The sequence below is a fragment of the Phaeovulum molybdatiresistens genome (assembly GCF_023544865.1).
Classification (GTDB): domain Bacteria; phylum Pseudomonadota; class Alphaproteobacteria; order Rhodobacterales; family Rhodobacteraceae; genus Pontitalea.
On the sequence record NZ_JAMJFX010000001.1, the window covers coordinates 1 to 57,003 of the forward strand.

General features: G+C 66.5%; 51 protein-coding genes (1 of these 51 only partly in view). 12 read left to right on the forward strand and 39 right to left on the reverse strand.

The genetic code is table 11. The features are described 5' to 3' along the window. Positions 1–93: 93 nt before the first annotated feature. Positions 94–774, reverse strand: coding sequence for an SOS response-associated peptidase (locus MXB90_RS00005; protein WP_250039419.1), 681 nt, complete (start codon positions 772–774; stop codon positions 94–96). 147 nt (positions 775–921) lie between these two features. Here MXB90_RS00005 and MXB90_RS00010 point away from each other — a divergent pair, with 147 nt between their 5' ends. Both MXB90_RS00010 and MXB90_RS00015 read left to right on the forward strand, forming a co-directional pair. Further along, positions 922–2,316: a hypothetical protein gene (locus MXB90_RS00010; RefSeq protein ID WP_250039421.1), complete on the forward strand. Its 1,395-nt coding sequence runs from the start codon at positions 922–924 to the stop codon at positions 2,314–2,316. Positions 2,317–2,355: 39 nt separating this feature from the next. Next, positions 2,356–4,662, forward strand: coding sequence for a sulfatase-like hydrolase/transferase (locus MXB90_RS00015; protein ID WP_250039423.1), 2,307 nt, complete (start codon positions 2,356–2,358; stop codon positions 4,660–4,662). 6 nt (positions 4,663–4,668) lie between these two features. On the opposite strand, the gene MXB90_RS00020 is transcribed toward MXB90_RS00015, so the two are convergent. The 13 genes from MXB90_RS00020 to paaN form a co-directional block, all read right to left on the reverse strand. Continuing rightward, positions 4,669–5,886 carry a glycosyltransferase family 61 protein gene (locus MXB90_RS00020; RefSeq protein ID WP_250039424.1) on the reverse strand — a complete coding sequence of 406 codons (1,218 nt, stop codon included), beginning with the start codon at positions 5,884–5,886 and terminating at the stop codon, positions 4,669–4,671. A gap of 10 nt (positions 5,887–5,896) precedes the next feature. Beyond that, complete coding sequence (locus tag MXB90_RS00025; RefSeq protein WP_250039425.1) at positions 5,897–6,907, reverse strand: glycosyltransferase family 2 protein; 1,011 nt, start codon at positions 6,905–6,907, stop codon at positions 5,897–5,899. 40 nt (positions 6,908–6,947) lie between these two features. Continuing rightward, positions 6,948–8,768, reverse strand: coding sequence for a glycosyltransferase family 2 protein (locus MXB90_RS00030; RefSeq protein WP_250039426.1), 1,821 nt, complete (start codon positions 8,766–8,768; stop codon positions 6,948–6,950). 5 nt (positions 8,769–8,773) lie between these two features. Next, positions 8,774–9,592, reverse strand: a complete 819-nt coding sequence (locus MXB90_RS00035) for a hypothetical protein (RefSeq protein WP_250039427.1) — start codon at positions 9,590–9,592, stop codon at positions 8,774–8,776. A 103-nt stretch (positions 9,593–9,695) separates the two neighbouring features. Continuing rightward, positions 9,696–10,814: a glycosyltransferase family 61 protein gene (locus tag MXB90_RS00040; RefSeq protein ID WP_250039428.1), complete on the reverse strand. Its 1,119-nt coding sequence runs from the start codon at positions 10,812–10,814 to the stop codon at positions 9,696–9,698. Between the two features lie 82 nt (positions 10,815–10,896). Next, positions 10,897–11,292 carry a VOC family protein gene (locus MXB90_RS00045; RefSeq protein WP_250039429.1) on the reverse strand — a complete coding sequence of 132 codons (396 nt, stop codon included), beginning with the start codon at positions 11,290–11,292 and terminating at the stop codon, positions 10,897–10,899. 84 nt (positions 11,293–11,376) lie between these two features. Next, positions 11,377–13,383, reverse strand: a complete 2,007-nt coding sequence (locus MXB90_RS00050; protein ID WP_250039431.1) for a 3-hydroxyacyl-CoA dehydrogenase NAD-binding domain-containing protein — start codon at positions 13,381–13,383, stop codon at positions 11,377–11,379. Between the two features lies 1 nt (position 13,384). After that, complete coding sequence (locus MXB90_RS00055; protein WP_250039434.1) at positions 13,385–14,086, reverse strand: ABC transporter ATP-binding protein; 702 nt, start codon at positions 14,084–14,086, stop codon at positions 13,385–13,387. Next, positions 14,073–14,852 carry an ABC transporter ATP-binding protein gene (locus tag MXB90_RS00060; RefSeq protein WP_250039436.1) on the reverse strand — a complete coding sequence of 260 codons (780 nt, stop codon included), beginning with the start codon at positions 14,850–14,852 and terminating at the stop codon, positions 14,073–14,075. The genes MXB90_RS00055 and MXB90_RS00060 overlap by 14 nt, the downstream gene beginning before the upstream one ends. Next, positions 14,849–15,805 (reverse strand): branched-chain amino acid ABC transporter permease, encoded by a 957-nt coding sequence (locus MXB90_RS00065; RefSeq protein ID WP_250039438.1) that lies wholly within the window; start codon positions 15,803–15,805, stop codon positions 14,849–14,851. The genes MXB90_RS00060 and MXB90_RS00065 overlap by 4 nt, the downstream gene beginning before the upstream one ends. 2 nt (positions 15,806–15,807) lie before the next feature. Beyond that, entirely contained in the window at positions 15,808–16,680 is an 873-nt protein-coding gene (locus MXB90_RS00070; RefSeq protein ID WP_250039440.1) for a branched-chain amino acid ABC transporter permease, read from the reverse strand. Positions 16,681–16,769: 89 nt separating this feature from the next. After that, positions 16,770–17,924, reverse strand: a complete 1,155-nt coding sequence (locus tag MXB90_RS00075) for an ABC transporter substrate-binding protein (RefSeq protein WP_250039442.1) — start codon at positions 17,922–17,924, stop codon at positions 16,770–16,772. Positions 17,925–17,966: 42 nt separating this feature from the next. Next, on the reverse strand, positions 17,967–19,631 hold the full coding sequence (gene paaN, locus MXB90_RS00080) for a phenylacetic acid degradation protein PaaN (RefSeq protein WP_250039444.1): 1,665 nt from the start codon (positions 19,629–19,631) through the stop codon (positions 17,967–17,969). 120 nt (positions 19,632–19,751) lie between these two features. Here paaN and paaG point away from each other — a divergent pair, with 120 nt between their 5' ends. The 4 genes from paaG to MXB90_RS00100 all read left to right on the forward strand — a co-directional run bounded on the left by paaG (position 19,752) and on the right by MXB90_RS00100 (position 23,015). Continuing rightward, complete coding sequence (gene paaG / locus MXB90_RS00085; RefSeq protein WP_250039446.1) at positions 19,752–20,546, forward strand: 2-(1,2-epoxy-1,2-dihydrophenyl)acetyl-CoA isomerase PaaG; 795 nt, start codon at positions 19,752–19,754, stop codon at positions 20,544–20,546. A gap of 14 nt (positions 20,547–20,560) precedes the next feature. Beyond that, the gene (paaI, locus tag MXB90_RS00090) at positions 20,561–20,986 is read left to right on the forward strand and encodes a hydroxyphenylacetyl-CoA thioesterase PaaI (RefSeq protein WP_250040508.1); all 426 of its coding nucleotides are present in this window, start codon (positions 20,561–20,563) and stop codon (positions 20,984–20,986) included. Positions 20,987–21,014: 28 nt separating this feature from the next. Continuing rightward, positions 21,015–22,325 carry a phenylacetate--CoA ligase PaaK gene (gene paaK, locus MXB90_RS00095; protein ID WP_250039448.1) on the forward strand — a complete coding sequence of 437 codons (1,311 nt, stop codon included), beginning with the start codon at positions 21,015–21,017 and terminating at the stop codon, positions 22,323–22,325. A gap of 90 nt (positions 22,326–22,415) precedes the next feature. After that, positions 22,416–23,015, forward strand: coding sequence for a TetR/AcrR family transcriptional regulator (locus tag MXB90_RS00100; protein ID WP_250039450.1), 600 nt, complete (start codon positions 22,416–22,418; stop codon positions 23,013–23,015). Positions 23,016–23,134: 119 nt separating this feature from the next. On the opposite strand, the gene paaZ is transcribed toward MXB90_RS00100, so the two are convergent. The 10 genes from paaZ to MXB90_RS00150 all read right to left on the reverse strand — a co-directional run bounded on the left by paaZ (position 23,135) and on the right by MXB90_RS00150 (position 33,892). Then, positions 23,135–25,189, reverse strand: a complete 2,055-nt coding sequence (gene paaZ, locus MXB90_RS00105) for a phenylacetic acid degradation bifunctional protein PaaZ (RefSeq protein ID WP_250039460.1) — start codon at positions 25,187–25,189, stop codon at positions 23,135–23,137. A 14-nt stretch (positions 25,190–25,203) separates the two neighbouring features. Continuing rightward, on the reverse strand, positions 25,204–25,974 hold the full coding sequence (locus tag MXB90_RS00110; protein ID WP_250039463.1) for a Phenylacetic acid catabolic protein: 771 nt from the start codon (positions 25,972–25,974) through the stop codon (positions 25,204–25,206). Between the two features lie 20 nt (positions 25,975–25,994). Next, positions 25,995–27,071 (reverse strand): 1,2-phenylacetyl-CoA epoxidase subunit PaaE, encoded by a 1,077-nt coding sequence (paaE, locus tag MXB90_RS00115; RefSeq protein WP_250039467.1) that lies wholly within the window; start codon positions 27,069–27,071, stop codon positions 25,995–25,997. A gap of 20 nt (positions 27,072–27,091) precedes the next feature. Then, a complete protein-coding gene (gene paaD, locus MXB90_RS00120) occupies positions 27,092–27,616 on the reverse strand; it encodes a 1,2-phenylacetyl-CoA epoxidase subunit PaaD (protein WP_250039473.1) in 525 nt (174 codons plus the stop codon). Positions 27,617–27,628: 12 nt separating this feature from the next. After that, entirely contained in the window at positions 27,629–28,480 is an 852-nt protein-coding gene (gene paaC / locus MXB90_RS00125) for a 1,2-phenylacetyl-CoA epoxidase subunit PaaC (protein ID WP_250039485.1), read from the reverse strand. Further along, on the reverse strand, positions 28,480–28,764 hold the full coding sequence (paaB, locus tag MXB90_RS00130; RefSeq protein WP_250039487.1) for a 1,2-phenylacetyl-CoA epoxidase subunit PaaB: 285 nt from the start codon (positions 28,762–28,764) through the stop codon (positions 28,480–28,482). The genes paaC and paaB overlap by 1 nt, the downstream gene beginning before the upstream one ends. Positions 28,765–28,839: 75 nt before the next feature. Then, entirely contained in the window at positions 28,840–29,844 is a 1,005-nt protein-coding gene (gene paaA / locus MXB90_RS00135; protein ID WP_250039489.1) for a 1,2-phenylacetyl-CoA epoxidase subunit PaaA, read from the reverse strand. Positions 29,845–29,860: 16 nt separating this feature from the next. After that, entirely contained in the window at positions 29,861–31,066 is a 1,206-nt protein-coding gene (pcaF, locus tag MXB90_RS00140) for a 3-oxoadipyl-CoA thiolase (RefSeq protein ID WP_250039491.1), read from the reverse strand. A 176-nt stretch (positions 31,067–31,242) separates the two neighbouring features. Beyond that, positions 31,243–32,139, reverse strand: coding sequence for a PaaX family transcriptional regulator C-terminal domain-containing protein (locus MXB90_RS00145; protein ID WP_250039493.1), 897 nt, complete (start codon positions 32,137–32,139; stop codon positions 31,243–31,245). Between the two features lie 151 nt (positions 32,140–32,290). Next, entirely contained in the window at positions 32,291–33,892 is a 1,602-nt protein-coding gene (locus tag MXB90_RS00150; protein ID WP_250039495.1) for a bifunctional metallophosphatase/5'-nucleotidase, read from the reverse strand. A gap of 141 nt (positions 33,893–34,033) precedes the next feature. On the opposite strand from MXB90_RS00150, the gene MXB90_RS00155 reads away from it, so the two are divergent. From MXB90_RS00155 to arsC, 3 genes are read left to right on the forward strand one after another with little or no spacing between them, the layout of a single operon-like run. Continuing rightward, complete coding sequence (locus MXB90_RS00155) at positions 34,034–34,372, forward strand: DUF952 domain-containing protein (protein ID WP_250039497.1); 339 nt, start codon at positions 34,034–34,036, stop codon at positions 34,370–34,372. 29 nt (positions 34,373–34,401) lie between these two features. Then, complete coding sequence (locus MXB90_RS00160) at positions 34,402–35,427, forward strand: quinone-dependent dihydroorotate dehydrogenase (RefSeq protein WP_284040692.1); 1,026 nt, start codon at positions 34,402–34,404, stop codon at positions 35,425–35,427. Beyond that, positions 35,418–35,747 carry an arsenate reductase (glutaredoxin) gene (gene arsC, locus MXB90_RS00165; protein WP_250039501.1) on the forward strand — a complete coding sequence of 110 codons (330 nt, stop codon included), beginning with the start codon at positions 35,418–35,420 and terminating at the stop codon, positions 35,745–35,747. The genes MXB90_RS00160 and arsC overlap by 10 nt, the downstream gene beginning before the upstream one ends. Before the next feature lie 107 nt (positions 35,748–35,854). Here arsC and MXB90_RS00170 read toward each other — a convergent pair whose 3' ends face one another. The 10 genes from MXB90_RS00170 to MXB90_RS00215 form a co-directional block, all read right to left on the reverse strand. After that, positions 35,855–37,945: a 3'-5' exonuclease gene (locus MXB90_RS00170; RefSeq protein ID WP_250039503.1), complete on the reverse strand. Its 2,091-nt coding sequence runs from the start codon at positions 37,943–37,945 to the stop codon at positions 35,855–35,857. Then, positions 37,945–38,340: a response regulator transcription factor gene (locus MXB90_RS00175; protein WP_250039505.1), complete on the reverse strand. Its 396-nt coding sequence runs from the start codon at positions 38,338–38,340 to the stop codon at positions 37,945–37,947. Before MXB90_RS00175 ends, MXB90_RS00170 begins: the two co-directional genes overlap by 1 nt. Positions 38,341–38,343: 3 nt before the next feature. After that, the gene (locus MXB90_RS00180) at positions 38,344–38,877 is read right to left on the reverse strand and encodes a hypothetical protein (protein ID WP_250039507.1); all 534 of its coding nucleotides are present in this window, start codon (positions 38,875–38,877) and stop codon (positions 38,344–38,346) included. Positions 38,878–38,889: 12 nt separating this feature from the next. Continuing rightward, positions 38,890–40,716 (reverse strand): DUF294 nucleotidyltransferase-like domain-containing protein, encoded by a 1,827-nt coding sequence (locus tag MXB90_RS00185; protein WP_250039509.1) that lies wholly within the window; start codon positions 40,714–40,716, stop codon positions 38,890–38,892. Between the two features lie 87 nt (positions 40,717–40,803). After that, positions 40,804–42,621 (reverse strand): sodium:solute symporter family protein, encoded by a 1,818-nt coding sequence (locus MXB90_RS00190; protein ID WP_250039511.1) that lies wholly within the window; start codon positions 42,619–42,621, stop codon positions 40,804–40,806. A gap of 12 nt (positions 42,622–42,633) precedes the next feature. Continuing rightward, entirely contained in the window at positions 42,634–42,891 is a 258-nt protein-coding gene (locus MXB90_RS00195; RefSeq protein WP_250039513.1) for a DUF4212 domain-containing protein, read from the reverse strand. A gap of 61 nt (positions 42,892–42,952) precedes the next feature. Beyond that, a complete protein-coding gene (locus MXB90_RS00200) occupies positions 42,953–43,639 on the reverse strand; it encodes an adenylate kinase (protein ID WP_250040511.1) in 687 nt (228 codons plus the stop codon). An 11-nt stretch (positions 43,640–43,650) separates the two neighbouring features. Further along, the gene (acs, locus tag MXB90_RS00205) at positions 43,651–45,597 is read right to left on the reverse strand and encodes an acetate--CoA ligase (RefSeq protein WP_250040512.1); all 1,947 of its coding nucleotides are present in this window, start codon (positions 45,595–45,597) and stop codon (positions 43,651–43,653) included. Between the two features lie 35 nt (positions 45,598–45,632). After that, positions 45,633–45,800 (reverse strand): hypothetical protein, encoded by a 168-nt coding sequence (locus MXB90_RS00210; protein ID WP_250039515.1) that lies wholly within the window; start codon positions 45,798–45,800, stop codon positions 45,633–45,635. Between the two features lie 171 nt (positions 45,801–45,971). After that, entirely contained in the window at positions 45,972–47,654 is a 1,683-nt protein-coding gene (locus MXB90_RS00215; protein ID WP_250039516.1) for a SulP family inorganic anion transporter, read from the reverse strand. A 71-nt stretch (positions 47,655–47,725) separates the two neighbouring features. Here MXB90_RS00215 and MXB90_RS00220 point away from each other — a divergent pair, with 71 nt between their 5' ends. Beyond that, positions 47,726–48,214, forward strand: a complete 489-nt coding sequence (locus MXB90_RS00220) for a HugZ family pyridoxamine 5'-phosphate oxidase (protein WP_250039518.1) — start codon at positions 47,726–47,728, stop codon at positions 48,212–48,214. A 42-nt stretch (positions 48,215–48,256) separates the two neighbouring features. Here the strand turns inward: MXB90_RS00220 and MXB90_RS00225 are convergent, their stop codons facing one another. Continuing rightward, positions 48,257–50,548, reverse strand: coding sequence for a glycoside hydrolase family 55 protein (locus MXB90_RS00225; RefSeq protein ID WP_250039521.1), 2,292 nt, complete (start codon positions 50,546–50,548; stop codon positions 48,257–48,259). Positions 50,549–50,779: 231 nt separating this feature from the next. Between MXB90_RS00225 and MXB90_RS00230 the strand changes: the two genes are divergently transcribed. Next, positions 50,780–51,616 carry a CHAD domain-containing protein gene (locus tag MXB90_RS00230; RefSeq protein ID WP_250039523.1) on the forward strand — a complete coding sequence of 279 codons (837 nt, stop codon included), beginning with the start codon at positions 50,780–50,782 and terminating at the stop codon, positions 51,614–51,616. Here MXB90_RS00230 and MXB90_RS00235 read toward each other — a convergent pair. Then, the gene (locus MXB90_RS00235) at positions 51,607–53,211 is read right to left on the reverse strand and encodes a lysine--tRNA ligase (RefSeq protein WP_250039526.1); all 1,605 of its coding nucleotides are present in this window, start codon (positions 53,209–53,211) and stop codon (positions 51,607–51,609) included. The genes MXB90_RS00230 and MXB90_RS00235 overlap by 10 nt on opposite strands. A 120-nt stretch (positions 53,212–53,331) precedes the next feature. Between MXB90_RS00235 and MXB90_RS00240 the strand changes: the two genes are divergently transcribed. Beyond that, positions 53,332–53,754: a tellurite resistance TerB family protein gene (locus tag MXB90_RS00240; RefSeq protein ID WP_462982194.1), complete on the forward strand. Its 423-nt coding sequence runs from the start codon at positions 53,332–53,334 to the stop codon at positions 53,752–53,754. An 18-nt stretch (positions 53,755–53,772) separates the two neighbouring features. Here the strand turns inward: MXB90_RS00240 and dacB are convergent, their stop codons facing one another. The 3 genes from dacB to MXB90_RS17715 form a co-directional block, all read right to left on the reverse strand. Then, positions 53,773–55,212 (reverse strand): D-alanyl-D-alanine carboxypeptidase/D-alanyl-D-alanine endopeptidase, encoded by a 1,440-nt coding sequence (gene dacB / locus MXB90_RS00245; RefSeq protein WP_250039533.1) that lies wholly within the window; start codon positions 55,210–55,212, stop codon positions 53,773–53,775. Positions 55,213–55,268: 56 nt separating this feature from the next. Next, complete coding sequence (locus tag MXB90_RS00250; protein WP_250039535.1) at positions 55,269–55,877, reverse strand: nicotinate-nucleotide adenylyltransferase; 609 nt, start codon at positions 55,875–55,877, stop codon at positions 55,269–55,271. A 90-nt stretch (positions 55,878–55,967) separates the two neighbouring features. Then, on the reverse strand, positions 55,968–57,003 hold the 3' portion of the coding sequence (locus MXB90_RS17715) for a diguanylate cyclase domain-containing protein (RefSeq protein WP_349665889.1). The gene runs 53 nt beyond the window's last position; only the last 1,036 of its 1,089 coding nucleotides appear in the window; the start codon falls outside the window, past its right edge — the gene reads right to left on this strand; the stop codon is at positions 55,968–55,970.

The window sequence follows — 57,003 nt, forward strand, 5'->3', positions numbered from 1 at the left end:
GCAACGACACCTCACATCAAACGGTCGATCAACTCACAACGACGCCATTCGGGTCGAGCCCTGTTACGGCATCTCCGCGCAAGGGCCGCGCGCCTAGATCGCGGCGTCGGGCAAGGGCGCGCGCAGATCCGGCCCCTGGGCGCGGCTGGAATTCACCGCGACCCCGACGCGATGGGCCACCAGCCTGCCCACGGGCGGCGGCTGCATCAGACGCGCGGCGCCGGGCCCCGCCTCGCCCAGCCATTTCGCCCAGGCACCGGGGTCCAGGATCAGGGGCGCGCGGTCGTGGATATGCGCGATATCGGGGCCCGAAGGCGTGGTCAGGATGGCGCAGGCGGTCAGGTGCTGATCGCCCCGGTCCCAATCCTGCCAGATGCCGGCAAAGACCATCGGCGCGCCATCGGCGCGGGTCACATACCAGGGCAGGCGCGCGCCACCCGCGGCCTTGTGCCATTCGTAAAACCCGTCCGCCGGGATCAGGCAGCGCCGTTCGCGCACTGCCGCGCGGAAAGCGGGCTTTTGCGCCACGCTTTCGGACCGCGCATTGATCAACAGCGGCCCGCCGCCGGGCGTGTCATACCAGTGCGGGACAAAGCCCCAGCGCATCGCGCGCAACCGCCGGCCGCCGTCCGGCCCATCGGCGGTGCAGACCGCCACCTGCTGGGTCGGGCAGACATTGTAGCGCGCGCCATCCGGCACGTCGTTTGAGGGCACCGCCGCAAAGATCCCCGCCATGGTCTGCACCGGCAGCGTGATCGCGAATCGTCCGCACATCCCTGGCCCCTTCCCCTTGCCGCGCCCCCCGCCGTTCCATCCTGCCGCAGCCGCACCGCCCGCGCCAGCCCACCACCCGGCGCGGGCTTTGACCTGTCACGGCGAATGGCCTAAAGATCGCCCGGTAACGATTGGCAAGGAGCGGCAATGCCCCCGCACGAGTGTTCCCCCGATGCCGCGGGCGATGCCCCCCCTGTGACAGGGGATGGCGGGGCGACGGGCTGGCTTGATCCGGCCCTGCTGGGCGATATCGACGCCTGGGACCTGCAGCGCGCGGGCGACTGGCTGCGCTTTCAGGCCCGCCTGGCCGGGGCGCCCGGGGGCGCGCGGCGCTATCTGCGCCCGGTGACCGGCGGCGGGATCGTGGCGGAAACCGGGGGCGCGGTGCTGGGCCTGTTCGGGCTTGGCGGCGGGCGTCATGCCACCACCTTCCCCGGCGCGCCGGCCTTTGCCCATCATGTCGTGACCGCCCCCCCGCCCGACCCGGATGAGCCGGACCGGATCCTGCGCAACCTGCGCGAAACATCGGGGGAAAGCGCGCTGGCCGACGCGCTGCTGGGCGCGCGCCATGCGGGTTTTCGCGCGCTGCCGCTGATCGTGAGCGGGCATGATATGATCGCGCCCGCCCCGGTTGGCGCGGCGGGGCCGGACCTTCTGGCGCAACCGCTGGCCGCGCTGGCCGACCGGCTGGACCGGCTGGCGGCGCTGGCGCGCGCGCTGAACCGTCCCGCGCGGCTGCTGGCGCTGCGCGTGGCCCCCGGCCCCGATCAGGCGCCCGGCGATGCCGATGCCTTTCACCGTGCCGCGCTGGCACAGCTGGATGCGATCGCGGCGCAGCTGGCGGGACGCAATCTGGGGCGGACGCGCTTTCTGGCGGTGGCCGATTGCGGCACCTGGTGGCAGCATGACGCAGCCGCGAACCGCGCCGCGATCGAAGGGATGCACCGGCTGATCCTGCGCCCGGGTGTGCATCAGCTGATCGTGGCGGCACCGGGCTATATGTTCGCGCAGGACGATCTGGGCCAGCCCACACCGCAGGCCCAGGCCGCCCGCGCCGCGATCGAGGCCCATGCCCTGGACGCCGATCTGGCCCGAAAGGACTGGGCCTGCCCGCTGCTGTGCCTGGCGGAACGCCACGACGGGGTGATCCGCGCCACCTTCAAGACGCTGGGGCCGCTGCGGATCGACCCGGCCGACCCGTTCGACGCAGGCCCCGCGGCGGGCTTTGCGCTTGCGGGCACCGGGGCCGGGATCGCCTCGGTCACGCTGGCGCCCGATGATCCGGGCGCGGTGCTGATCCGCCCCGATGGGCCGCTGCTGCCCAGCCCCGGCGCGACAGAATTGCGGCTGGATTACGCGACCGGCGGGCCGCCCCGTGCGCGCCACACCTTTGCCGGCCCCGGCGGGGGCTTTGGCCCCGCCTGCGGCGCGCTGCGCGACGACTGGTCCGCGCCTGCGCCGGATTCCGGAACCAGCCCCGGTGCCGCGGGCGGAACGCTGCACCGCTGGGCGCTGCCCGCAAGCCTTGTGATCCGCGGATGATCATGCGCCGCCCCACCCCCCTTCGCAGGAGCCACGATCATGGCCTTTGACCGCGAAACGATCCGCACCGACAACATCTGCCTGATCTGGGTCGATGACATGATCGACATCTTCACGTGGCGCGATGCCTTCGGGGTGACGATCCAGACCCCCAATATCGACCGGCTGATGGCGCAGGGGGTGCGCTTTGCCAATACCTATGCCACTGTGCCGCTGTGCGCCCCCTGCCGGGCGGAAATCGCCACCGGCCTGTCGCCCTATCGCACGGGGCTGGTCGATCTGAACCGCTTCTGGCGCGATGTGATGCCGCCTGAACGCGCCTGGGCCTATGACCTGCGCCGCGCGGGGTTTTACAATTTCACCACCGGCAAGGTGGACAGCAATTACAAACCCATGCCCGAGGCCTATCGCCGCATCCTGTTCCACGAAGAGCCCGAGGCATCCGACCGGGGCCGGCGCCGGGGCGTCAAGGACTATCTGGGCGGCAAGGGGCCGGGCATCGCCGGGATCAACCATCCCGATGACGACGGGTCGCAGGATGACCGCTTCTATGACTATTGGGTGGCGCAAAATGCCATCGACCACCTGAAACGCGCCGATCCGGCCCGGCGCCACCTGATCCAGCTGGGCTTCAAGCACCCGCATATGAACCTGGAATGTCCCGACCGGTTCTACCAAATGTATGATCCGGCCGCGATCCGCTGGCCCTCGATCGCCGCGCCCGAGGATTTTCACGGCCCCCAACCCGGCTTTGCCGTCTATGAGGCCGCCTATATCGCCAATGGCAACTGGACCCCGGAAAAAGCCGGGGATGAGGGCTGGCGCCAGGTCGTGCGGGCCTATTTCGCGGCCTGTTCGCATGTCGATCACGAAATCGGCCGGTTTCTTGATGCGCTCGCGGCATCGCCCCTGGGCGGCAATACCACCGTGATCTTCCTGTCCGACAACGGCTTCAACCTGGGCAATCACGACAGTTTCCACAAGATGAGCCAGTGGGACAGCGCCGCCCACGTGCCGCTGTGCATCTGGAACCCGCGGATGACGGCCGGGCAGGTCGTCGATCTGCCGGTTTCGCTGCACAACCTGCCCTGCACGATCCTGGACCTGGCCGGCCTGCCGCGCCGGGCGGACTGGGTGTCGGGGCAAAGCCTGCTGCCGCTGATCGACGACAGTTTCGGCAGCTATGACCGGACAAAATCGCCCGTCACCTCGGTCTTTGGCACGCTGTCGGTGCGCCCCACGGCGCCCGATCTGTGCCACCTGCGCTATTTCCGTTATCCGAACGGGGAGGAACATGTCTATGACATCGTGGCCGACCCCGGCGAGACGCAGAACCTGGCCGAGACTGCGCCGCTGGACCGGCTGCGCGACGAACTGGTCCGTGGCGCGCTGGATCTGGGGCTGGATCTGCGCGGGCATGAAAACCCCGCTGCGGGCGTCAATGCGATGCTGGCGGTCGATGGCTCGGTCGTGCTGGCGGGCGGCGCGGGGGACAACCACTACTGGGCCTATGGGGCGGCTGCGGAAAACATCAGCGAAACCGCCGATGGCGGGCATGATGTGCTGTGGTATCTGGGCGGGCCCGACGATTTCACCCTGCACATGCCCCCCCATGTCGAGGAACTGCGCATCGCCACCGTCGTCGCCCGCACCGAAGGCACCACCCCCCGCGCAGGCAAGACGCTGCGCATCGTGGCCCATCCCGACAGCCCGTTCCGGTTCGAAACCTCGGAACGCGTGGCGGTGCATGTGGTGGGGTCGAACGGCGATGATGTGATGACCGGCCCGAAATACGGCGGCGCCACATTCTTCGGCGGCGAGGGCGATGACCTGTTGATCGCCACCGGCAAGCGGCCCAAGGATCGCCACGCCTTTTACGGCGGATCGGGCAATGACACGCTGATCGGCGGGCGCGGCAATGACACGCTGCAGGGCGGCGCGGGCGATGACCTGATCCGCGGCGGCACCGGGCGCAACCTGATCCACGCCGGCCCCGGCAATGACGTGATCGAGGATGGCGAGGGCGCGTCCGAAATTCACACAGGCCCGGGGCGCAACCGGATCACCCTGGCCGAGGGCGACCACCGGCTGCACATCGGCCCCGGCCCCAACCGCATCACCGCCGGCCCCGGGGCGAAACGGCTGGAACTGGATTACGGCGCCACGGTAGCGCTGACCGGCTGGGACCCCGCGCAGCGCTATGACCTGACCCGCTGGCCCGCCCGCCCCGACCTGCGCCCCCTGCCCGAGGGCGGCGTGATGCTGTCGCACGGCACATCCTGCCTGATCATTACCGACGCCCCCGAGGGCACGGATATCCTGCGCCAGGTCGAGATGCGGGGCTAGCGGGGGTCAGTCATTCCCGCGCCAGCGGCGGCGGGGGTAAAGCCGGATCCGCCGCGGATGGCTGCGCAGGGGCAAATCGGCCAGCGACTCGCCCGGGCGCTGGACCTCATACATATCCGCGCCCAGTCGCGCACCGATCGCGCGCAGACGGCTGCGCAGCTCTTCCCGGGGTGTCTCGGTCCAGGGAGCAGGGTCCGCGATCAGGCCAAGATCGGCCAGTTGCCGCCCAGCCTGCGGAAAATCGGCGACCCCGAACACCGACAAGGCCGATCGGCGCACACCCGCAGGCGACCAGCCCATCGGTCGGGCATTGATCACCGCGACCTGGCCTGCGCCAAATCTGGTCAGCTGGCCCGCCTGCAAGAACACCTCGGGCGCGGGGCGGCGCTGGAACAGCACCACGCGCTGATGTGCGCGCACCACCAGTGCCACCAGATGGAAGGCCGATCCATCGACGCCCGCGATGACCTCGGCGGCCTTGTATTGCGCGATCTGGTCTTCCATGCTGTGGTGCTGCGGATGATAGGGCACGAAGCCCTCGGCCTGCAAAAGCTGTTCCAGCCGGTCTTCCTCGATCAGACTGCCGTGGGGATGATCCAGCCCGGTGCGCGAGATATATATCTTCCTGTGCCCCTTGGGCGCGATATCCGCGGCAAAACGATCATGGATCATCGCGCGGTATTCCGGTGTCGCCTCCATTAGCGTCAGCGCGCCACAGCCCTGCATCGGCACCACGACCTGACCCAGACGCAGCGGCCCATCCGCTTTCAGCAAGGGGGGCATCTTCCAACCGCACAAGGCCATGAACCGGCCAAGCATGTCCTCGATCCGTGCCAGATCGGCACCGGGCTGATGCAGAACGATCGCCCCATCGTAGCTGTCGGGGGCATGGTGCAGGTGCCACAGCCGGGCCGTCGTCTCCAGCAGAAAATGGCCGAATTGTGGGTGGTAATGGCCAAGGAACAGATAGCGCCCATTGCGGCGTTCGGACACCTGGGCAGGAAACGGGGGGAAGCGGGTGGCGCGATTGGTCGCGGAATGCCAGCCCTGTGCCAAAGGCACCGGCTGCCCCGCCTGATCGAAAAGCCCCGCGTCCACCACCCAAGGGGTTCGTTGCCGAAGCGCGGGCACCAGAACCGCGTCCGCAAGCCGCAACACCTGATCGGCAATGCTGCGGTCCGGGTGCAATACCAGCTTTTCCGGCATCTGCGCCTGCCCCGTCATGACAGGCACCTCAGCCAAGGCCCAGCCGCGCCACAATGCCCGCCCAATCCGGGCTTTGGCGCATGCGCGCGGCCTTGGCCTTGTGGATGGCAAAGGATTGCGCGTGCATTTCGGCCAGTTGCGGATCGGCCTTCAGCTCCTCATAAATCCGCCGTGTGGCGGGGCGCATCGTGGCAAAGCGCGGTTCGGGGTCACCGGCGCCGTTATAGCCCTGCCAATACCGATGGCTGCGTTGCAGGCGGTCCAGCCCCATGGCATCGCCCCGGTCCAGCTTGACCAGAAACGCCTCGGCCGATTTGATCGCATAGTGATTGAACTGGGCCAGATCGGTGCTGGTCATCGCCTCGATGGCCTTGTCCTTGCCATCGGTAAAGTCCGGCCCCAGCACATTGGCGCTGCCGTCGATCCAGACATGACCCGCGCGCAAAAACCCCTTCATCAAGGGGCGATGATTGCGGCGCAGGTCAAAAGGCACGTCGTTGCGATACATCGTCTTGATCGCGTTCATCAAGACCCGGCCCTCGGCCCGCGCCTTTGCATAGCCCTTGCTGAGCTGGGTGAATTGTTCGGCAACAGGGCGATCCTGCAAGGTCAGGATGCCCGCGCTGGAAAACGGTGTGCTGGTGAAGGATACCGCATCAAAGCGACCCGCGCGGTCCTGTGCGGCGGCCATGAAATCATCCAGATGACCTTCGCCCGGGAAGATCTGCAGCAACTCATCGGCATCGGTGTGATAGATCCAGTCGGCATCGCGATAGATGTTGAACATCCGCGCATAGCGCAGCGCCATCACATGCCAGTTGCCCCGGTCGGGCATCAGGGCTTTGGGGTTGGGGCGGTGATAGACCGGCACGATCCGTTCCAGCCGGTCCAGCATCCGGTCGGTCAGGTCGTCGCAGTCATTGGTGAAGACCAGGATCCCGTCCACGCCCAGCGCCAGATAATGCGCCACCCATTCCAGTACATAGGGCCCTTCGTTCTTCATCGTCGCAACGATCAGAACCTTTTCACCAAGCATCATCGCACCAAACCCCTTGCACCGGCGCCGTGGCGCCGCGTTCCTATGCCTGTTCCGCCCCGCGCCCCACCGGGTCGCGTCGATAGACCCAGCCTGCCGGCGCGTCCTCTGCGCCCCCCCGCCGCAGGCCGGCGTCGGACAGTAGCCTGTCCCAGTTGGCCAGCCCCTGTTCACTTGCGCCCTCGGGCAGCAGGATCACGCGGCGCAGGAGCGCAAGCCAGTCGGGCCGCACCATCGCCGCCTCCAGCGCGCAGGCAGACAGGCGCAGAACGTCGGGGCGGAAATCGGCCAGGCAGTGCGCCAGCCCCCGCGCGCCGCTGGCCGGATCATCCCCTGCCAGCACCAGCGGGCCCGTGGCATGGCGCAGCCGGTCCGACAGGCCGTTCTGCGCGCCCACCTGGCGGGAAAAGGCAATCAGATCGGCGCGCGCGCCTTGCACCATCGCCTGCAGCCCCGGATGGGCGCGCAAGCCCATCATCGCGACCAGACCAAAACCGCCCGTCGCCTCCAGCAGCCGCGCGCAGCCTTCGGTCTGGGCGGCGATGTAACGCGCGGCGCGGCGTTCGAACTTGCCCGCGCGCAGCGCCTCCAGCGCGTCGGGGGCGAACAGACGCGGATCGGCGGGCACGGTGATGCCGCGGTTGTCCACCTGTTCCAGCGCCACCGGCAGACCGAAATCAACCGGGCCGGGCAGAAAGGGGCTGCCAGCAAGATCGCCGAATTCCTCGGACGGTTTGGTGCGCCGCTCCGCGATGGGGCGGGCGCGCGCGCGCTTTTCGACATCGGACATCAGCGCCGCGATCTTCAGCGGATCGCGCGGCTGCGGCGGCTTGGCGGTGACCTGGGTGATCGGCACCTGGCCCGCGGCCAGCAGCCCCGCCTTCAACTCGGCATAGGCCTCGGTCTGCTTGTATTCGGCCAGCCGCGCCTCAACCCGGTCCAGCGCCGCATAATGCAGCCGCGCCAGCACCGGATCGGCCAACAGCTGCGCCATGATATCGCGCCGCCGCGCGGCATGGCGCAGAATCTTGTCGTCGCGCACCTCATTGCGGTCCTGCAGCGCCCAGTAATCGGCGTTGTATTTGTCTTTCTTGTTGTTGACGTTGCCGCGGAACTTGCGGATCGCATAGCTGTCCACCGATTTCACCGCATAATGGTTCAGCTGCGCCCAGTCATAGCCCAGCGTGCGCCGGATCGACCGCCAGCCGCGAAAGCGGAAGTAATCCTCCATCGGCTGACCCGATCCGTTCAGCCAATGCACCTGATCGGGAAAGCCGGTGTCGATGTGCTTGTTGCGGATCTTGGGGCGGTGGATGCCCAGCTTCCAGTATTCGGGGTCGTATTTGAACAGCGTCTTGACGCCCCAGCCCATGCGCCACAGCGGCGGGGCTGCATACAGATATTGCTCGGTCACCGGGTCGCGCGACCAGTCCACCACAAATCCCGACCCAAAGATGCGCCAGGTGATGACGATACCATTGGCCCCGCGCGCCACCGCATCATCCAGCATCCCGTCGATCGTGCCCGAGGGGTGGTTGATGCACAGGAATTCATCGGCATCGAACACCATCACCCAATCGGCCGCCGCCACCAGCGGCTCGGCCTCGGCATGGGCCAGCGCCGAGGGCTGGGGCTTGATCCCCGCAGGGATCACATTGTGACGGTGATAGCCCAGGCCCAGTTCCTCAAGGCGCTGCAGCATCTCGACCGTGCCGTCGGTGCAGTCGTTGGTGTAGACAAGGATATCGGTAAACCCCACGGCCAGATGATGGGCGAACCATTCCAGCAGGAACGGCGCCTCATCCTTCATCATCGACACCGCCATCACGGTGCCGTGCGGGCTTGAATGCCGGGCCAGCGCCATCGGGCCTAGTCTTCCAGCGCCGCGTCCGGGTTTATCCCGACCTCGGCGCACATGCGCGCGACGTAGGAATTGGGCAGCGGCGGGTTCTTGCGCCACCAGGGCTTGGTGCCGTTGGTATACAGATGCACGCTGACGGTCTGGTCGGTGAAATGCCCTTCAACCCGGCCATAGGGATCAAAGAACACATCGTTCAGCTGAAACGGCACCGGATACAGAACATCGGGCGTCATCGCCTTTTCGATATCGCCGGTCTGCTGGGCGAACCATGTGAAGGCCTGCGGGCCAAAGGCGGTGCGCTCGGTCTTGTAGATCATCTCGCCATGGCTCATGCCGCCCTTTTCGCGCAGCTTGTCCATCTGCTTGCGCTGGCGTTTGTTCCACCAGGCGGGATAATCGGGCAGGTTGTCATAGTAATCCAGCAGCTGATCCATCAGCGCGCAATGCTGCGGCAGCCCCACCACCCCGCAGTTCAGCGCCCCGCGCATGCCGTGCCCGGCAAAGACATAGTCCCATTCCTCGGGAAAGGGCTTGTAGCAGAAGGCGTCGCAATCGATCCACAGCGCGCCGGTCTTGCGGATCATCTTGTAGCGAAACACATTCGACAGGAACGAGGCCGAGGTCGCCGCGACCAGGGTCATGTCGATATCCATGATCTCGGTGGCGGGGCGGATCTGCACCCCCTCGGGCGCATTGTCGACCGCATCGGTGCAATAAAGCGTCACCGGATGGCCGTGCCGCAGATGCGACTTCAGGCAAAGCTGGTTAAGATAGTGAAGCTTCGGCCCGATCCAGAGCGAGGCGACAGGACGGCGGGACAGATTCATGCGCGGGTACCCGGATAACAGCGCGCCGAACGCGGCGCAAACACGACAGACGCCGCAGGCATAGACCAATCGGGGCGCCCGGAAAAGCCTTGTGATGGGGCCATCAGCCCGCCATCGGCACGATCTGCGTGCCAAGCCGCGCGGCCAGATCGGCCCGTTCGGCATCGATCGCGCCGGGCGGCAGCGGCCCCCAGCGATCGGGCGCGTCAATGAACCCCCGCGCGGCCAGATCGCGGCCCAGCGCGGGAAAATCCAGTTCGGCATAGATCTCGCTCATCTGTGACAACTTGGCGCCCGCGAACTGGTAATAGCGTCCCGACAAGGCGTTGATCACATCGGGCTCCAGCCCGGCGAAATGGCGATACTGGGTCAGGTAATCCGCGATCGTGTCGCCGGGCCGGCGCAGGATGATGCCCACGCGATCCTGCGGCCCGGCAAAGAAGGCGGCCAGATGCAGGGCGGATGAATCGCTGGACACGATCACCTTGGCGGCCTTGTATTGCGCGATCTGCGCCTCGACCGGGTGTTCCTGGGGGTGATAGATGCTGTAGCCCTCGGCCTGGAACAGGCGTTCCAGATGCGCCTCGCCGAAATACCGCCCGCGTTTCGAAAACAGCCGCGTGCGCGAGATATAGATGCGTTCTGGCCCGTCGGGCGCGATGGTGCGGCCCAGATGGCGTTTGACATGGGCGCGGAATTCCGGGCAGGCGGCGATCATGTCGCCGGTGCCAAACCCCTGCGGCGCCAGCACCAGCCGTTCCACCCGCAGCGGCGCGATCACGCCCTGCGCGCGTTTGGGGCGCGCGCCGAACAGCGACAGCATCGGGCGCAACGGGCGAATAAAACGGTTGGGGCGCGTGACCTGCTTTTTCAGCAAGAACAACTCGCCCCGGACCTTTTCCTCAACCATCCCCGCGGCCCACAACCGGCCGGTGGATTCCAGCAGGAAATGGCCGAAATGGTTATAAAGCATCCCGCCATAAAGCCACAGCCCCGGCAGCGGGTCGCCTTCGGGCACGGGCGGCGGGCCTTCCGGCGCAACTGTCGTGGGCTGGCGCGAATTGCGAAAGCACTGCCCATCGGCCAGATAGGTGCCATCGGCGTCATAAACGCCCGCGGGGCGGCGGATGCCACCCGCCTTGCCCGCGCCAAAGGGCACGATCAGGGCATTTTCGACGATGCGGACACGCGCGGCCAGCGGCAGATCGGGGTCAAAGCGCATGCGGGCTCCGGGGTAACAGGGCAACGTTTACGCGCCCCTTGTGCCCGATCCGGCCCGCGCGCTCAATCCACCTTGGCGCGGGTCACAGATAGCGGCCGCCGCGCTGCAACACCTCGATCTGATAGCCATCGGGATCGGCGATGAAGAAGAACCGCGCGATCACCTGCCCGCCGGGCGCGAAATCGACGATCTGGCGCGGCGCCAGGCCCGCGGCGGTCAGGCGCGCATGTTCCGCCGCCAGATCGTCGACCGAAACGGCCAGATGGCCATAGCCATCGCCCAGATCATAAGGCACGGTCCGGCCCTTGTTGATCGTCAGTTCCAGTTCGAACGCGGTTTCGGGATTGGACAGATAGACCAGCGTGAAGGCGTCGAAATCCATCCGCTCGGCGACGGTCAGCCCGAAGGCGCGGTGGTAGAACTGGACCGAGCGTTCTTCATCCAGAACGCGGATCATGCTGTGAATGGCCTTGGCCATCGGAACCCTCCGGTTGCGAAAACAGCGTGGCGATAGACCGGCGCGGCGCGGGGGACAAGCCCCGGCACCGCGCCTCAGGCCCGCCTAGCGCTGGATCAGCGCCGCAAGCGCCGGCGCGGGCGCGCGGCCCAGATCCTGCGTCAGCCCGTCGATCCCGCGCCGGATCGCGTGGAACATCGGCCCGCCGCGCCAGCGCGGGAAGCCATAGCCGTGGATCTTCACAAGATCGATATCCGAGGATTTCTGCGCGATGCCCTCGGCCAGGATCGCGGCGCCTTCCTCGGCCATCTCGGCGACCAGCCGCGCCGCGATGGCCGCGCGGTCCATGCCCGCGCCGGGGGTGATCTGCGCGGCCAAAAGCCCCGCCACCGTGTCCGAGGGCACAGGCTTGCGGTCCCCCGGGGCATAGTCATACCAACCGCCGCCGGTCTTTTGCCCCTTGCGGCCCGCGCGCACCAGAATGTCGCCCAGCATCTCTGGCACGTCTTCGCCGCGGGCGCGCGCGCCCTCGCGTTGCAGGAAGGCGATGTCGAGCCCGCCAAGATCCTGTGCCTCAAACGGGCCCATCGCCAGGCCAAAGCCGCGCATCGCCGCATCCACCTCGGCAATGGCGATGCCCTCGCGGACCAGCGCCTCGGCCGCGGCGCGATAGCGTTTCAGGATGCGGTTGCCGATGAAACCATCGCAGATCCCCGCCTGCACCGGCATCTTGCCCAGGCTGCGCGCCAGCGCGAAGCCGCTGGCCAGCACCTGCGGCGCGGTATCAGCCGTGGGCACGATTTCCAGCAGCTTCATCACATTGGCCGGGCTGAAGAAATGCAGCCCGATGAAGCGGTCGGGATGGGGCAGCCCTTCGGCAATGGCGCGCGGGTCCAGATAGGATGTGTTGGTTGCCAGGATCGCATCGGGGCGACACAGCCGGCCCAGCTCGGCAAAGACCGCGCGCTTGACGCCGATTTCCTCGAACACCGCCTCGATCACCAGATCGACATCGGCCAGCGCGGCATAATCGGTGGTGCCGGTCACCCCGGCCATGCGATCGGCGGCCTGCGCCTCGGACAGGCGGCCGCGCTTGACCGCGCCGTCATAGATCGCGCCCAGATTGGCCAGACCACGGGCGACCGCCGTATCATCGCGTTCGATCAGCACCACCGGCAGACCCGCATCGCGCAGCGCCGCGGCGATGCCCGCGCCCATCGTGCCGCCGCCGATCACGGCGGTGGTCGCAATCGGGCGCGCGGTCACATCCTTGAGCGTGGACGGGCGCGGTGCGGCCCGTTCGGCAAAGAACACATGGCGCAGCGCCGCGGCCTGATCCGATCCGCGCAGATCCAGGAAGGTTTCCCGCTCAAAGGCCATGGCGGCGGTGAAATCGCCGGTGACGGCGCGTTTTACACAGTCAAGCGCCCGCAGCGGCGCCACTGCGCCCTTGGCAGCCTTGGCCACGGCGGCCTCTTGCGCGGCCCAGAAGCCTTCGGGCGCAGGCGCAGGATCGCGCGCGCAAACCGGCGCGGGCAGCGGCGCGTTCAGCGCGGCTTCGGCAAAGGCCACCGCGCCCGCGCGCAAATCGCCGTCAATGATCTGGTCGATCAGGCCGATCGCCAACGCCCGGGCCGCCTTGACCGGCTTGCCCGAAGTTGCCATCGCCGCCGCCTCAACGGCGCCGACAAGGCGCGGGGTGCGCACCGTTCCGCCCGCGCCCGGCACGATGCCCAGCGTCACCTCGGGCAGGCCCAGCGCCGCCGACGGCACCGCCACGCGGAAGCGACAGCCCAAGGCCACCTCAAGCCCGCCGCCCAGCGCCGATCCGTGGATCGCGGCGATCCAGGGCTTGGCGGCGGTTTCAATCCGGGCAACCAGATCGGGCAGATGCGGTTCCATCGGCGGCTTGCCGAATTCGCTGACATCGGCGCCCGCGATGAAGGTCCGCCCCGCGCAGATCAGCACAACCGCGCGAATATCGGGGTCCGCATCCAGCGCGCCCACCGCATCCCAAAGCCCCTGCCGTAGCGCCTGCGACAGCGCATTGACGGGCGGGTTGTCGATGGTGACGACGGCAATTGTGCCTTCGCGCGCGATGGATACGGTCATGTCAAATCCCCAGATAGGCTTCGCGGATACGTGGATCGGCGATCAATTCGGCCGCCGGCCCTTCCATACTGATGCGGCCCGTCTCCATGACATAGCCGCGATCGGCGATCTTCAGCGCGCCGAACGCGTTCTGTTCAACCAGAAGCACGGTGACGTCAAGTTTCTTCAGCCCGCTGACCACATCGAAGATCTGCTGCACCAGGATCGGCGCCAGCCCCATCGAGGGTTCATCCAGCAACAGGCACGACGGCCGCCCCATCAGCGCGCGCGCGATCGCCAGCATCTGCTGTTGCCCGCCCGACAGGCCGCCCGCCGCCTGATTGCGTTTCTGTTTCAGGATCGGGAACATCTGGAAGGCGTCTTCCATGTCGCGGTCCACCCGGTCATCGGAAAACAGGAACGCGCCCAGCCGCAGGTTTTCCTCAACCGTCAGGTTGGTGAATATCTGTCGCCCCTCGGGCGATTGTGCCAGCCCCCGGCGCAGGCGCTTGAAGCCCGGCACGGTGGTAATGACGTCGCCCCGGAAGGTGATCGCCCCGCCCGTGACCGGCTGCACCCCCGAGATACAGCGCAACAGCGTGGTCTTGCCCGCGCCATTGGCGCCCACGACGGTGACGATTTCGCCCGAATTCACGGCCAGATCGATGCCGTGCAACACCTCGATGCGGCCATAGCGCGACCGCAGCCCTTCAACCGTCAGCATCGGCAGCCTCCTGCGTTCCAAGATAGGCCGCGATCACATCGGGGTTGCGGCTGACCGTGGCCGGGTCGCCCTCGGCGATCTTCTCGCCATGGTCCAGCACCACGATATGGTTGGAAATGCGCATGACCATCTTCATGTCATGCTCGACCAGCAGGATCGCCACGCCCTCGGCGGCGACCTCGGCGATCAGGTGGTCGATCTCTTCGGTCTCGACCGCGTTGCAGCCCGCCGCCGGTTCATCCAGCAACAGCACCCGCGGCTTCAGCGCCAGCGCGCGCGCGATTTCCAACCGCTTGAGCGCGCCATAGGACAGGTTGCCCGCCTCTTGTTCGCCGGCGCGACCAAGGCCCACGCGTTCAAGCAGCTTTTGCGCCCCTTCGCGCGCGACCTGCGCCCGGCGGCGCGAGGACGGCAGGTTCAGCAGATCGGCCAGCAGATGCCCGCTTTCCTGCAGGTGATAGCCCGCGATCGCATTTTCCAGCACCGTCATCTGCTGAAAGATCTGCAGGTTCTGGAAGGTGCGCGACAGGCCCCGGCGCGCCAGAAGATGCGGGCTCATGCCGGTGACATCCTCGCCGTCCAGCTTCACCCGGCCCGAGCCGGGCAGATAGACGCCCGAGATCATGTTGAACAGCGTAGTCTTGCCTGCGCCGTTGGGCCCGATGACCGAAACGATCTCGCCCGGTTTCATGGCGAAGCTGACATCGTGGACGGCGCGCACGCCGCCGAATTCGATGCCCAGCCCTTCTACTTGCAGAAGACTCATTCACCCCTCCCCCGGATCAGGCGCAGGACCGAGGGCAGCAGCCCTTCGCGCATGAAGATCATCACCAGCATCATCACCAGACCCAACATCAGCTGTTCATATTCGGCAAAGACCGTAAGAACCTGCGGCAGCATCGTCAGGATGCCGGCGCCGAAGATCGCGCCCAGCACCGATCCCGCGCCGCCCAGAACCGCCATCGTCACCATTTCGATCGAGTGCATGTAGCCCGCGACATCGGGGGTGATGAACTTGTTCTGCAGCGCCAGAAGCGACCCCGAGACCGAGGCATAGACCGCCGAGATCACGAAGGCCTGCAGCTTCAGCCGGGCCACATCAACACCCACGGTGCGCGCGGCAATTTCCGACCCGTGCAGCGCGCGCAGCGCCCGGCCGGTGGGGCTGTTGAACAGGTTCAGCGCAAGCCAGGCCCCCAGCAACAGCGCAAGGCCGGTGAAGCCATACCAGAATTCGGAATTGTTCAGGTTCAGGCCCATGTCCTTCAGCAGACCGCGCAGGCCCAGATCAGGCACCTCGATCCCGTCGGGACCACGGGTGATGTCGCGTTCATTGGCCAGAACCATCGACACCAGAATACCAAAGCCCAGCGTGGCCACGCCCAGATAATAGCCCTTCAGCCGCAGGATCGGCCGCCCGATCAGCCAGGCCATCGCCGCCGAAATCACCGCCCCCAGCACCAGCGCCAACCCCGGATGCAGGCCCAGATGCACCGGCGCCAGCGCGCAGGTATAGGCGCCGATCCCGGCAAAGCCCGCATGGCCCAGGCTGATCTGGCCGGCATAGCCGATCAGGATGACCATCCCTGTCACCGCGATGCCGTTCACGAAGATCAACGATCCGACGCGGTAATAGTAGGATGAGGGGAAGAAGAACGGGGTGATGGCGATCAGCAGCGCCAGCACCAGAAGGGTCGCTTGCTTGTTGCTCAGCTTCATGGTCACACCCGATCCGTGGATTTCTTGCCAAACAGGCCCTGCGGCATGGCAAACAGCACCGCAAGGATCACGATGAAGGCCGCCGCGTCCTTGTACTGGCTGGAAATGTAGCCTGCGGTCAGCGCCTCAAGCAGGCCCAGCAGGATGCCGCCCACCAGCGCGCCCTTGGGGTTGCCCATGCCGCCCAGCATCGCCGCGGCAAAGCCCTTCAGCGCCAGCGCGATGCCCACGTCATAGCTGACCAGCGTGATCGGCGTCACCAGAACGCCCGCCAGCGCGCCGATGCCCGCCGACATGGCAAAGGACAGCGTCATCACCCAGGCGGTGTTGATCCCCACCAGCTGCGCCGCAAGACGGTTGTTGGACGTGGCCAGAATGGCCTTGCCCATCAACGTGCGGGTGAAGAACAGCCACAGCCCCACGAACACCGCCAGCGCCCCCGCGATCACCCAAAGGCTTTGCGGCAGGATCGTCGCGCCCAGCACCCGGATCGGATCATCGCCCGAAAAGGCCGGAAAGCGGTGCAGCTGCTTGTCGAACACCAGTTGCGTGACACCGCGGATAAAGATCGAGGCGCCGATCGTGATGATGATCAGCGACACCACCGGCGCGCCGCGCGCCGGCTCGATCGCCAGCTTGTTCAGCGCCACCCCGATCGCCGCCGTCACCGCGACCGCGATCAGCGCCGCCAGCGGCAGCGGCAACCCCGCCTTGAAGGCGAAGACGGTGATCATGCCGCCCAGCATCACGAATTCGCCCTGGGCGAAGTTCACGACGTCAGAGGCGTTGTAGATGATGGTGAAACCCAGCGCGACCAGCGCGTAGACCGCGCCGACCGTCACGCCGGACAGTAGGAATTGCATCAGTTCGGGCATCGGGAGGCTCTCCGGCGATGGCGGGACAGGGGCCGCGCGGGTGGCGCGGAAAGGTCCAGCCCGCACGCGGCGGGCCGGGCCGTCACGAATTACTCAACCAGGGTCCATTCGCCGTTGCGGATTTCCAGCATCCGGAAGGCGGACAGGTCCAGGCCCAGGTGATCCTCGGGCGACATCGTGTAGATGCCGGTGGTCCCCACCAGACCCGAGGTCGCCTCGATCGCGTCACGGATCGCCACCGGCTCGGTCGAACCGGCGCGGGTGATGGCATCGACCAGGATGCGCAGCCCGTCATGGGCATAGCCGCCAAAGGTGCCGACCGGGGTGCCGGTCTTGTCCTCGAACATGGTCTTGTAGGCGGTCACGACCGGCTTTTGCGGGTCATCTTCGGCCAGCAGGTCGGGCACCAGAAGCGCGTTGCCCGGCAGGCGCACGCCCTCGGCGGCCTCGGCCCCGGCCAGTTCGATGAACCCTTTTGAGGCCACACCATGCGACTGATACAGCGGCAGGTCGATCGCCAGCTGCGCATAGTTGCGCGTCACGATCGAGGGGCCCTGGCCAAAGCCCGGGTTCAGGATCGCCTGGATACCGTCGCTGCCCTTGACGTTGGTCAGCTGCGGGGTCATGTCGGCATCCTGCGGCCCATAGCTTTCATCGGCCAGCACCTCGATGCCGTAATCGCCCACGATCGACAGGCACTGGTTGCGCATCGAGGCGCCGAAGCCGTCGGTCCCCGAGATCATGCCGATCTTGGTGATTTCGCGCTTCTGCATGTCTTCAAAGATCTTGGCGCAGGCCATGCGGTCGGTGTGCGGGGTCTTGAAGACGAAGGGCTTGACCGGATCGATGATCTCGATCGCGCCGGCCAGCGAGATGAAGGGCACTTCGGCATCCTCGGCCACCGGGATGATCGCCATGGACGTGCCGGTGGTGGTGCCGCCGACGATGGCGACGACCTCGTCATCCTCGACCAGGCGGGTGGCGAAGGTGCGCGCCTTGTTCGGATCGCCGCCGTCGTCATAGATCACAAGCTCGATCTTCTCGCCATTGACGCCGCCATTGGCGTTGATGTCCTCGACAAGCATCTTCAGCGTCTTGGCCTCGGGGTCGCCCAGGAAGGCGGCGGGGCCGGTTTCGGACACCGAGGCGCCGATCTTGATTTCGGCCATTGCGGTGCCCGCCAGGCCCAGGGCCATAAGCGTGGCAAGCGCGGTGGCGCTGGCAGTGGTGGTCAGGGTCTTCATGCTGGTCTCCTCCCTCAGGGACTTTGCAGTAAGGCGGCCCGGTCAGGCCGCTTTCGGTCGCCGCCACATCGCCACGCGGAAGCGTCCGGTGACAAAGGCGGTATCGGTCAGGCTTGCGTTGCCCGCCGGGTTGGCCCCGGTGACATGATAGTCGCTGAACGCAGCGCTTTGATTGACGAAGATGTTGCCGGTCAGGTTGACCGACAGGTTCACGCCTGCCCCCGCAAAGGCATCGGCGGCGCGCAGGATGCGGGCGTCGTCGGTGTCATAAAGTGCTGCGGTGATCGCCCCCTTGCGCCGGGCCAGATCGGCGGCGGCATGGATGCCGGCTTCGGCATCGGCCACGGGCACGACAAAGGCGACGGGGCCAAAGCACTCGGCCTCATGCGCGGCCGAACCGGCGGCGCCTTCGTCCAGCGTGACGATCAAGGGCGTGGCGCTGCGCCCCTGCCCCGCGATCGGCGCGCTGTCACGCACCACGCGGCCCATGGCGCGCGCGCCATCCACCCGCGCCAGCGTGGCCGGGTTGGCGATCGCCCCGCAAACCCCGGACGCGCGCGCCGGATCGGCAAGCAGCGCATCGACCGCATCGGCAATGCCCTGGGCGACCTGATCCAGGCTCTTGTGGCCCTGATCGGTGTCGATCCCGTCGCGGGGCACAAAGATATCCTGCGGCGAGGTGCACATCTGCCCGGAATACAGCGACAGTGAAAAAGCGATATTGGCGCACATGCCGTCGAAATCATCGCTGGCGGCGATCACGATGGAATTGACGCCCGCTTCCTCGGTATAGACCTGCGCGCCCGGCGCGGCATTGTCGCGCACCCATTGGCCAAAGGCATTTGATCCGGTGTAGTCGATGATCCGCACCGCCGGGTCGCGCACCAGATCGGCGGTGATCGGCGCGGACGGCACATCGGCGGCCAGCAGCACCACATCGGCGGGCAAGCCCGCCTCGGCCAGCACCTCACGCGCGATGCGCACGGTGATCGCCAGCGGTAGCACCGCGCCCGGATGGGGCTTGACGATCACCGGGTTGCCGGTGGCCAGGCTGGCAAACAGCCCGGGATAGGAATTCCACGTCGGGAAGGTGTTGCAGCCGATCACCAGCGCCACCCCGCGCGGCACCACGCGCCAGTGCTTTTCGATCACCAGCGGCGCGGCCTTGCCCTGCGGCTTTTCCCAGATCGCGGTTTTCGGCGTGCGGGTCATTTCCGCCCATGCGGTCGCCACCGCCTCCAGCCCGCGGTCCTGGGCATGCGGCCCGCCCGCCTGGAAGGCCATCGCAAAGGCCTGCCCGGTGGTGTGCATCACCGCATTGCCCATCAGGAAGCTGATCCGGTTCAGCCGCACCAGGATTTCCAGGCAGATGCCCACGCGGGTTTCGGGGCTGGCGGCAGCCCAGGGCGCGGCGGCGGCCTGGGATGCGGCGATCAGCGTTTCGGGTCGCGCCGCGGGATAGGTGATTCCCAGAGCCGGGCCCCAGGGCGACAGTTCGGCCCCAAGACGATCTGATTCGGGGTGGCCGGGCAGGTCAAAGGGCGCGCCAAGGGCTGCGTCAAAGGCGGCCTCGCCTTCGGCCTTGGCCGTTTCGCCATAGATCTTGCCGCTTGGAACCTCTGGAAAAGGCGACCAGAATCCGCGGCTTTCAAGCGCGCGCAGCGCATCTTCCAACAGCCCACGATGACGGTCGAACAGCTCGCTCATGCCGGTGCCTCCTCCACAAAGCAGCTTTATCATTGACCGGCCGGTCGGACTATGCAACAAATTTTTTACACGCCGCCGGGCAGCCCGCGGCCTGAGGGGAGCCTGAGGGGGAGATTGCCGATGACCCAATCCGACACAGTCCTGGTGGCGCTGAACGATGGCGTTCTGCGCCTGACGCTGAACCGTCCGGAAAAGCTTAATTCCTTCAATGAGGAAATGCACCTTGCGTTGCGCGCCGGGCTGCAGCGCGCGCATGATGATGCCGATGTGCGCGCGGTCCTGCTGACCGGCGCGGGGCGCGGGTTCTGCGCGGGTCAGGATCTTGGCGACCGCGATCCGCGCAAGGGCGGCCCGGCCCCGGATCTGGGCCATACGCTGGAAACCTTCTACAACCCGACGCTGCGCCTGCTGCGGGCACTGGAAAAGCCGGTGGTCTGCGCGGTCAACGGCGTGGCGGCGGGCGCGGGCGCAAATATCGCGCTGGCCTGCGACATCGTTCTGGCGGCGAAATCGGCGAAATTCATCCAGGCCTTCGCCAAGATCGGCCTGGTGCCCGATGCCGGCGGCACCTGGAGCCTGTCGCGCATCCTGGGTGAGCCGCGCGCCAAGGCGCTGGCGCTGACCGCCGAGCCGCTGATGGCCGAGAAGGCCGCCGACTGGGGCTTGATCTGGAAGGCCGTCGAGGATGAGGCCCTGCTGCCCGAGGCCAGCGCGCTGGCGCAATCGCTGGCCGCCGGCCCGACGCTGGGCCTGGGCCTGACCAAGCGGCTGATCCAGGCCGCGGCCACCAACAGCCTGGATGCCCAGCTAGACATGGAACGCGACTGCCAGCGTCAGGCCGGGCGCAGCGCCGATTACGCCGAAGGCGTCACCGCCTTCCTGGAAAAGCGCAAGCCGGAGTTCCGGGGCCAATGAAACCCGTAGCCCAGATGACGCCGCAGGAACTGGCCGAGGCTTCGGCCCGCGCGATGTGGAACGACGATTCCGCCAGCCAGCGGCTGGGCATGGCGCTGGATCATGTCGCCCCGGGGCAGGCCACGTTGTCGATGACGATCACCGCCGACATGTCCAACGGGCACGGCAATTGCCACGGCGGCTATATCTTCACGCTGGCCGATTCGGCCTTTGCCTTCGCCTGCAACAGCTACAACGACGTGGTCGTCGGGCAGCATTGCTCGATCTCCTATCTCAACCCGGTGCGCATCGGCGACCGGCTGACCGCCACCGCGCGCGAGGTTTCCCGCCGCGGCCGGTCCGGGATCTATGACATCCGCATCACCAATCAGGACGGTGTGCACGTGGCCGAATTCCGTGGCCATTCGCGCATGGTCAAAGGCACCCACCTGCCGGTCTGACCGGCATCGCTTTCCAAAGGGAGGACCCATGGAAGACCTTACCCCCCGCAAGCAGGATCTGGACCCGATCGAGATCGCCTCGCGCGATGAAATCGCGGCACTGCAGTTCCACCGCATGAAACGCTCGCTGAAACATGCGTTCGAGAACTCGCCCTTCTACCGCAAGCAGTTCATCGCCCATGACGTCCATCCCGAAGATCTGAAGACGCTGGCCGATATCGCCAAGTTCCCCTTCACGACCAAGCAGGATCTGCGCGACACCTATCCCTTCGGCATGTTCGCCGTGCCGCAGACGAAACTGGTGCGTATCCACGGATCGTCCGGCACCACGGGCAAGCCGACGGTGGTGGGCTATACCGCCAATGACATCGATGTCTGGGCCAACCTGATCGCGCGTTCGATCCGCGCGGCCGGTGGCCGCCCCGGCGACATCCTGCACAATGCCTATGGCTACGGCCTGTTCACCGGCGGCCTTGGCGCGCATTACGGCGCGGAACGGTTGGGCTGCACGGTGGTGCCGATTTCCGGCGGGCAGACCGAACGCCAGGTCACGCTGATCACCGATTTCAAGCCGCGCATCATCATGGTGACGCCGTCCTACATGCTGTCGATCCTGGATGAATTCCGCCGCCAGGGCCTTGACCCGCGTGAAAGCTCGCTCAAGGTCGGGATCTTCGGTGCCGAACCCTGGACCAACGCGATGCGTCAGGAAATCCAGGATGCCTTCGACATGCATGCCGTGGACATCTATGGCCTGTCCGAGGTGATGGGCCCCGGCGTCGCGCAGGAATGCGTGGAAACCAAGGACGGCCTGCACATCTGGGAAGACCACTTCTACCCGGAAATCATCGACCCGGTGACGGGCGAGGTTCTGCCCGATGGCGAAATGGGCGAGCTGGTGTTCACCACGCTGACCAAGGAAGGCCTGCCGATGGTGCGCTATCGCACCCGCGACCTGACCCGCCTGCTGCCCGGCACCGCACGGTCCATGCGCCGGATCGACAAGATCACCGGGCGCAGCGACGACATGATCATCCTGCGCGGGGTCAACGTCTTCCCGACCCAGATCGAGGAACAGATCCTGAAATGCAAGGGCCTGGCGCCGCATTTCCAGCTGGAACTGAACCGCGCGGGCCGGATGGACAATCTGACCGTCCATGTCGAATGCGCCCTGGGCCACACCGACGCCGCCGCGCGCGAGGCCGCGGCCAAGGAACTGGCCCATCACATCAAGGCGGTGGTCGGCGTATCAACCCGGATCAACGTCTGCGATCCCGAAATGATCGCCCGGTCCGAAGGCAAGGCCAAACGCGTCATCGACAACCGCCCCAAGGAATGACGCGCGCGTGACATCGCCCGGGCGCGCGATGTATAGGGGGGGGCGGAACCGCCCTCCCATTTTTTTCGGGCAGAACGGAACAGGAAGACCATGGCACGGACCCGCGCGAGCGATTTCGAAGAGAAACAGCACAGTATCCTTTTGAGTGCCGCGGCAGTTTTCGCCGAACAGGGAATGGACAAAGCCTCGATGGCGCAGATCGCCAGCCATTCACAGGTGTCCAAGGCCCTGCTTTACCACTATTATCCCAGCAAGGACGCGCTGATCTTTGCGATCATCCACACCCATCTGGCCGACCTGGAAGAAGCGATCGCCGAGGCCGACGCCCCCGACCTGCCCCCCGCCCTGCGCCTGCACCGGCTGGTCAGCGCGGTGCTGGAAAGCTATCGCGGGGCAGATAACGAACACAAGGTGCAGCTGAACGCCACCAGCGCCCTGACCGACGACCAGCGCGCCGAAATCCACGCGATCGAACGGCGCATCGTCAAACGCTTTGCCGCCGTGCTGCGCGACATCAACCCCGCGCTGGACGACAAGGCCCGCCCGCTGCTGATGCCGGTGACGATGTCGCTGTTCGGCATGATGAACTGGGTCTACATGTGGTTCCGCGATGGCGGCCCGATCACGCGCGAGGATTACGCCGATGTGGCGACAACGCTGATCCTGGAAGGGATCAAGGCGGTGCGCTAAGCCCCCCTGCCCGGCCTTCACGCGGGCGAAACCGGCGAAGCCTCCGGCGGAGGTATTTGTTGCAAGATGAAACAGGCGCCGCGCCCTGCCCCGGGGTGCGGCGCCTGTTTTTTGGGCGATCAGCCCCAGGTCTTGGCGACCATGGTCAGCACGTCATATTGCGCGACCACGGCCCCGTTCTGATTGGTGACCTGGCAATCCCAGCGCACCTCGCCATGTTCGGCGGTGGCGCGGGGGTTGATTTCCTTGCAGGTCAGGCGGACCTGAAGCGTGTCGCCGAAATAGACCGGGGTCAGGAAGCGCAGGTTGTCGACGCCGTAATTGGCCAGCACCGGGCCGGGGTTCGGTTCGACGAACAGGCCGGCCGCGAAAGAGGCGATCAGATAACCATGTGCCACCCGGTCGTCAAAGAACGGGTTGGCCTTGGCCGCCGCGCTGTCCATGTGCGCGTAGAAGGTATCGCCGGTGAAATGGGCGAAATGTTCCACATCTTCCTGCGTGACCTGGCGCGCGGCGGTGATCAGCTGATCGCCGATCTTCAAATCCTGCAGCGATTTGCGGAACGGATGTTCGCCCTGCTGCGCATCGGCGCCTTCGATCCAGCGCCCGGTGACGGCCGACAACAGCCGCGGCGCGCCCTGCACCGCGGTGCGCTGCATATAGTGTTTGACGCCGCGGATGCCGCCCATTTCCTCGCCGCCGCCCGCGCGGCCCGGCCCGCCGTGGACCAGCCCCGCCAGCGGCGAGCCATGCCCCGTTGAGGTCTTGGCCGAGGCGCGGTTGCCGATCAGCACGCGCCCGTGGAACGGTGCCATGCCGATCACGACCTCTTCGGCGACGGTCTTGTCATTGGTGAAGACCGAGGCGACCAGCGACCCCTTGCCGCGCTGCGCCAGGTCGACCGCCTCCTCGAGCGTGTCATAGGGCATGACCGTGGACACCGGGCCGAAGGCCTCGACATCATGCACGGCGCTGGCGGCAAAGGGCTTGTCGCAATACAGCAGGACCGGGTTCACGAAGGCGCCCTTTTCCGCATCGCCCGAGGCCACGCGGACCTCATCGGGGTTGCCGGCGACGATTTCGGCATCGGCCTGCAGGTCCTTGATCCGCGCGCGGACCTCATCACGCTGATCAAGGCTGGCCAGCGGCCCCATGCGGGTGCCATCCACCGACGGATCGCCCAGCGCGGTCTTGCCCAGCCGGTCGCCCAGCGCCGCGACCAGCGCCTGCACCTGCGCGCGCGGCGCGATCACGCGGCGGATCGCGGTGCATTTCTGCCCCGCCTTCACCGTCATTTCACGCGCGACTTCCTTGACGAACAGGTCGAATTCCTCAGTTCCGGGCACCGCATCCGGCCCCAGGATCGAGGCGTTCAGGCTGTCGGCCTCCATCGTGAAGCGGACCGAGTTCTCGATGATGGCGGGGTGGGTCTTCAGCTTGCGCCCGGTCCAGGCCGATCCGGTAAAGGTCACCGCGTCCTGCACGCCGACATGGTCCAGCATGTCGCCCACCGATCCCGATACCAGCTGCAGCGCACCTTCGGGCAGGATGCCCGTTTCGATCATCCGGCGCACCATCAGCTCGGTCAGATAGGCGGTCTGCGACGCGGGCTTGATCAGGCAGGGCACGCCCGCCAGCAGGTTCGGCCCGATCTTTTCAAGCATCCCCCAGCAGGGGAAGTTGAAGGCGTTGATATGGATCGCGATCCCGTGCAGCGGGGTCAGGATGTGCTGCGCCGAAAAGCTGGCATCCTTGGACAGCAGTTCCACATCGCCATCGATCAGAACGCGCGTGTTGGGCAATTCGCGCCGCCCCTTTGACGCAAAAGTCAGAAGCGTGCCGATACCGCCTTCGATGTCGATCCAGGCATCGGCCCGGGTCGCGCCGGTGGCAAGGCTTTCGGCATAGAATTCCTCTTTCATCTCCATCAGCTTCAGGCCAAGCGCCTTGAGCATCTGCGCGCGGTCATGGAAGGACATGGCGCGCAGCGCGCGCCCGCCCTTGTCACGGCCCCAGTCCAGCGCGGCCTTGAAATCAAGCCCGGTGGAATCGATGAACGCGACGGGTTCCCCCGTCGCGGCATTCAGAAGCGGCACGCCTTCCTTCGCGCCACGGGTCCATTCCCCGCAGACAAAACTTTCCAGTCGGCGCGGTGCGCGGATCGTGACGGTCATCAGGTCTTCCTCGTTCAGTTCAGGTTCAGCGCCGCGAGCTTTTCATCGACGCGGGCGTTCCAGGCGGCCAGAAGGGCCTCATTGGGCTGGCGGCGCAGGCCAAGCCGGCGCAGCATGTCAAAGCGCGCCGATCCGGCGGTGCCGAAAGTCGCGGCGACTCGCGGGCGCCAGTAGGCGATCACGGCGCGGGCCGCGGCCTGACCATCCGCAATGGCGGCGATCCGTTCCAGACCTTCCAGGCCCAGATCGGCATGGCGCGCCTCACGCGGGGCGATCTCGCGGAAGATCTCGGCCAGCGGCGCATAGGACAGGCGTGTCAGCTCGGTCATCTGGACCCCGGTCGCAAGGCCCATCAGCACGTTCATCACCACCGCATCGGTCCAGCCGGTGATCGGATAATGGAACACCGACAGACGCATGTCGCCGCCCTGGCGCACTGCGCCCAGATCGGCATCGCGGGCCACGCGCGCGGCCCAGTCATGCTGGCCCTGATAGCGCGCGGTATCGGTGCCGAAGCTGCCCATCACATCCAGCACACGTTCGGCGTGATCGGCCTTTTCCAGCGTGATCCGGCTGGCCGCGATACGTTCCTTGATGCCCGGCGCAAAGTTGATCGAGCTGGCAAAGCCCGCCGATCCGGCCAGTTCGCTGTCCACGAAGGACGACATCAGCCGCATCAGTTCGCCCCGATAGCGGGCGGGCACATTGGCCGGCGAGGTCAGCACCCCGCCCTGCGCCAGATAGTCGTCGATGTTCATCGTGTCGGAAGTATTGGTGTCGGACATGGGTTCCTCCCTTTCGCCCTTCATTCGTCGTAGCTGACGACGACCTTGTCGGTCAGCGGGAAGGCCTGGCAGCTAAGGACATAGCCCGCGCGCACCTCATAATCTTCCAGCGCGTGGTTGATCGCCATCTCGACCTCACCCTCCAGCACCTTGCAGCGGCAGGTCGAACAGACCCCGGCCTTGCAGGAATAGGGCGCGTCCATGTTCGCCCCCAGCGCGGCATCAAGGATGCTTTGGCCCTGGCGCGGCATTTCAAAGCTGCGGGTGGCGCCATCCAGCGTGACGGTGGCGGCGGTGCCGCTGCCGGGCGCGATCGCCTGCTGCGACACGGCCTTGGCCTTGGCGCGGCCCGGCTGGCTGCTGGCGAACAGTTCGAACTTGATCTGGGTATCGTCCAGGCCATGCGCGCGCAGGCTGGCCGCGATCGCCAGCATCATCGGCTCGGGCCCGCAGATGAAGGCGGTATCGACCGATTTGGGGTCGATCCAGCGATCAAACAGCGCGGTCATCTTGTCCGCGTCGATCCGGCCGGTGAACAGGTCGATTTCCTGGCCTTCCTGTTCCAGCACATGGATCACCGAGAAGCGACCCAGATACAGGTTCTTCAGATCTTCCAGCTCTTCGCGGAACATGATCGTGTTGATCTGGCGGTTTGCATAGACCAGCGTGAAACGCGATTGCGGTTCGCGCGCCAGCACCGTCTTGATGATCGACAGCACCGGCGTGATCCCTGACCCCCCGGCAAAGCCAAGGTAATGCTTGTCGGCGACCGGGTCGATATCCGTGTAGAACCGACCCATCGGCGGCATCGCATCCAGCGTATCGCCCGGGCGCAGGTTTTCATTGGCCCAGGTCGAAAAGGCGCCGCCATCGACCCGCTTGATCCCGACCTTCAGGACGCCTTCGTCCTTGCCGGCGCAGATCGAATAGGACCGGCGCAGTTCCTCACCGTCGAAATCGCGGCGAAAGGTCAGATACTGGCCTTGGGTGAAATCGAAAGCGGCGGCGTCCTCGGCGCGCGGCTTCAGCGTGACCACGACCGCATCGCGGGTTTCGCGGCGCACATCGGTGACCTCAAGGGGGTGGAAACGTGCCATGTGGCGTTACCTCCGCATCCTCAGATGCATTTGAAATAGTCGAAGGGTTCCAGACAGTCCTTGCAGCGATACGATGCCTTGCAGGGCGTCGAGCCGAACTGGCTGACTTTCTCGGTATGGGTCGATCCGCAATGCGGGCAGGTGATGACCAGGTTCGAGGTTCCGGCCAGCCGGTTCACCCGGCCCATCAGCCGGCCATCGGCGGCGGTGCCATCGACGGGGGGCGCGATGCCATAGGCACGCAGCTTTTCACGCCCCTCATCGCTGATCCAGTCGGTGGTCCAGGGCGGCGACAGCCGGCGTTCAAGCCGCAGCTTTTCGATGCCGTGGTCACGCAGCGCCTTTTCGATGTCCAGGTTGATGATGCTGGTGGCGGGGCAGCCCGAATAGGTCGGCGTCACCGTCACCACCAGCGTCTCACCGTCCCAGGCGACATCGCGGATGATGCCCAGGTCGGTCAGGCTGATCACCGGGATTTCCGGGTCCGGCACCTCGGACAGCCAGCGCCAGACCTGCTCGGTCGAGGGCAGGGTCGGGGTGCTCATCGCCCGCCCCCCTTACCAGGTCGCGCCGGGATAGGCGCGCTGCAGGAACTGCATATCCGCCAGGATAAAGCCCAGATGCTCGGTATGCACGCCGCGCTTGCCGCCCTTGTGCATATACCCTGCGGTCGGCGCCTTCAGCGTCGCCTGTTCCAGCACATCGGCCACCACCGCATCCCAGCCCGCCTTCAGCGCCTGCAGATCGGGCGCGATGCCCGCCGCCGCCACCGCGCGGTCGGCCTCATCGGCCAGGAACAGCTCGCCCGTATAGGCCCACTGATCGTCCAGCGCGTTTTGCATCCGGGTGTGGCTTTCCTCGGTGCCGTCGCCCAGACGGATTACCAGATCGGCCGACCGTTCCAGGTGATAGGCCACCTCTTTCACCGCCTTGGCCGCAATTTCGGCCACGCGCGGATCGGTGGATTTTTCCAGCGCCTTCAACATTTCAAGATGCCAGGCGTCGAACAGGAACTGGCGCATCAGCGTGTTGCCGAAATCGCCATTGGGCCGTTCCACCAGCAGCACGTTGCGGAATTGCGCCGCATCGCGCAGATAGGCCAGGTTGTCCGCGCTGCGGCCCTTGCCCTCGATCTCGCCTGCCAGACCCAGCCACAGCTGCGTCTGCCCGATCAGGTCCAGCGCGGTGTTGGCCAGCGCGATGTCTTCCTCCAGCACGGGGGAATGGCCGCACCATTCCGACACGCGATGGCCCAGGACCAGGGTGTTGTCGCCCATCCGGGTCAGGAATTCAAAAAAGGCCGCCTGCAGTTCGGGCGCATCGCCCGGGCGCGCGGTGCCTTGCGCGGCGGCGGCACGCGCCGCCAGCGCCTCGACATTCGGGGTGGTCATATCGGGAAGCGACGGCATCACATATGCCCCACTTCTTCAGGAATGTCGAAGAAGGTCGGGTGACGATAGACCTTGGAATTCGACGGCTCAAACAGCGGCCCCTTGTCCGAAGGGCTGGACGCGGTGATGTCGTTCGACTTCACGACCCAGATCGACACGCCCTCGTTGCGACGGGTATAGACGTCGCGGGCGTTCTTGATCGCCATTTCCGCATCCGGCGCATGCAGGCTGCCGACATGGCGGTGGTTCAGGCCGTGCTGGCCACGGATAAAGACCTCCCAGAGGGGCCATTCGCTGGACATGAGTTTTCTCCTCCCGAAAACGGGCCTAAGTCTGGCTGTGGATGGGCGGCGGGGCCGCCGCCCGGGATCGGTGTCTTATTCGGCCGCGATCTTCGCGGCGGCGCGACGCGCCTCGGCCTTCTTGGCATGGGCGACCAGACCGTCGCGGAACCATTCGCCGTCTTCCCAGGCCTTGACGCGGGCGCCCAGGCGTTCCTTGTTGCACGGGCCATTGCCGGCGATCACGTCGAAGAATTCCGACCAGTCGGGCTGGCTGAAGTCATAGCCGCCCTTTTCCTCGTTCCACTTCAGATCCGGGTCGGGGATCGACAGGCCCAGATATTCGGCCTGCGGCACGGTCTGATCGACGAATTTCTGGCGCAGTTCGTCATTGGTGTTGATCTTGATCTTCCAGGCCATCGACTGTGCCGAATGCACCGATTCCGCATCGGACGGGCCGAACATCATCAGCGCCGGATACCAGAAGCGGTTCAGCGCATCCTGCGCCATCGCCTTCTGTTCGGGCGTGCCCTGGGCCATCTTCATCATGATGTCATAGCCCTGGCGCTGGTGGAAGGATTCCTCCTTGCAGATCCGGATCATGGCGCGGCTGTAGGGGCCAAAGCTGGTGCGCTGCAGCGGCACCTGGTTCATGATCGCGGCGCCATCCACCAGCCAGCCCACCGCGCCGATATCGGCCCAGTTCAGCGTGGGATAGTTGAAGATCGAGGAATATTTCATCTTGCCGCTGTGCAGCTTGTCCAGCAGCTCATCGCGGCTGACGCCCAGCGTTTCGGCGGCGCAATACAGATACAGGCCGTGGCCCGCCTCATCCTGGACCTTGGCCAGCAGGATCGCCTTGCGTTCCAGCGTGGGGGCGCGGGTGATCCAGTTGCCCTCGGGCAGCTGACCGACGATTTCGGAATGCGCGTGCTGGCCGATCTGGCGGATCAGCGTCTTGCGATAGGCCTCGGGCATCCATTCCTTCGGCTCGATCTTTTCGCCGCGGTCGATGCGTTCCTGGAACGCGCGCTCCTCGGGCGACATTTCTTCCAGCGACTTGACGCGGTCGGCGTCGGTCTTGACCATTTGTGCGTACATCGCGGCTACCTCCTGTTCACACGCGTTCAATGATAATGGCGATGCCCTGCCCCACCCCGATGCACATGGTGCAAAGCGCGTAGCGCCCGCCGGTGCGGTGAAGCTGATACATCGCGGTCGTCACAAGCCTTGCGCCGCTCATCCCCAGGGGATGGCCAAGGGCGATGGCGCCGCCGTTCGGGTTCACATGGGCCGCATCGTCGGGCAGGCCCAGATCGCGCAGCACGGCCAGCGCCTGGGCGGCGAATGCCTCATTAAGTTCGATCACGTCCATCTGGTCAAGCGTCATGCCGGCGCGAGCCAGCACCTTGCGCACCGCGGGCGCGGGGCCCACGCCCATGACACGCGGTTCAACCCCCGCCGCGGCCATCGCCACGATGCGGGCGCGCGGCGTCAGGCCCTGGGCCTTCGCCGCCTCGGCCGAGGCGATGACCAGCGCCGCAGCCCCGTCATTGACGCCCGAGGCATTGCCGGCGGTGACACTCAGGTCGGGGCCGTTGACACCGCGCAGCTTGGCCAGCTGTTCGGCGGTGGTGGCCGGGCGCGGATGTTCATCCGTGTCGATCACCAGCGGATCGCCCTTTTTCTGCGCGATGGTGACGGGCACGATCTCATCCGCAAAGATCCCCGCCGCCTGCGCCGCGGCCCAGCGCGCCTGGCTGCGCAGCGCAAAAGCATCCTGATCTTCGCGGCTGATGTTGTAATCGGCTGCGACATTGTCGGCGGTTTCGGGCATCGAATGGGTGCCGTAGACTTTTTTCAGCGCCGGATTGGGAAAGCGCCAGCCGATCGTGGTGTCATAGACCGCATTGGCGCGCGAAAAGGCGGTATCCGCCTTGGGCATCACGAAGGGCGCGCGGCTCATGCTTTCGACGCCGCCTGCGATGACCATATCGCAATCGCCCGCCTTGATCGCGCGGGCCGCCATGCCCACCGCATCCATCCCCGACCCGCACAGCCGGTTCACCGTGGTCCCCGGCACCGCGATCGGCATGCCCGACAGCAGCACAGCCATACGGCCCACGTTGCGGTTGTCTTCGCCCGCCTGGTTGGCGCAGCCATAGATCAGATCGTCGACCTGCGACCAGTCTACCTGCGGGTTGCGCTCCATCAGCGCCTTCAGCGGCAGCGCGGCAAGGTCATCGGCCCGCACCTGGGCCAACGCCCCGGCATAGCGGCCAATCGGTGTGCGCACCGCATCGCAGATATAGGCTTCGGTCATTCGATACTCCCCCTGGCTCCCCTCGGTCGCGGCGGGCATAAGGCCCACATTGACCGACCGTTCGGTCATTCTATGGCACAAAAAAGCGTCACGCGCAAAGCAAAATTCTACATAGCTTCGTGATGCTTTGTGGCAAGGGCAGGCGCATGATCCGAAAGCGCCGGAAAAACGGCGCCTTATCCTGCGCAGGCCAGGGCCCGCAACGCCGCCAGGCGCGCGCGCGTCGCCTCGGTCACGGGGGGCAGCGGGCCTTCGGCGGTGGTCAACCGGGCGCCCAGATACGAATCAGCGCCATCCGACAACGCCAGATACAGTTCGGCAAACAGCCGCTGCGCCACGGCCCCCGGCCAGTCGGCGGGCAAGGCCGCAACCGGCAGGCGCGGGTCATGCAACAGGGCCAGGCGATAGCCATGCACCAGCGCCAGACGCGCCACCAGACAGTCCTGCGGCGCCAATCGCCGCCCCTGCGCCAGCGTCGCCGACAAGGGCGCGAAACGCGCCACGAAATCGCGATAGGCCTGGCCGTGCGCGCCCAGATCCCAATGCGCGGCGGCGAAGGCGGGCAGATCCTGCGCGCCCGCGATCAGTTCCGCGCGAAACACGATCCCCCCCAGGTCCGCGGCCCGGCCCCGGTCGGGACCGATCAGCAGATCATCGCCCAAGGGCACGAACCCGTCACGCGCCAGCCGCGCCTGCGCCGCCGGGTCCGGGCGGGCAATCAGCACCCAGCCCTGCGCCGGCGCGGGCGGGCCGAACAGCAGCTGCGCCGCGCGCGCAAAATCCACCCGCGCCGCGGGCGTCAGCCGGTAATAGCTGCGCCGACCGTCCTTTTCGCCCTGCAACTGCCCCGCCGCCACAAGCCGCGACACGGCGGTGCGCACCAGTGTCTCGCTCAGGCCGACGCTGGCGCAGATCTCGATCAGATTGCCCATCCACAGCACACCGCCGCGCGGCTCGACCACGTCGCCATAGACCGTCACGATGAAACTGGCCGCGCGGGGTGGTTCGGGGCCCAACACCTCGGCAAGAACACCCCCGGGGGGGGCGGCGGGTCTTGGCCTGCGATGCACCATCCTCGCTCTCCTGCGCTGACCGGCCGGGGCATGGCGCGGCCGCCACCTTCTAGCCGCGGCGCCCGCCCGATGTCAGCGCCAAATCACCGCCCCGCGCAGGAAAAAGGCGCGCGCCCGTCGGCACGCGCCCCGATTGCCTTGCGAAAACGCCTTACTTGCGGGTGATGCGCCCATCCAGCGCCGGCGTATAGGGCCCGACCTTGGCCATGTATTCCGCAGTCACATCCGCCAGATCCGGGCCGTAATCATAGGCGTTCATGCCCTCGGCCCCGAACATGCGATAGCCATCGCCGCCCTGACGGACATAGTTGTTGGTGACCACGCCATAGACCTTTTCCGCCTCAAGCGGCACCCAGGCGTCACCCTCCTGCACCATCACATCGGACACGCGGCTGCCGGCGGGCTGAGCCGGATCGAAGCTGTATTTCAGCCCCGCCACCTGCGCGAAACGGCCCGCGGCCTCTTCGACCTGGCTTGCGCCGTTTTCCAGCGCGGCCAGGATGGTCGAGCCCCTCGCCTCAAAGGTGGACAGCGTGTTCTGGAAGGGCAGAACGCTCAGCACCTCGCCCATCGTCACCGGCCCCGCATCGATTGAGGACCGCAGCCCCCCGCCGTTCTGGATGGCGATGCTCACGCCCTGAGCGCGCACCCGGTCCAGCATCGCATCGGCCACCAGATTGCCCATCGCACATTCGACCTGACGGCAATTGTCACGCGACCCGTCGATCTCGGCGGTGCTTTCGGCCACCACCCTGGTCTTCAGTTCCTCGATGGGCGCGCCCATCTCGGCCACGCGGGCGGCGATTTCGGGATCGGGGGTGACGCTGGCATCCAGCACGATCGTGTCGCCCTCGGCAAAGGTCAGGTTGCCCGAGTCATCGAAGGTCAGGACCAGATGGCCCAGATATTTCGAATAGGCATAGGCCTGCACCACCGGCACCATGGCCCCCGCCCCCGCATCAACCCAGGTCGGATAGGCGCCATGCCGATCCGGGTCCGAGGCCGACAGATAGGTGTGGCTGTGCCCGCCCACCACCGCATCCAGCCCCGGCACGGCGGCAGCAATTTCCTGATCCTTGTGATAGCCCACATGGGTCAGCGCGATGATCTTGCTGACGCCCTCGGCCTCAAGGGCGGCGACATCGGCGCGCAGGCTTTCGATTTCATCCTGGAAGATCACCGAAGGCCCGGGCGCCGCGGTATCGACCGTATCGGTCGCCAGTGCCGAGATGATGCCGATCTTTTCGCCGCCCACCTCCAGCACGACATGGTTTTTCACCTTGTCCTTCAGCAGGTTCGACTGGCTCAGGTCCAGGTTGCCCGAAAGGATCGGGAAGTCCGCCTTCTCGATCAGACCGGCCAGCCCCTCGGGGCCGTCGTCGAATTCGTGGTTGCCCACCGCCATCGCATCAAAGCCGATGCGGTTCATGAACTCGGCCACCTCGACGCCCTTGTAGGTGGTATAGAACAGGCTGCCCTGGAACTGATCGCCCGCATCCAGCACGATCACATTCTCGCCCGCCGCCGTCAGGCCATCGCGCAATTCGTTGATCTTGGTGGCAACGCGGGCAATGCCGCCGAAACATTCGCCCTTGGCCTCGCCTTCCGCGTTGCAGGTGGAATCGGTCCTGCCGATCGATTCGATACGGCTGTGCAGATCGTTGATATGCAGCACATGCAACTTGTAATCGGCATGCGCCACGCCGGCCGTAAGCGCCAAAGCGGCAGCCGAGACAAGGAAACGGGCTTTCATGGGAACCTCCGAAAGGAAACGACGCGTTCAGGTTGCGGCAGCTTGACCAACAAGTCAAAGCTCGATTTGCTCACCCGGATCGCGCGCCCCCGCCCCACGCGCGGGATTGACCAACGCCCGCCCAAAGGGCATGTGGAAGCCATGCTGATCTACAAGATTTTCCGCCGCCCCGAATGGGATGCCTTCCGCGCCGCAGGCGAAACCGCCGGCGCGCCGGTCGATCTGGCCGATGGCTTTATCCATTTCTCGACCGGCGCGCAGGTGACCGAGACGGCGGCGAAACATTTCGCCACCGAAAGCGATCTGGTGCTGGTCGCAATCGAGGCCGACACATTGGGTCCGGCGCTGAAATGGGAACCCTCCCGCGGGGGGGCGCTGTTTCCCCACCTTTACCGCCCGCTGCGCCTGTCCGAAGTGGTCTGGGACAAGTCCCTGCCGCTGGGCGCCACCGGCCATATCTTCCCCGAGGCGACCCTGTGACCTTTCTGGAACGCGCCGCGCTGGCGGCAATGCACCGCATGGACCCCGAAGCCGCGCATGGCCTGTCGATCCGGGCGCTGCGCACGGGCCTGGCGCCCCTGCCCGGCCCGGTCAGCACGGCGCGGCTGCGCACGCGGCTTGCGGGGCTGGACCTGCCCAATCCGGTGGGCCTGGCCGCGGGCTTTGACAAGAACGCCACCGCCGTCGCCGCGCTGATGCGCGCGGGCTTCGGGTTCATCGAGGTGGGCGCCGCCACCCCCCGGCCCCAGCCCGGCAACCCCAAGCCACGCCTGTTCCGCCTGACCGAGGACCGCGCCGCCATCAACCGCTTCGGCTTCAACAACGAAGGCGTCGACCCGATCGCCGCGCGGCTGGCCCAACGCCCCACGGGGATCCCCGTCGGGCTGAATCTGGGCGCGAACAAGGACAGCGCCGACCGCGCCGCCGATTTCGCCCGCGTCCTGGCCGTGGCCGGCCCGCATGTCGATTTCGCCACCGTCAACGTCTCCTCCCCCAATACCGAAAAGCTGCGCGACCTGCAGGGCAAGGATGCCCTGGCCGCCCTGCTGCGCGGCGTGATCGACACCCGCGCGGGCCTGGCCCGCCCGATCCCGGTGTTCCTCAAGATCGCGCCCGACCTGTCGCCCGCGGAACTGGAAGACCTGGCCGAAGTCGCCCTGACCTCGGGCATCGATGCGGTGATCGCCACCAACACCACGCTGTCGCGCGACGGGCTGCACAGCCCCCATCGCGATCAGGCAGGCGGGCTTTCGGGCGCGCCGCTGTTCGAAAAATCCACCCGCATCCTGGCCCAGCTGTCGCGGCTGACGGCGGGCCGCATCCCGCTGATCGGCGTGGGCGGTGTGTCCAGCCCCGAACAGGCCTATGAAAAGATCCGCGCCGGGGCTTCGGCGGTGCAATTCTATACCGCCATGGTCTATCACGGCCTGTCGCTGGCCGCCGACATCCCGCGCGGCCTGGATGCGCTGCTGGCGCGCGACGGCTTTGATACGGTGGCGGCCGCCGTCGGCACCGGGCGCGACGCATGGCTCTGACGATCTGGCACAATCCGCGCTGCGCCAAATCGCGCGAGACGCTGGCGCTGCTGACAGGTCGCGGCCTGACACCGGCCATCCGGCTTTACCTGCAAGACCCGCCGACACTGGCCGAACTGCGCGCAGCCCTTGCCAAGCTGGGCCAGCCCGCCGCGGCCCTGATGCGCTGTAAAGACAGCCCCCTGGCCCCAGACGCGACCGAGGATGACATCCTGGCCGCCCTTGTCGCCGATCCGCGCCTGATCGAACGCCCGCTGGTGCTGACCGACACCGCCGCGGCTCTGGGCCGCCCGCCCGAAGCCGTGCTGGCGATCCTGTAACCTTTCATCTTGCCGAAAATACCTCGGGGGGTGAATTGGCCGAACGGCCAAGAGGGGGGCAGCGCCCCACTTCCCCGCATCCAAGCACCCGAACGCCCCCACCGCGCCTAGCCGTTCAGATCCTTCAGCAAACGGCCATGCTTGCGCACCTCGGCCAGCAGATCACCAAAGCTGACAAGTCCCCGCGCCTGCAAGGCCGGCAACAGCTTCAGAAAGGCATCGGCCGTGGCCACGGTATCGCCGATCGCGGTATGGCGGGCCTCTTCGGGGATGGTGATGCCCAGCCGATGGGTCAGCGCATCCAGGCTGTGCACCTCGCTCTGGCCAAAGACCACCGCCGACAGCAGCACCGTATCCAGCACCGGATGATCGAATGTGCGCCCGATCACGCCTTCCTTGCGGCGCAGGAATTCCAGGTCGAAGGGCGCGTTATGCGCGACCAGCACCGCGCCTTCGGCAAAGGCATGAAAGCGCCGCCCCACCTCGGCGATGCCGGGGGCGTCGATCACCATCGCATCGGAAATCCCGTGCACCTGGGTGGACCCGGGCGGGATGCGCCGGCCGGGGTTCACCAGCGTATCGAACACCTCCTTGTCGACGCGCCGGCCATTGACGATGCGGACCGCGGCGATCTGCACGATTTCGTCGCCCTCGGTGGGCAGCAGGCCCGTCGTCTCGGTATCAAAGACCACATAGGTCAGATCCGCCAGCCGCGCATCGGCGATGCCCGCGCTGCGCGCCTTGGACAGAAGGTCGAAATCATAGACCACCGCGCGCGGCACCGGCGGGGGGCGCTTGGCCGCGCCGCGCGCCTCGCGCAGCGGCAGGCACAGGCCCGGGCGGCCCGCAGCCCCGGTCTCGGGCCAGATTTCGGTCGCATGCATCGACAGGACGCGCCGCCCCGTGACATCGGCCAGCCCGACCTCCAGCGGGGCATCCAGCCAGCGGTCCAGATCCGCCACCGACACCGGCGGGCCCTGCCAATCCAGCGTGATCAGCGCGCCCGCGCCTTCCGGCGTGATCGTAATCGTGAAATCGTCCCGCCCCGTGCCCAGCCGCGCCACCAGCGCCGAAAACAGCGCCACCAGTTCGAAACCGTCGCAGCGCAGGATCAGCGCCGCAGCATCAGTGCGCAGCGCCACGCCCTCGGCCCCGGCGCGGGCCACCAGCGCCTCGGCCAGGTCGGTCGCACGGATCAGCGACAGCGGCCACCATTCGGCCCGGTCCGCATCATGGCGCGCGGCCAGTTCCGTGACCGCCCGCGCCAGCGCCTGTACCTCGGCCATCACCGCGCGGTCCAGCGCCTCGGGCGCGCGCCCGCCCTGTTCGGCCAGCACCCCCAGCACCGTCTGCAGATTGGCCGCGGGCCGGCGCACCCGGTCGAACAGCTCTTCCAGCAGCGCCTCACGCGCGGCATGGGCCGCCAGGTTGCCCGTCACATCGCGCAGCGTCAGCACATAGCCCGGCCGCCCGCCCGCGTGATGGTCCACCCCCTCGCCCAAAAGCCGCATCCGCGCCGCCAGCACCTTGGCCGGCCCCACCGTGGCGCACAAAAGATCCGAGGCCGCATCTGGATCATCGGTTTCCAGAAGCCGCGCATAGGCGTGGCGGATCGGCGCCTCATGCAGATAATCGAACAGCCGCCGGTCCAGCCCCGGCACATGCGCCGCATCGATCCCGCCCAGCAGATCCACCGCCTGGCCGTTGTAGAAGACCAGTTGATGATCGGGCGAACACAGCAAAACCCCCACCGGCACGTCGGACAACAGCGCCTCCAGGCGGTCTTTTTCGGTGGCAAGCCGGGTGGTTTCGCGCGCCACCGCCTCGGCCAGGGCATTGCGGGTTTCCGACAGGGTCTGGGTCACCGCCGCCGCCGCAGGCGCCAGATCGCCAAGATAGCGCGCGGGTGCTGCGTCGAATTCGGATGCCACCTCGGCATGGGTACGCGCGCGCATGCCGCCGGCCAGCCGCTCGATCGGTTTGGCGACGTTTTCATCGAACAGGAACCAGACCCAGGTGATCAGCCCCAGGATCGCAAAGCCCGCCACCGTGCCGCCGATCACAAAGGCATTCAGCACCGACGGATCGGCCAGCCGCCGATAGCCCAGCCACAGCCCCGCTCCCAGCGCCGCCAGATTGCCCGCCGCCAGCGCGGCGAAGAACAAAAACACCCGCAGCCGCAGGCTGAGCCGCTGCATCAGGCGCGCCCCCCCTCATCCAGAAGGCGGTGCACCTCGGCGCGCAGTTCCTTCAGCTCAAAGGGTTTGGCGATGAAACCATCCGCCCCCAGCGCCAGCCCCTTGCGCCGTTCCAGCGCCGATCCGCGCGCGGTCATCATCAGGATCTTCACATCCCCCAGCCCCGCATCGGCGCGCACCTGCTGGCAGATTTCATAGCCCGACACCTCGGGCAGCATCACATCCAGCAACACAAGGTCGGGATGCGTGCGCCGGATCCGGTCGACCGCCTCGGCGCCATTGGCGATGCGGTCGTGGTCATAGCCTTCGCGCGTCATCAGATAATCCAGTGCGATGGCGATGTTGTCCTCATCCTCGACAATCAGAACGCGGCGTTTGCGACCCGCATCGGCCATGGCTCATCCTCCGTTGCAGGCGGCTTGCAGCAGCGCATCGCCGGGCGGCAGATCCACCCAGACCGCGCCCGACAGCGTGCCATCATCCGCCAGCGTGCCGCCCTGGAACAGATCGGCCCGCCGCCCGGCGCGGCAATCAAAGACCACCGGCACCCGCGCCGTGGGTTTCCAGCGTTCGACCAGCAGGATTTCGGTCAGGGCCAGGTCGGGATTGGCGCCGGACCGCATCACCGAACCGCGATCCACCGCCATGAAGCGGGTGGTGACCGGCACGATGTAGGACCAGGGCCGCCAGGGCGCGCCCGAGGCGACCGGGTTCAGCACCACCACCCGTTCCGGCAGACGCGCCGCGACACGGTCGAACCAGCTGTATTCGTTCCAGACCGAATAGCCCACCATCGCCGCGCCCACCACCGCGGGCATCACCCAGCGCGGCAGCGCCCGCCCGCGCAGGCGGCGCAGCAGGTGGTTCAGCGCAAACAGCATCAGCGCCGCAAAGACGCCCACTGCCACCATTGCCAGAATGTCGATCGCCATGCCGCCGTCCCTTCAGCCCAATGCGCCCTTGCCATGCCCCAGCGCCGTCTGCATCGTGCGCACCACCACGAAGGCATCGCGCAGATGCGAACGTTCGAAATCCGACAGATCGGACGGGGCCAGGTAGTTGTCGGGCTTGCGCCCCGATTTCACCAGCTGCGCCTGATTTTCCAGCCGCATCGTCGCGATCAGGTCATAGGCCTCGATCAGGTCGCGCGCGCCTGATGCCGAAATCACGCCCGCATCCTCGGCCGCCAGCAGCCGCGCGCGCGTGTTTGCCGCCCGCAGCCGCCCCTGCAACGCATAGACCCGCGCCAGATCGGCCACCGGCACCACGCCGTTCAGCTTCATGTCGATGTGGTTGCGATGCTCGCCCGACCGGATCGTGGCAAAGCCCCGGATCAGGCCCAGCGGCGGAGTGTGCTTCAGGCTGTTGACGATCATATGCGCGACAAAGATCGAATTGCGCCCGGCGTTTTCCAGGGTTTCGGCCTGCAGGTCATGGAATAGCGCCACCGCATTGCCGCCGATGGGGCGCAGGTCGAACATGACGGAGGCCAGCATCTGCGCCTCGGGCGAGGGTTTGGCGATCCAGCCGCGGAAATAGTCGCGCCAGACGCGGGCGGGCTGGCACCAGCGGTCAGCGGTGGCCATCATGTCGCCGGGGCAATAGAAATAGCCCACCGCGTTCAGCCCGTCGGAGACGAATTTCGCCAGCGCGCGGAAATAGACCATGTCATCGGGGGTGACGCTGTCATCCAGGATCAGGCAGTTGTCCTGATCGGACACGCCGGTCTGTTCCTGCCGGCCCTGGCTGCCGCAGGCCAGCCACAGATAGGGCACGGGCGGCGCGCCCAGATCCGCCTCGGCCAGGGTCAGCAGGCGGCGGGTGACGGCATCGGCGATGTCGGTGATCAGGCGGGTCACGACCTCATGGCTGTGATGCCCGCCCACCAGCTGCGCCAGCAGCCGCGGGATGCGCGCGGTGACGGCGGCCATTTCGGCCACGGTTTCGGCCGTGGCCACATCGCGCACCAGCACCGCGGAACTGACCGCCTGAAACCGGGTCAGGTCGGTCTGGGTGATCATGCCGACAAAGCGCCCGTCATCGACGATGGGCAGATGCCCGATGCGCCGTTCCAGCATCATGTTCAGCAGGTCCGACCCCAGCGCGCTGGAGGGCAGCGACAGCGGGTCCGCCGTCATCACCGCATGGACCGGGGTGGCGGGGTCGCGCCCTTCGGCCAGAACCTTGTTGGACAGGTCGCGCACCGTGACGATGCCGGTCAGCCGGTCGCCCTCGGTCACGCCCAGCGAGGAGACATGCAGATCGCGCATCATCCGCGCCACCTCGGCCACGGCCATGTCGGGCGGGCAGGACAGCGGCTTGCGCGCGATCAACTCGGACACCTTCAGTGTGGCGATATCGGGGCCGCGCACCTCTTGCGGGCGGCCGCGGTTGAAGAACCGCGCGAAGGGCGGGGATTCGGCCAGAAGCCGGTGGAATTCCGCCGCCGGCAGCATCAGCAGGACACTGTCTTCCTTGGTGCGCGCGGTGGTCACCGCCAGCCCGTCGCGCATCAGCCCGCGTTCGCCAAAGGTGTTGCGCGCCGACAAAAGCGACACCAGCGCGCCGTTGCGGTCCAGCACCTCGATGCCGCCGCGCTTGATCAGGTAAAGGCCCTCCAGCGGATCGCCGATCGCATAGACCTGCGTTTCGGCGGGCAATTCCCTGCGGCTGAAGCAACCGGCGACACGCACCAGTTCGTCCCGCGGCAGGCTGTCATAGGGATGCACGGCTTCCAGAAAGGACAGGATTGCCTGAAGATCGGGGTCCATGCGCATATTCCCTGTGACATCGGGCGCCCCGGTTCGGGCGTCCCGGGGGGTGGCGGGGGCGGCGCCGGAACGCCGCCCCCAACCGGATCAGTGATGGGTGGCAGCCCCCGCCCCTTTCGGGATGCGGATCGATTCCACCAGGTCCTGCACCTCAACCGGCGGTTCCTTGGTCGCGCCCGACACGATGTAGGCGGTCGCAAAGTTCAGCACCGCGCCCACCGTCCCGATCGACAGCGGCGAAATCCCGAACATGTAGTTCGCCGGGATGTCTTCCAGGTTGTTGGTGCCCGGGATGAAGAACCAGCCCTTGTAGATGAAGATGTAGACGGCGGTGAACACCAGACCCACCAGCATGCCGGCAATGGCGCCTTCCTTGTTGATGCGCTTGGAGAAGATCCCCATCATCAGCACCGGGAAGATCGTCGCCGCCGCCAGACCGAAGGCCAGCGCCACCGTTTGCGCCGCGAACCCGGGCGGGTTCAGGCCCAGATAGGTCGCCACCACGATGGCGAAGGCCATCGAGATCCGCGCCGCCAGCATCTCGCCTTTTTCCGAGATGTTGGGGTTGATCGAGCCCTTGATCAGGTCATGGCTGATCGCGGACGAGATCGCCAGCAGCAGACCCGCCGCGGTCGACAGCGCCGCCGCAAGGGCGCCCGCGGCCACCAGCGCGATCACCCAGCCCGGAAGCTGCGCGATTTCGGGGTTGGCCAGCACCATCATGTCGTTGTCGACCTTGGTCAGTTCGTTGCCGGCCCAGCCACGTTCGGCGGCGATGGCGTTCATCGCTTCCGACTTGTCGTTGTAATACTGGATCAGGCCGTCGCCGTTCTTGTCTTCCATCGCCAGAAGACCGGTCGTTTCCCAGGTGCGGACCCAGTTCAGATTCGGGTTGCTGTCGATTTCCGCGCGGCTGATGGCGTCACCATCCAGCGCATTGCCGGCCACCGCATTGGGCCACATCGTCGTGGTCAGGTTCAGACGCGCCATCGAGCCCACGGCCGGGGCCACGGTATAAAGCAGCGCAATGAAGACCAGCGCCCAACCCGCCGAAGACCGGGCATCGGCCACCTTCGGCACGGTGAAGAAGCGGATGATGACATGCGGCAGACCCGCGGTGCCGATCATCAGCGACATGGTGAACAGGAACATGTTGAACATGTTCATGCTGTCCGAGGTATAGGCCCGGAAGCCCAGTTCCGTCACCACCTGGTCCAGCTTGGCCAGGAAGGCCACATCGCCGCCGCCCGGCGCATAGGACCCGATCAGACCCAGCTGCGGGAAGAAGTTGCCCGTCAGCTGCATCGAGATGAAGATCGCCGGGATGGTATAGGCGATGATCAGCACGACATATTGCGCCACCTGGGTGTAGGTGATGCCCTTCATGCCGCCGAACACCGCATAGGCGAACACGATCGCCGCGCCGATATAAAGGCCGGTGTCGGTCGACACTTCCAGGAAGCGCCCGAAGGTCACGCCCACGCCGCGCATCTGGCCGATAACATAGGTGACCGAGATCACGATCAGACAGATCACCGCCAGCAGACGCGCGCCGCCCGAATAGAAACGGTCGCCGATGAATTCGGGCACGGTGAACTTGCCGAACTTGCGCAGGTAGGGCGCCAGCAGCAGCGCCAGCAGCACATAGCCGCCGGTCCAGCCCATCAGGAAGGCGGACTGTTCATAGCCGCCCGCCCCCGCCATCGCGATGATCCCCGCCATCGAGATGAAAGAGGCGGCCGACATCCAGTCAGCGCCGGTGGCCATGCCATTCAGAACCGGGTGAACGCCCTGGCCCGCAGCATAGAATTCCGAAGTGGACCCGGCACGGGCCCAGACGGCGATCCCGATGTAGATGGCAAAGGTGATGCCAACCACGATCAGGTTCAGGGTAAACTGATCCATCTGCTCTGCCCCTTATTCTTCGACGCCGTGTTCACGATCCAGTTTGTTCATCCGCGCGGCATAGGCGAAGATCAGGACCAGGAACACATAGATCGACCCGTTCTGGGCCATCCAGAAGCCAAGATCGGCACCGCCGACCGAAATGCCCTTGAGCATCGGCCGCAAGATGATGCCAAGCCCGAAGGACGCGACAAACCAGATCGCCAGTGAAATGGTGATGATCCGGACGTTCGCTTTCCAGTAGGCATTGGACGATGATTTGTCCGCCATAAGCGTTACTCCCTTTTTTATACCTCCAAGGGGGGCCCGGCATGGGCCCCGCCCCTCCCCGTCACGCCGCTGTAACCCGCGACACGATCGCACCCAGCCCGGACGCGATCGCCTGGATGGAACCCATCGCGTCGATCCGTTCGAGCACACCCAGCCGATCGTAATGCGCGATCAGCGGTGCCGTCTGGGCGTGGTAGGCCTGCAGCCGCGCACGCGCCGTTTCGGCAGTGTCGTCGGCGCGACGCTTGAACGCCGTGCCGCCGCATTTGTCACAAGTGCCCGCCACCGCGGGCTGCTTGAATTCGTCGTGATAGCCTTCGCCGCAGGCCGCGCAGGTATAGCGCCCGGCCACGCGCGCGATCATCGCCTCGTCATCGACCTCCAGGCTGATCGCGGCGGTGACCTTATGGCCGGCCTCGGCCAGAAGCCCATCCAGCGCCGCCGCCTGCCCGTCGGTGCGCGGGAACCCGTCCAGGATCACCCCGCGCGCCACATCGGGCTGGGCCAGGCGTTCCTTCAGGATCGCCAGGACGATGTCGTCGGACACTAGCGCGCCCGCCTCCATCACCGCCTTGGCGGCCAGACCCGCCGGCGTGCCCGCGGCCACCGCCGCGCGCAGCAGATCCCCGGTGGACAGCTGCACCAGGCCGAACGCCTCTTCCAGCATGCGCGCCTGGGTGCCCTTGCCCGCGCCGGGCGGGCCCAGCAGGATCAGGACGGCGGGGGTGGTCGTTACCGTGCTTGTCATCGCCATCCCGATCAGCCCCGGTTCATGCGGTTGTTGATCAGCTCTTCCACCACCGAGGGGTCGGCCAGCGTCGAGATGTCGCCCAGCGCGCCATAATCGTTTTCCGCGATCTTGCGCAGGATGCGGCGCATGATCTTGCCGGACCGGGTCTTGGGCAGGCCCGGCGCCCACTGGATCAGGTCGGGCTTGGCGATCGGGCCGATCTCGGTGCGGACCCAGGCCTCCAGCTCTTTGCGCAGGGCGTCGGTGGGTTCGACATCGTTCATCAGGGTGACATAGGCATAGATGCCCTGGCCCTTCAGTTCATGCGGATAGCCCACCACGGCGGCCTCGGCCACGGCAGCATGGGCCACCAGCGCGCTTTCCACCTCGGCGGTGCCCATCCGGTGGCCCGACACGTTGATCACGTCATCGACGCGGCCGGTGATCCAGTAATAGCCATCCGCATCACGCCGGCAGCCGTCGCCGGTAAAGTAATAGCCCTTGTACTGGCTGAAATAGGCCTCCTGGAAGCGTTCGTGATCGCCCCACAGCGTCCGCATCTGCCCCGGCCAGCTGTCGGAAATGCACAGCACGCCCTCGGCCTCGGTCTCGCCCTGGCGCACGGCGGTGTTGGCATCCAGCACCACCGGCTTGACGCCGAAGAAGGGCAGCGTGGCGGCACCCGGCTTGGTCGGCGTGGCATAGGGCAGCGGCGTGATCATGTGGCCGCCGGTTTCGGTCTGCCAGAAGGTATCGACAATGGGACATTTGCCCTTGCCGACGTGCTTGTCATACCAGACCCAGGCCTCGGGGTTGATCGGTTCGCCGACCGTGCCCAGAACGCGCAGCGACGACAGATCGTATTTTTCAACCCATTCCGGCCCCTGCCCCATCAACGAGCGGATCGCGGTGGGCGCGGTATAGAACTGCGTCACCTTGTGCTTTTCGCAGACCTGCCAGAAGCGGCCCGCATCGGGGAAGGTCGGCACGCCTTCGAACATCACCGTGGTCGCGCCATTGGCCAGCGGGCCATAGATGATGTAGCTGTGCCCGGTGACCCAGCCCACATCCGCCGTGCACCAGAACACATCGCCGTCCTGATAGTCGAAGGTGTATTGATGCGTCATCGCGGCATAGACCAGATAGCCGCCGGTCGTATGCACCACACCCTTGGGCTTGCCCGTCGACCCCGAGGTATACAGGATGAACAGCGGATCTTCGGCCCCCATCGGCCGCGGCGGGCAATCGGGGCTGGCGTGGGCCATCAGTGCCTTGACGTCGACATCGCGGCCCTCAACCCAGGTGGTCTGGTCGCCGGTATGCTTGACCACAAGGCAACGCACCTTGTCGGAACAATGCAGAAGCGCCGCATCGGTGTTCGACTTCAGCGGCGTGCGCTTGCCCCCGCGGGGCGCGGTGTCTGCGGTGATGACGACCTTGGCGCCGCAGTCGTTGATCCGGTTCGCCAGCGCATCGGGCGAAAAGCCCGCAAAGACGATCGAGTGGATCGCGCCGATCCGGGCGCAGGCCAGCATGGCATAGGCCGCCTCGGGGATCATCGGCAGATAAATCACCACCCGGTCGCCGCGCATCACGCCCTGGCTCAACAGCACGTTGGCAAATCGGTTCACCCGCTCGGACAGCTGGCGATAGGTGATATGCTCGGCCGGGGTGTTCGGATCATCGGGTTCAAAGATGATCGCGGTCTGATCGCCGCGCGTCGCCAGATGCCGGTCGATGCAATTGACCGAGGTGTTCAGAACCCCGTCCTCGAACCATTTGATCGAGACCTGACCATAGGTGAAATCGGTGTTCTTGACCTTGGTATAAGGGGTGATCCAATCCAGCCGCTTGCCCTCGCGCGCCCAGAACTTGTCCGGATCCTGAATCGATTCGGAATACATCGCGCGATACTTTGCGGTATCGGCATGCGCCTTGTCATACCCTGCGGGAACGTCACGCAGCTGCGGGGCCATCGCCCCCTGATCCTGAGCGGCCATCAGAAATCCTCCTACAAAACGCGGCGCCTGGCCGCATCGACCCCCGGCAAAAACCGAGGGCGCTCTACCCCGCAGGAATTGTAAACCAATTCTGCCATTTCATGTAACCCCATTTGTGCATTTGATTTTTTTGTAAATTTTTTCACAGCAATCGCGATAACTTTGTTAATGTTTCGCATGCTGCATAAATTTTGACATTTTGTTTCAAACCTTTGGCTGTTCACGCATCGGTGAAGATCCGCCGCAAGCGCGTGATCGCGCCGCGCCGCCGCACGGCACGGCCAATCGCCGCGCCCGGGCGGCGCGGCGGCGGTGTCGCGTGAAGGGAATCGGGTGATTCGTAGGGCTGATCAGGCGCTGGCGGCGCCATGCGCGGCCTGAACCGCGCCCTCGACGGTGGCGGCATGCGTGCACAGCGGCGCGCGCAGCCCCTGCGCCAGCAGCGCGCGGTGCAGCGCGGACCCGGCCCCCGCCAGCACCAGCCTGCCCTGACGACGCTGCAGCTTTTCGGCCAGCGTCACCAGCATCCGCGCGCCGGTGGAATCGACGAAGCTGACCGCGGACAGGTCGATCACCACGGCGCGCGGGCGCTGGGCGATGCGGTCCAGGATCGTGCCCAGCCGCGCGACCGAGCCGAAGAACACCGCCCCGCGCAGGTGATACACAACAACATCCTCATCCTGCGCAGAGGCAGTTTCGGGGGCGGCGGTTTCGGGTGCGGTGGGGGGACTGGCACGGTCGATCTGCGCCATTTCCGACATGTGGCGGATAAAGACCAGCCCGCCCAGGGCAAAGCCCACCACGATGCCCTCGGTCACGTCGCGGAACACCACCAGCAGGAAGGTCGCCAGCAACACGATCGCATCCCCGCGTGAGGCACGCAAAAGCGCCGCGAATTCGTGCTTTTCGATCATGTTCCAGGCGACAATCGCCAAAAGCCCCGCCAACGCCGCCAGCGGGATATAGCTGGCAAGCGGGGCGGCGATCGCCATGAAGCCCAGGATGAACAGCGCATGCAGCATCCCCGCCACCGGACCATGCGCGCCCGCGCGCACATTGGTCGCGGTGCGCGCAATGGTACCCGTGACGCAAAAGCCGCCAAAGATCGCCGCCCCCGCATTGGCCACGCCCTGCGCGATCAGCTCGGTGTTGGACCGGTGCTGCGTGCCCGACATGCCATCGGCCACCATCGCCGACAAAAGCGATTCAATCGCGCCCAGCAACGTGAAGCTGATCGCCCAGGGCAGTGCCGCGCGCACCGCCTCAAGGCTCAGATCGGGCAGCGCGGGCACCGGCAGAACGCGCGGCAGTTCGCCAAAGCGCGTGCCGATCGTATCCACCTGCAGCCCCATCACCGCCACCACGGCCGAGGCCGCCGCCACCCCGATCAGCAGCGAGGGCCAGCGCGGCCGCAGCCGCTTGACCACCTCGATCAGCACGATGGTCGCCAGCGCCACGGCCAGCGCCTGCGCGCTGAAACTGGCGCGCGCGGCCCAAAGCGCCTCAAACTTGTGCAAGATCTCGCCCGGTTCGGGGCCCGTCAGGGTCAGGCCGAACAGATCCTTGATCTGGCCCGCAAAAATGATCACCCCGATGCCCGAGGTGAAGCCAACCGTCACCGGATAGGGCATGAAGCGGATGTAGCTGCCCAGCCGCAGCAGCCCCAGCGCCACCAGCATGATCCCCGACAGGAAAGTCGCCAGGATCAGCCCCTCGACGCCGGTGGCCAGAACGCAGGCCGCAACCAGCACGATGAACGCCCCCGCCGGCCCGCCGATCTGAAACCGCGATCCGCCCAGCGCCGAAACCAGAAAGCCCCCGACAATGGCCGTGTAAAGCCCGCGTTCCGGCCCCACCCCCGAGGCGATCGCGATCGCCATCGACAGGGGCAGCGCGACAATGGCCACCGTCAGCCCCGCCACCGCATCGGCGCGCAGGGCGGACACCGAATAGCCCTCGGACAGGGCGGTCAGAAGTTTGGGACGCAACGGCTCGCGATACTCAGCGCGCCCTTGGCGGCTTGCAGGGATCATGGCAGGATTTTCCGATCGGATACGCCAACTGAGCGCGCCGCCCACCCGATTGTCAAGCAGGCTGATGTCCGATGCCCCTTCCCCCGTCCCCGATCCGTGAAACCGACGATGCCGCCCGCAATCTGGCCCGCAGCCTGATCGCCGCAGCACGGTTTGGCGCGATCGGCACGCTAAGCCCCGAAACCGGCGCGCCGGTTGTCACCCGCATCGCGTTGGGGCCGGGGCCGGATGGCGGGTTGTGGACACTGGTGTCGGGGCTGGCGCAACACGCCCACGCCCTGCGCCATGATCCGCGCGCGGGCCTGTTGCTGGGTGAACCGGGCCCCAAGGGCGACCCGTTGACGCATCCCCGGCTTAGCCTGTCGGTGCTGGCCCATCCGATGGCGGGTGATGACCCGGGCCGCCCCGCCTTGCGCCAGCACTGGCTGGCCGATCATCCGAAGGCGGCTGTTTACATCGACCTGCCGGATTTCTTCTTCATCCGCTTTCAGATCCTGTCAGGCGCGCTGAATGGCGGCTTTGCGCGTGCCTATCGCCTGACGCCCGAGGATCTGGCCTGACCGGGCGGGCGCCGCGACGCCCGCCCACCGTCCCGCCCCCCGTCAGTTCGGGTTGTCCATCCGGATCTTCATCTGCAGCCGCCCCTTGGCCGCCTGCGCCCAGTGCACCGTGACCTGATTGCGCGCCGCCCCCTGTTCGACATTGACATAGGGCATCTCGGTCAGCCGCGCGCCGGCCGCATTGGTGATCGGCCCCTCGGCCACCAGGCTTTCCACATTGCGCGCCCAGCCGCCAAAGGGCAGATAGGCGGCGGGGTTCACCGTCCAGACCGTCTGTGCGCTGGCCTGATCGACCTGCAGCATCACCGGGTTCGTCACGAATTGCGTGACCCCGTTGAAGATGTTGCCTTCAAAGCGAATGTTGCGCATCCGCTCATTGTTCAGCGCGGCAAAGGTCGTATCGACCTTTTCAATCCGGTCCACCGTGCCGTTCAGCGCCTTGAACACATTGTCGCCCACCGTCAGCCCGTGGATGAAATGCCCCGCCCCATAGGGCTTGACCGAAAACCAGGTGAACCACGGTGCCACGTTGATGCAGACAAAGGTATTGCCGCTGACCGTCAGCCCGCCAAAGGAATATTCGGTGCCGAAATCCGGGCTGGGCGCATATTCATTGGTCCATTCGATCACCGAATTGTCGATGTAATTGCCCGTCACCGCCGATTGCACATTGGTCTGGGTGAACACCAACCCCGCGGTGCGCAGGCCTGCGGTTTCCTCATCGCCCTGAAACCAGTGGTTGCCCACGATCAGATGCCCCGATCCGTTCAGGATCATCGTCGTGCCAAAGCGCACAAAGCGCGAGTCGCGGATCTTGGCGTCATTGGCATTGACGTTCAGCGCGACCGATTTGCGGTTCTGCGCGGGCGTCAGCATCTCATCGGACAGGAACTGGCAGCGGTCGATCAGGATGTCCTGGCAGCCCCGCCCGATCGAGGTGATGCCCCGGTCCTTGGGGCGCACCACATAACTGTCGCGCAGATGAAACGCCTCGCCCCCCGGCGACAGCAGGATGCAGCTGGCCATCCCGTTGCACAGGAATTCCACATCGTCGATGTTGAACCGATCCAGCTTGTCCAGCCCCGCGAAATCCAGCACGTATTTATAACGCCGGAAGCTCAGCGTGCGGGTGCCCGACCCGCCATACAGCGGCTGCGACAGCGTGACCGTGCCCGCCCCCACATTGACCGCGCGCACATAAACCTCGCGCCCCACGCCCGCGCCGGTGACATGCGCGCCCACCGGGATGTTGGCGACATTGGCCACATTGCTTAACGTCGTGGGCTGGGCCACCGCATAGGTCGCGGTGGAACTGACCACCGTATCCGCCCAGGCCGGGCCGCCCACCACGTTGAACTGCCCGTTGCGCAGCACACGGCGGTTGGAAAAGCTGGTCAGATCGGGCGCCAGCGCCTTCACGTCGATCGGCTCGCTCACCTCGACGCGGCGGCCCTTCAGGTCCAGCGTATTGTGGTCGGTATAGGAAAACAGCGCCTGCAACGCCTTCTTGAAGCCCAGAAGCTCATCCCCGAAGGCCTCGGCATAGGTCGGGAAATCAAAGCTCGACAACAGCGACAACCGCGCCGCCGTGAGCATCACCAGCCGGCCTTCAAACCGGATCGGCGCGGCGATGGAAATCGAACTGTTGATGCGATAATCCCCCGCCGGCACCAGGATCGACCGCCCCCCCGCCGCCGCATCCGCCGCCAGAAACGCCGCCGCGTCATTGCTGACCCCGTCGCCCTTGGCGCCATAATCGCGCACATCGACCCAATCCATCATGTCGCGCAGAAAGGCTGCGGTGATATCCTCGATCTGAATATCGTCGATGCGCACGATCCCGCCATTGGGCCCGGTCAGATCCAGCCCGAAATGGCCATAGATCGGCGTGGTGCCCCAGGGCATGTCCACCCCGCCGCGGCTGCCGGTGCCCACGATCGCGCTGATCGTCTCGACCCGGCCATAGGCGCTCAGCTGCACGGCGGGGCCGGTCTCGACCAGCCCATCGACATGGCTGCCATTGCCGCGCGCGGCATAGCCTGCGATACGCACGGCGGGCAGGTTGCCGCTGACCGCCTTCACTCGCGCCGTGATGCGCAGATAGCACCCCGGCAGGATCGGGGTCTGCCCCATCGACCGCAGCTTTTGCGTGGGCGCGATCTTGACCATCTCCAGACAGCTGGCGAAATCCTGATCGCCGCTCACCAGCGCGGCATTGACCGCCCCCGCATAGGTGGACGACCCCGGCGTGCCATCGCCGCTGGACCAGACATCCAGCCCCAGTTCGAAAGCCGGCGGCATCAGCACCAGCCCGTCGGTAATCGCCTTGTTCATCCGCATTTCCCCTTGCTGTTCGCGCCCGGCCGGGCCACCAGGCCCCGGATTGCCCTGCCGGTTGACCGCGCGCCGTGATCCCGGCACGCCAAGGGGTAGCGCCAAAGCCTGAAGAACCGTTCAGCCCACCGCGCGCTGCTCCGCCCGCGCGCGCAACACGCCGTCACTACCCTGTCACGGGCCTTCTTCATCAAGGGCCAAGCTGTGCTATCCTTTCTGCAGGAGTCCGCCATGACCTACGCCTTCCTGCCCAAAGACCGAAACGTCACCCAGGCGCTGCGCCGCATCGCCTGCGCCGAACTTGACGCGGCGATCGCGCTTGCCGCGCAGCCCCCGCATCCCGGCCAGATCCACGCCTTGCGCAAATCGGTCAAGAAGACCCGCGGCCTGCTGCGCCTGGTGCAGCCGCGGTTCGATGCGTTCGCCACCGAAAACGCCGCGCTGCGCGATGCCGCCCACCTGATCGCCCATGCCCGCGACGCCGAGGTGCTGCAAGCCACGCTGGCCCGCCTGCCCGCGCATCGCGCCACCGCCCAGCTGGCCAGCACCCTGCCCCCGCCCCAACCCGAAAGCGAACAGGCGCTTGCCGCCTTCCGCGCCGCGTTGCAGCCGATCCGCGACCGCGCCGGGCGTTGGTCGGTGAAGGGCAAGGACTTCGCCGCGCTACACGACGGCCTGACCGATGGCTGGACCCGCGCGCGCAAGGGCCTGCGCAAATGGCGCCGCAGCGGGCGCGACGACGACCTGCACGCCTGGCGCATCCGGGTGAAACACCACTGGTATCACGCCCGCCTGCTGGAACCGATCTGGCCCGAGATGATGGCCCCCCATATCACCGCCGCCGATGCCTTGGGCGAAATGCTGGGCGATCACCACGACCTGACCATCCTGCGCGCGCAACTGGAAGGCCAGGGCAAGCCCGCCGCGCCCGTGATCAAGGACATCGCCAAACGGCAAAAGTCGATTGAAAAACAGGCGCTCGCACTGGGCGAACGCCTGTTTGCCGAACCCGCCGAACCGCTGGTCGCGCGCTGGGGCGCGTGGTGGCGGCTGTCGCGTCAGGCCTGAACCAGACCGCCCGCCAGCGCGCGCTCCATAAGCGCCACGGTTTCATCCACACCATAAAGCGCGATGAACCCGCCAAAGCGCGGCCCCTGGCTTGCGCCCAGCAACACCTCATAAAGCGCGGTGAACCAGTCGCGCAGCGGGTCAAACCCATGTTCGCGCCCGATCGCAAAGACGATGGTTTGCAGCCCCTCGGTCGGGTCCTCGAAGGTCAGGTGCAGATCCTGTTTCGGCAGCGCCTTCAGCTGCGCCACCAGATCCTGCATCGCCGCGCGCTCCTTGTCGCTGGGCAGGCGGAACACCCGCGTCGGCGCCACGAAATCACGGAAATAGCGCACCGCGAATTCCGCCGCCTGGTCCAGATCGGGATGCGTTGCGGGGTCGGCCTCGGGCGCATAGCGCTTGATAAAGCCCCACAGCCCCGCCTTGCCGCTGGCCCCCGCCACGCTGGCCAGGTTCAGCAGCATCGCGAACGGCACCACCATCTTCGATTCCGGCGGGTTGCCGCCGTGGATGTGCCAGACCGGGTTGTCCACCTGTTTGTCCAGCGTCTGGCCGGGATAGGCCTTCAGCTGCTGGTGATATTCGTCCACCGCCTTGGGGATCACGTCGAAATACATCCGCTTGGCGGTCTTCGGCTTGAGATACATGAAATAGCTCAGGCTTTCCGTCGAGGCATAGGTCAGCCATTCGTCGATCGACAGCCCGTTGCCCTTCGACTTGGAAATCTTCTCGCCCTTGTCATCCAGGAACAGCTCATAGGTGAAGTGTTCGGGCGCGCGCCCCCCCAGCACGCGGCAGATCCCGTCATAGATCGGCGTGTTGGTGGAATGGTCCTTGCCATACATCTCAAAGTCCACATCCAGCGCGGCCCAGCGCGCGCCGAAATCGGGCTTCCACTGCAACTTCACATTGCCGCCGGTGACCGGCAGCGTCCATTCGCGGCCCTCTTCGTCGTCAAAGGTGATGGTGCCGGCCTTGGCATCCACATTCTTCATCGGCACATAAAGCACCCGGCCCGTTTCGGGATGGATCGGCAGGAAGCACGAATAGGTCTGCTGGCGTTCCTCGCGCAGCGATTTCAGCATGATCGCCATGATCTCATCATAGCGTTCCGCCGCGCGCAGCAGGATCGCGTCGAACTTGCCGGATTTGTAATACTCGGTCGCGCTGGCGAATTCATAGTCGAACCCGAACGTATCCAGGAACCGGCGCAGCATGGCGTTGTTGTGATGCCCAAAGCTTTCATATTCGCCGAACGGGTCGGGCACCGCGGTCAGCGGCTTTTGCATATGCTCGCGAAGCATGTCCTGCTGGGGCACGTTTTCGGGCACCTTGCGCATCCCGTCCATATCGTCGGAAAAGCACAGAAGTTTCGTCGGAATGTCGCTGATCACCTCAAAGGCGCGGCGCACCATCGTCGTGCGCGCCACCTCGCCGAAGGTGCCAATATGGGGCAGACCGCTGGGGCCATAGCCCGTTTCAAACAGTACATATCCCTTTTCGGGCGGCGCCTTTTCATAGCGTTTCAGCACCCGGCGCGCTTCCTCGAAAGGCCAGGCTTTAGAGTTCATCGCGGCATCGCGCAGGGTTGTCATGGTCTACCTCATTCCGGGCGCCCCTTGCGCCCACCGCGCCCCACCTATTGAACGGGGGGGCAATCGTCAATAATTTGCACCAAGGCCGATCCCCGGCGCCCCCAGATCAGGATGACAGACGTGTCCGACACCCTTCCCTCACTTTCCCCGCAAGACGCGCTGGTTGCCGTCATGGTCGCCGTCTCGGTCTCGGATGAAACGATCCGCACCGCCGAACTGCTGGCGATCGAACGCATGGTCAACCACATGCCGATCTTTGCCGCCTATGACATCGACCGCATCCGTGCGGTGGCGCAAACCGTCTATGCGCTGTTTGAAGAGGAAGAGGGGCTGGACGCGCTCTTCGGCCTGGTCCGCGATGCGCTGCCCGAAAAGCTTCATGAAACCGCCTATGCGCTGGCCTGCGACGTGGCCGCCGCAGATGGCCGCCTGCATGAGGTGGAATTGCGCATGCTGGAAGAGGTTCGCCACGAACTGAACGTGGATCGCCTGCATGCCGCCGCCATCGAATGGGGCGCGCGGGTGCGCCATCTGAACCTGTAACGCCGCCGCCCCGGCCGCTCAGGTTCCGTAAAGCGCGCCCCAGCGTTCGATCAGCTGCTGCTGCAACCGGCGCGACCGGCGCAGCCAGGCCGAATTGCCCTCGGGCTGTTCGGTCTGCGCCGCGCGCGCCCGGCGCGCCAGATCCCCGGTCAGGATCGCAAAGACAAGCTCGGTCCCGTCCGGCGCGGTCATGAACCCCGCAAGGCTGGACACAAAGTTCAGCGTGCCGGTTTTCGCCGCAACCCGGATCGGATGCGCCTTGTCCTCACGCCCATTGGCGTCGCGCATCGCGAAATTCCGTAAGATCGGGCGCAGCCCATGCTGGGGCGCAAGCCGCGCCAGCGCCGCCACCATTTCGGCCGCGGAAATGCGCGACGCGGCCCCCAGGCCCGAATGATCGGCAAATCTTGCGCCCTCTACCCCGGCGCGGGTCCGCAACCAGGCCGCCATCGCGCGCCCCGACTCGCCATGCCCCGCCGCGGCCCCCAGACGCAGGCTCGCGCTCATGCCGACGGCTTCGGCGGTGATATTGGTGGAATAGCGTAGCATGTCGCGCAAAATCGGGCGCAGCTCGGCGCTGGCATGTTCCACCAGCACCGCGCCCCCGGGCATCGCCGCCACCGGCTGCGGCGCGGGCAGCGGCACCCCTTGCGCGCGCGCCAGCGTCTGGAACACATCGCCGGCATAAAGTTCGGGGCGCCGCACGGGCAGCCAGCGGCTGCCCTCCTTGCCAAGCGCGGCCTGCGCCACGCTCCAGCGTTCCTTGCCGCCCTGTTCGGCATAGGTGAACAACGGCCCCTTGCGGTTGGCCAGGTCCATCGCCGCGGTATAGGCCCTGGGGCGGTGCCGTTCGCCGCGCGCATCCATCGTCAGCGCATAGCCCCCCTGGGCGCGGCGCCATTCGAAATGCACCCGGTTGTGGTTCAGGATCAGCCCCGAAACCGACGGGTTATAGCCCACATGCACCGGCTGATCGTCCGCGATTTCCCGCGCATAGGGCAAGGCCCCAGCCCAGACCAGAAACCGCCCCGCCACCCCGGAAACCCCGCGCGCGCGCAGCTGCGCCGCCATCTGCGCCAGATCATCGGTGTTCAGCGTCGGATCCCCGCCCCCTGCCAGCACCAGATCGCCCTGCACCACCCCGCCCGCGACCGGCCCCGTCGCGATCAGCCGGGTGGCAAAGCGGTGGCCGGGGCCCAACGCCTCCAGCGCATATAGTGCGGTGATCGCCTTGGCGGTCGAGGCTGGCGGCATCGGCCGGGTCGCGCCCCGCGATTCAAGCACCAGCCCGCTGCGCGAATCCGCCACCAGATAGGCCACCTCGCCGCCCAGATCGGCCGCCCGCACCAGATCCTCGGCCGGAACCGCCCGCAGCCCCGCCGGCGCCGTCTGCCCCAGCACCGGACGCGCCGCGCCTGCCACAAGCCCCGCCAGGACCATCCGCCGCGATAGTGTCATGCCGGTAACCCCTTCCCTGGTGACTCGGGCACAGGATACCGCGCGCGCCCCCCGGCTCAAGCCTTGGGGCGCCACCCGCCATCGGCCCGGATGCGGGACGACGAAAGATCGCTCAGCGGGATGTTCAGCAGGCACCAGGCAGGCGTCGGCGCGCCGGCCAGCAGTGGCGCCGCCTGCGCCGGCAGCCGCGCCGCGCGATAGATCTGTGCCGCGGGCGACAGACGCGCGCGCATCCGCGTTCCCGGCCGCGCCAGCACCCCCACCGGCACCATCCGCAGGATCGATTGCCAGTCGTCCCAGTGATGGAACTGCGCCAGATTGTCCGCCCCCATCAGCCAGACGAAACGCACGCCGGGATAGATCGCCTGCAACCGGCGCAGGGTCTGCGCGGTATAGCGCGTGCCCAGATGCGCCTCGATATCGGTGATCTCGACGCGGGGATCGGGCATCACCGCGCGCGCCTGCGCCATGCGCGCGGCCAGCGGCGCGGGTCCATGCGCCTTCAGCGGATTTCCGGGGCTGACCAGCCACCAGACCCGGTCCAAGCCAAAGCGCCGCAACGCCTCGCGCGTGATATGGGCATGACCGGCATGGGCGGGATCGAACGATCCGCCCAGAAGGCCGATGGCCATGCCATGGAAGGCTATGGGAAAACCCTGTCTCATCCGCGCCAGCCCTAGCCCATCGCCCCGCAAATGGGGAGGGGTAATGTGACATCGGCATGAAGCCCCCTGACGACGGCCGCCGCGGGCGCATCACACGCCGACATCAGGGGCCGCGCCCTGCCCGGGCGGCAGCACCACCGTGCAGCGCCCGCGACCACCGCGCTTGGCCCCGTAAAGCGCCGCATCGGCATCCGCCAACATCCGGTCCGGGTCGGGCACCGGGTAGCTGGCCGACAGCACGATCCCGATCGAACCGGAAATCCGGCAGCTGTTTCCCTGGAATACACAGGGTTCCTCCAGCCGGGCGATGATGCGCGAGCCCAGCGCCGTAAGCCGCGCCGGGTCCAGGTTGGCGCGCAGCAGCAGCACGAATTCATCCCCACCGACCCGCGCCACCACATCGCCCCTGCGCGTCTCGGCGCGCAGCACGGTGGCCACCCGCGTCAGCACATGATCGCCCGCCGCATGGCCCAACGTGTCATTGACCGCCTTGAAATGATCCAGGTCCAGATGCGCCACCGCAAAGGGCGCCCCGCCACGCGCCAGCGCCGCCACCTCTTGCGTCAGCGCCGCTTCCAGCGCGCGGCGATTGGCCAGCCCCGTCAGCGGATCGGTCAGCGCCTCGGCCTCGGCCACACGGCGCGCCGTTTCCAGCCGCTGGTTCAGCGCCTTCAGCTCGGCCAGAACGGCATCCTTCGCCTCGCGCAGATAAAGCAGTTCCATCGCCAGATCGCTGGGCGCGAAATCGGCCTCGGTCAGGCCAAAGTCGCGCACCGCCTCGGCCAGGCCAATGCCGAAGGTCAGGTTCAGCAAAACCCCATGTCCGCCCGCGGGGCCCAGTGCCGCCGCCTGTCCGCGCAGCACCGCCGCCGGATTGGCCCGCAAGCTAAGATGCAAACGCCCGCGCCGCACCAACCCTTCGGTCGCCAGCCCCGGCGCGGCGGGCGCCCGGCCCAGCAGGAAATGCGCGTCGAACGGATCGCCCGTCAGCGGCCCCGCGCCCACGATCTTGCGCAGCGTCGGGCCCGCCGCCCGGATGCGCCCGTCCCGGCCCAGCCACAGGAACATCGGCATCAGGCGGCCCAGAACCTCGGGCGCAAGCGGCACCGCCGTGCCCTGGCGGCCA

Excerpts from the sequence above, each read along its gene's own strand:
- MXB90_RS00005 (WP_250039419.1), bottom strand. The coding sequence starts at position 774 with ATGTGCGGACGATTCGCGATCACGCTGCCGGTGCAGACCATGGCGGGG.
- MXB90_RS00010 (WP_250039421.1), top strand. The coding sequence starts at position 922 with ATGCCCCCGCACGAGTGTTCCCCCGATGCCGCGGGCGATGCCCCCCCT.
- MXB90_RS00015 (WP_250039423.1), top strand. The coding sequence starts at position 2,356 with ATGGCCTTTGACCGCGAAACGATCCGCACCGACAACATCTGCCTGATC.
- MXB90_RS00020 (WP_250039424.1), bottom strand. The coding sequence starts at position 5,886 with ATGACGGGGCAGGCGCAGATGCCGGAAAAGCTGGTATTGCACCCGGAC.
- MXB90_RS00025 (WP_250039425.1), bottom strand. The coding sequence starts at position 6,907 with ATGATGCTTGGTGAAAAGGTTCTGATCGTTGCGACGATGAAGAACGAA.
- MXB90_RS00030 (WP_250039426.1), bottom strand. The coding sequence starts at position 8,768 with ATGGCGCTGGCCCGGCATTCAAGCCCGCACGGCACCGTGATGGCGGTG.
- MXB90_RS00035 (WP_250039427.1), bottom strand. The coding sequence starts at position 9,592 with ATGAATCTGTCCCGCCGTCCTGTCGCCTCGCTCTGGATCGGGCCGAAG.
- MXB90_RS00040 (WP_250039428.1), bottom strand. The coding sequence starts at position 10,814 with ATGCGCTTTGACCCCGATCTGCCGCTGGCCGCGCGTGTCCGCATCGTC.
- MXB90_RS00045 (WP_250039429.1), bottom strand. The coding sequence starts at position 11,292 with ATGGCCAAGGCCATTCACAGCATGATCCGCGTTCTGGATGAAGAACGC.
- MXB90_RS00050 (WP_250039431.1), bottom strand. The coding sequence starts at position 13,383 with ATGACCGTATCCATCGCGCGCGAAGGCACAATTGCCGTCGTCACCATC.
- MXB90_RS00055 (WP_250039434.1), bottom strand. The coding sequence starts at position 14,086 with ATGCTGACGGTTGAAGGGCTGCGGTCGCGCTATGGCCGCATCGAGGTG.
- MXB90_RS00060 (WP_250039436.1), bottom strand. The coding sequence starts at position 14,852 with ATGAGTCTTCTGCAAGTAGAAGGGCTGGGCATCGAATTCGGCGGCGTG.
- MXB90_RS00065 (WP_250039438.1), bottom strand. The coding sequence starts at position 15,805 with ATGAAGCTGAGCAACAAGCAAGCGACCCTTCTGGTGCTGGCGCTGCTG.
- MXB90_RS00070 (WP_250039440.1), bottom strand. The coding sequence starts at position 16,680 with ATGCCCGAACTGATGCAATTCCTACTGTCCGGCGTGACGGTCGGCGCG.
- MXB90_RS00075 (WP_250039442.1), bottom strand. The coding sequence starts at position 17,924 with ATGAAGACCCTGACCACCACTGCCAGCGCCACCGCGCTTGCCACGCTT.
- paaN (WP_250039444.1), bottom strand. The coding sequence starts at position 19,631 with ATGAGCGAGCTGTTCGACCGTCATCGTGGGCTGTTGGAAGATGCGCTG.
- paaG (WP_250039446.1), top strand. The coding sequence starts at position 19,752 with ATGACCCAATCCGACACAGTCCTGGTGGCGCTGAACGATGGCGTTCTG.
- paaI (WP_250040508.1), top strand. The coding sequence starts at position 20,561 with ATGACGCCGCAGGAACTGGCCGAGGCTTCGGCCCGCGCGATGTGGAAC.
- paaK (WP_250039448.1), top strand. The coding sequence starts at position 21,015 with ATGGAAGACCTTACCCCCCGCAAGCAGGATCTGGACCCGATCGAGATC.
- MXB90_RS00100 (WP_250039450.1), top strand. The coding sequence starts at position 22,416 with ATGGCACGGACCCGCGCGAGCGATTTCGAAGAGAAACAGCACAGTATC.
- paaZ (WP_250039460.1), bottom strand. The coding sequence starts at position 25,189 with ATGACCGTCACGATCCGCGCACCGCGCCGACTGGAAAGTTTTGTCTGC.
- MXB90_RS00110 (WP_250039463.1), bottom strand. The coding sequence starts at position 25,974 with ATGTCCGACACCAATACTTCCGACACGATGAACATCGACGACTATCTG.
- paaE (WP_250039467.1), bottom strand. The coding sequence starts at position 27,071 with ATGGCACGTTTCCACCCCCTTGAGGTCACCGATGTGCGCCGCGAAACC.
- paaD (WP_250039473.1), bottom strand. The coding sequence starts at position 27,616 with ATGAGCACCCCGACCCTGCCCTCGACCGAGCAGGTCTGGCGCTGGCTG.
- paaC (WP_250039485.1), bottom strand. The coding sequence starts at position 28,480 with ATGCCGTCGCTTCCCGATATGACCACCCCGAATGTCGAGGCGCTGGCG.
- paaB (WP_250039487.1), bottom strand. The coding sequence starts at position 28,764 with ATGTCCAGCGAATGGCCCCTCTGGGAGGTCTTTATCCGTGGCCAGCAC.
- paaA (WP_250039489.1), bottom strand. The coding sequence starts at position 29,844 with ATGTACGCACAAATGGTCAAGACCGACGCCGACCGCGTCAAGTCGCTG.
- pcaF (WP_250039491.1), bottom strand. The coding sequence starts at position 31,066 with ATGACCGAAGCCTATATCTGCGATGCGGTGCGCACACCGATTGGCCGC.
- MXB90_RS00145 (WP_250039493.1), bottom strand. The coding sequence starts at position 32,139 with ATGGTGCATCGCAGGCCAAGACCCGCCGCCCCCCCCGGGGGTGTTCTT.
- MXB90_RS00150 (WP_250039495.1), bottom strand. The coding sequence starts at position 33,892 with ATGAAAGCCCGTTTCCTTGTCTCGGCTGCCGCTTTGGCGCTTACGGCC.
- MXB90_RS00155 (WP_250039497.1), top strand. The coding sequence starts at position 34,034 with ATGCTGATCTACAAGATTTTCCGCCGCCCCGAATGGGATGCCTTCCGC.
- MXB90_RS00160 (WP_284040692.1), top strand. The coding sequence starts at position 34,402 with ATGCACCGCATGGACCCCGAAGCCGCGCATGGCCTGTCGATCCGGGCG.
- arsC (WP_250039501.1), top strand. The coding sequence starts at position 35,418 with ATGGCTCTGACGATCTGGCACAATCCGCGCTGCGCCAAATCGCGCGAG.
- MXB90_RS00170 (WP_250039503.1), bottom strand. The coding sequence starts at position 37,945 with ATGCAGCGGCTCAGCCTGCGGCTGCGGGTGTTTTTGTTCTTCGCCGCG.
- MXB90_RS00175 (WP_250039505.1), bottom strand. The coding sequence starts at position 38,340 with ATGGCCGATGCGGGTCGCAAACGCCGCGTTCTGATTGTCGAGGATGAG.
- MXB90_RS00180 (WP_250039507.1), bottom strand. The coding sequence starts at position 38,877 with ATGGCGATCGACATTCTGGCAATGGTGGCAGTGGGCGTCTTTGCGGCG.
- MXB90_RS00185 (WP_250039509.1), bottom strand. The coding sequence starts at position 40,716 with ATGGACCCCGATCTTCAGGCAATCCTGTCCTTTCTGGAAGCCGTGCAT.
- MXB90_RS00190 (WP_250039511.1), bottom strand. The coding sequence starts at position 42,621 with ATGGATCAGTTTACCCTGAACCTGATCGTGGTTGGCATCACCTTTGCC.
- MXB90_RS00195 (WP_250039513.1), bottom strand. The coding sequence starts at position 42,891 with ATGGCGGACAAATCATCGTCCAATGCCTACTGGAAAGCGAACGTCCGG.
- MXB90_RS00200 (WP_250040511.1), bottom strand. The coding sequence starts at position 43,639 with ATGACAAGCACGGTAACGACCACCCCCGCCGTCCTGATCCTGCTGGGC.
- acs (WP_250040512.1), bottom strand. The coding sequence starts at position 45,597 with ATGGCCCCGCAGCTGCGTGACGTTCCCGCAGGGTATGACAAGGCGCAT.
- MXB90_RS00210 (WP_250039515.1), bottom strand. The coding sequence starts at position 45,800 with ATGCGAAACATTAACAAAGTTATCGCGATTGCTGTGAAAAAATTTACA.
- MXB90_RS00215 (WP_250039516.1), bottom strand. The coding sequence starts at position 47,654 with ATGATCCCTGCAAGCCGCCAAGGGCGCGCTGAGTATCGCGAGCCGTTG.
- MXB90_RS00220 (WP_250039518.1), top strand. The coding sequence starts at position 47,726 with ATGCCCCTTCCCCCGTCCCCGATCCGTGAAACCGACGATGCCGCCCGC.
- MXB90_RS00225 (WP_250039521.1), bottom strand. The coding sequence starts at position 50,548 with ATGAACAAGGCGATTACCGACGGGCTGGTGCTGATGCCGCCGGCTTTC.
- MXB90_RS00230 (WP_250039523.1), top strand. The coding sequence starts at position 50,780 with ATGACCTACGCCTTCCTGCCCAAAGACCGAAACGTCACCCAGGCGCTG.
- MXB90_RS00235 (WP_250039526.1), bottom strand. The coding sequence starts at position 53,211 with ATGACAACCCTGCGCGATGCCGCGATGAACTCTAAAGCCTGGCCTTTC.
- dacB (WP_250039533.1), bottom strand. The coding sequence starts at position 55,212 with ATGACACTATCGCGGCGGATGGTCCTGGCGGGGCTTGTGGCAGGCGCG.
- MXB90_RS00250 (WP_250039535.1), bottom strand. The coding sequence starts at position 55,877 with ATGAGACAGGGTTTTCCCATAGCCTTCCATGGCATGGCCATCGGCCTT.